Annotated in this window: 53 protein-coding genes and 1 riboswitch (1 of these 54 cut by a window edge); of the genes, 17 read left to right on the top strand and 36 right to left on the bottom strand. The window is 74.2% G+C overall.

Annotated elements, in window-relative coordinates; all coding sequences use genetic code 11:
* From IE287_RS31940 to IE287_RS31930, 3 genes are all read right to left on the bottom strand, one after another.
* Positions 1-11: the 5' portion of a glycosyltransferase family 4 protein gene (locus IE287_RS31940; RefSeq protein WP_189852732.1), read on the bottom strand. The gene continues 1111 nt to the left of window position 1, outside the view; the window shows 11 of its 1122 coding nt (coding positions 1-11); it begins with the start codon at positions 9-11; its stop codon lies beyond the left edge, outside the window.
* A gap of 573 nt (positions 12-584) precedes the next feature.
* Positions 585-2078: a HEAT repeat domain-containing protein gene (locus tag IE287_RS31935; protein ID WP_189852731.1), complete on the bottom strand. Its 1494-nt coding sequence runs from the start codon at positions 2076-2078 to the stop codon at positions 585-587.
* 274 nt (positions 2079-2352) lie between these two features.
* Positions 2353-2745 (bottom strand): ankyrin repeat domain-containing protein, encoded by a 393-nt coding sequence (locus tag IE287_RS31930; protein ID WP_189852730.1) that lies wholly within the window; start codon positions 2743-2745, stop codon positions 2353-2355.
* Positions 2746-3101: 356 nt separating this feature from the next.
* On the opposite strand from IE287_RS31930, the gene IE287_RS31925 reads away from it, so the two are divergent.
* Positions 3102-3296, top strand: coding sequence for a hypothetical protein (locus IE287_RS31925; protein WP_030493667.1), 195 nt, complete (start codon positions 3102-3104; stop codon positions 3294-3296).
* Positions 3297-3333: 37 nt separating this feature from the next.
* Positions 3334-4935 (top strand): hypothetical protein, encoded by a 1602-nt coding sequence (locus IE287_RS31920; protein ID WP_189852729.1) that lies wholly within the window; start codon positions 3334-3336, stop codon positions 4933-4935.
* Positions 4936-5017: 82 nt separating this feature from the next.
* On the opposite strand, the gene IE287_RS31915 is transcribed toward IE287_RS31920, so the two are convergent.
* On the bottom strand, positions 5018-6517 hold the full coding sequence (locus IE287_RS31915; RefSeq protein WP_189852728.1) for an SCO1417 family PLP biosynthesis transcription factor: 1500 nt from the start codon (positions 6515-6517) through the stop codon (positions 5018-5020).
* Between the two features lie 134 nt (positions 6518-6651).
* On the opposite strand from IE287_RS31915, the gene yczE reads away from it, so the two are divergent.
* The 4 genes from yczE (at position 6652) to IE287_RS31895 (ending at position 10129) form a co-directional block, all read left to right on the top strand.
* Complete coding sequence (yczE, locus tag IE287_RS31910; protein ID WP_189852727.1) at positions 6652-7320, top strand: membrane protein YczE; 669 nt, start codon at positions 6652-6654, stop codon at positions 7318-7320.
* The gene (locus IE287_RS31905) at positions 7317-8081 is read left to right on the top strand and encodes a glycerophosphodiester phosphodiesterase family protein (RefSeq protein ID WP_189852726.1); all 765 of its coding nucleotides are present in this window, start codon (positions 7317-7319) and stop codon (positions 8079-8081) included. The genes yczE and IE287_RS31905 overlap by 4 nt, the downstream gene beginning before the upstream one ends.
* Before the next feature lie 50 nt (positions 8082-8131).
* Positions 8132-9499 (top strand): MFS transporter, encoded by a 1368-nt coding sequence (locus tag IE287_RS31900; protein WP_189852725.1) that lies wholly within the window; start codon positions 8132-8134, stop codon positions 9497-9499.
* A gap of 255 nt (positions 9500-9754) precedes the next feature.
* Positions 9755-10129 (top strand): RNA polymerase-binding protein RbpA, encoded by a 375-nt coding sequence (locus IE287_RS31895; RefSeq protein ID WP_015032218.1) that lies wholly within the window; start codon positions 9755-9757, stop codon positions 10127-10129.
* Positions 10130-10340: 211 nt separating this feature from the next.
* Here IE287_RS31895 and fxsA read toward each other — a convergent pair whose 3' ends face one another.
* From fxsA to IE287_RS31875, 4 genes are all read right to left on the bottom strand, one after another.
* Entirely contained in the window at positions 10341-10937 is a 597-nt protein-coding gene (gene fxsA / locus IE287_RS31890; protein ID WP_189852724.1) for an FxsA family membrane protein, read from the bottom strand.
* 85 nt (positions 10938-11022) lie between these two features.
* Positions 11023-11799 carry a polyprenol monophosphomannose synthase gene (locus tag IE287_RS31885; RefSeq protein WP_189852723.1) on the bottom strand — a complete coding sequence of 259 codons (777 nt, stop codon included), beginning with the start codon at positions 11797-11799 and terminating at the stop codon, positions 11023-11025.
* Between the two features lie 435 nt (positions 11800-12234).
* Entirely contained in the window at positions 12235-13863 is a 1629-nt protein-coding gene (locus IE287_RS31880) for an amidohydrolase (RefSeq protein ID WP_189852722.1), read from the bottom strand.
* A 9-nt stretch (positions 13864-13872) separates the two neighbouring features.
* Positions 13873-14313: an Lrp/AsnC family transcriptional regulator gene (locus tag IE287_RS31875; protein WP_189852721.1), complete on the bottom strand. Its 441-nt coding sequence runs from the start codon at positions 14311-14313 to the stop codon at positions 13873-13875.
* Positions 14314-14537: 224 nt separating this feature from the next.
* Here IE287_RS31875 and IE287_RS31870 point away from each other — a divergent pair, with 224 nt between their 5' ends.
* On the top strand, positions 14538-14906 hold the full coding sequence (locus IE287_RS31870) for a hypothetical protein (protein ID WP_189852720.1): 369 nt from the start codon (positions 14538-14540) through the stop codon (positions 14904-14906).
* A 16-nt stretch (positions 14907-14922) separates the two neighbouring features.
* Here the strand turns inward: IE287_RS31870 and IE287_RS31865 are convergent, their stop codons facing one another.
* Both IE287_RS31865 and IE287_RS31860 read right to left on the bottom strand, forming a co-directional pair.
* The gene (locus tag IE287_RS31865; RefSeq protein WP_189852719.1) at positions 14923-16026 is read right to left on the bottom strand and encodes a phosphotransferase family protein; all 1104 of its coding nucleotides are present in this window, start codon (positions 16024-16026) and stop codon (positions 14923-14925) included.
* Positions 16027-16159: 133 nt separating this feature from the next.
* Entirely contained in the window at positions 16160-17221 is a 1062-nt protein-coding gene (locus IE287_RS31860) for an Rv3169 family protein (protein WP_373307941.1), read from the bottom strand.
* Positions 17222-17817: 596 nt separating this feature from the next.
* Between IE287_RS31860 and IE287_RS31855 the strand changes: the two genes are divergently transcribed.
* Positions 17818-18063, top strand: a complete 246-nt coding sequence (locus tag IE287_RS31855) for a hypothetical protein (protein WP_189852717.1) — start codon at positions 17818-17820, stop codon at positions 18061-18063.
* 12 nt (positions 18064-18075) lie between these two features.
* Here IE287_RS31855 and IE287_RS31850 read toward each other — a convergent pair whose 3' ends face one another.
* Complete coding sequence (locus tag IE287_RS31850; protein ID WP_189852716.1) at positions 18076-18237, bottom strand: SCO1431 family membrane protein; 162 nt, start codon at positions 18235-18237, stop codon at positions 18076-18078.
* Positions 18238-18312: 75 nt separating this feature from the next.
* Positions 18313-19686, bottom strand: coding sequence for a C39 family peptidase (locus IE287_RS31845; protein WP_189852715.1), 1374 nt, complete (start codon positions 19684-19686; stop codon positions 18313-18315).
* Positions 19687-19870: 184 nt separating this feature from the next.
* Here IE287_RS31845 and IE287_RS31840 point away from each other — a divergent pair, with 184 nt between their 5' ends.
* Together IE287_RS31840 and IE287_RS31835 are read left to right on the top strand one after the other, a co-directional pair.
* Complete coding sequence (locus tag IE287_RS31840; RefSeq protein ID WP_189852714.1) at positions 19871-20500, top strand: uridine kinase family protein; 630 nt, start codon at positions 19871-19873, stop codon at positions 20498-20500.
* 309 nt (positions 20501-20809) lie between these two features.
* Positions 20810-22729, top strand: a complete 1920-nt coding sequence (locus IE287_RS31835) for an AAA family ATPase (protein ID WP_189852713.1) — start codon at positions 20810-20812, stop codon at positions 22727-22729.
* Positions 22730-22896: 167 nt separating this feature from the next.
* Here the strand turns inward: IE287_RS31835 and IE287_RS31830 are convergent, their stop codons facing one another.
* The 10 genes from IE287_RS31830 to IE287_RS31785 all read right to left on the bottom strand — a co-directional run bounded on the left by IE287_RS31830 (position 22897) and on the right by IE287_RS31785 (position 30769).
* Positions 22897-23943 (bottom strand): hemolysin family protein, encoded by a 1047-nt coding sequence (locus tag IE287_RS31830; RefSeq protein ID WP_189852712.1) that lies wholly within the window; start codon positions 23941-23943, stop codon positions 22897-22899.
* Entirely contained in the window at positions 23940-25277 is a 1338-nt protein-coding gene (locus tag IE287_RS31825; RefSeq protein WP_189852711.1) for a hemolysin family protein, read from the bottom strand. The genes IE287_RS31830 and IE287_RS31825 overlap by 4 nt, the downstream gene beginning before the upstream one ends.
* 247 nt (positions 25278-25524) lie before the next feature.
* Positions 25525-25977, bottom strand: a complete 453-nt coding sequence (locus IE287_RS31820) for a PH domain-containing protein (protein WP_189852710.1) — start codon at positions 25975-25977, stop codon at positions 25525-25527.
* 46 nt (positions 25978-26023) lie between these two features.
* A complete protein-coding gene (hisG, locus tag IE287_RS31815) occupies positions 26024-26872 on the bottom strand; it encodes an ATP phosphoribosyltransferase (RefSeq protein WP_189852709.1) in 849 nt (282 codons plus the stop codon).
* A gap of 50 nt (positions 26873-26922) precedes the next feature.
* Positions 26923-27204 (bottom strand): phosphoribosyl-ATP diphosphatase, encoded by a 282-nt coding sequence (locus tag IE287_RS31810; RefSeq protein WP_189852708.1) that lies wholly within the window; start codon positions 27202-27204, stop codon positions 26923-26925.
* A 46-nt stretch (positions 27205-27250) separates the two neighbouring features.
* Positions 27251-27748, bottom strand: a complete 498-nt coding sequence (gene ribH, locus IE287_RS31805) for a 6,7-dimethyl-8-ribityllumazine synthase (protein WP_189852707.1) — start codon at positions 27746-27748, stop codon at positions 27251-27253.
* A gap of 30 nt (positions 27749-27778) precedes the next feature.
* The gene (locus IE287_RS31800) at positions 27779-29059 is read right to left on the bottom strand and encodes a bifunctional 3,4-dihydroxy-2-butanone-4-phosphate synthase/GTP cyclohydrolase II (protein ID WP_189852706.1); all 1281 of its coding nucleotides are present in this window, start codon (positions 29057-29059) and stop codon (positions 27779-27781) included.
* Complete coding sequence (locus IE287_RS31795; protein ID WP_189852762.1) at positions 29056-29652, bottom strand: nicotinamide mononucleotide transporter family protein; 597 nt, start codon at positions 29650-29652, stop codon at positions 29056-29058. The genes IE287_RS31800 and IE287_RS31795 overlap by 4 nt, the downstream gene beginning before the upstream one ends.
* Positions 29653-29696: 44 nt before the next feature.
* On the bottom strand, positions 29697-30305 hold the full coding sequence (locus IE287_RS31790; protein ID WP_189852705.1) for a riboflavin synthase: 609 nt from the start codon (positions 30303-30305) through the stop codon (positions 29697-29699).
* Positions 30306-30307: 2 nt separating this feature from the next.
* Positions 30308-30769 carry a hypothetical protein gene (locus IE287_RS31785; RefSeq protein WP_229883868.1) on the bottom strand — a complete coding sequence of 154 codons (462 nt, stop codon included), beginning with the start codon at positions 30767-30769 and terminating at the stop codon, positions 30308-30310.
* Positions 30770-30944: 175 nt separating this feature from the next.
* A riboswitch (FMN riboswitch) is annotated at positions 30945-31075 on the bottom strand.
* 245 nt (positions 31076-31320) lie between these two features.
* Here IE287_RS31785 and IE287_RS31780 point away from each other — a divergent pair.
* Positions 31321-33690, top strand: a complete 2370-nt coding sequence (locus tag IE287_RS31780) for a chitinase C-terminal domain-containing protein (protein ID WP_189852703.1) — start codon at positions 31321-31323, stop codon at positions 33688-33690.
* 274 nt (positions 33691-33964) lie between these two features.
* On the opposite strand, the gene IE287_RS31775 is transcribed toward IE287_RS31780, so the two are convergent.
* Positions 33965-35089: an ROK family transcriptional regulator gene (locus IE287_RS31775; RefSeq protein ID WP_189852702.1), complete on the bottom strand. Its 1125-nt coding sequence runs from the start codon at positions 35087-35089 to the stop codon at positions 33965-33967.
* Between the two features lie 118 nt (positions 35090-35207).
* On the opposite strand from IE287_RS31775, the gene IE287_RS31770 reads away from it, so the two are divergent.
* From IE287_RS31770 to IE287_RS31760, 3 genes are all read left to right on the top strand, one after another.
* The gene (locus tag IE287_RS31770; RefSeq protein ID WP_189852701.1) at positions 35208-36428 is read left to right on the top strand and encodes an MFS transporter; all 1221 of its coding nucleotides are present in this window, start codon (positions 35208-35210) and stop codon (positions 36426-36428) included.
* A 127-nt stretch (positions 36429-36555) separates the two neighbouring features.
* Positions 36556-37962, top strand: a complete 1407-nt coding sequence (locus IE287_RS31765) for a uracil-xanthine permease family protein (RefSeq protein ID WP_189852700.1) — start codon at positions 36556-36558, stop codon at positions 37960-37962.
* A gap of 73 nt (positions 37963-38035) precedes the next feature.
* A complete protein-coding gene (locus IE287_RS31760; RefSeq protein WP_189852699.1) occupies positions 38036-38743 on the top strand; it encodes a DUF5995 family protein in 708 nt (235 codons plus the stop codon).
* A 13-nt stretch (positions 38744-38756) separates the two neighbouring features.
* Here IE287_RS31760 and IE287_RS31755 read toward each other — a convergent pair whose 3' ends face one another.
* The 4 genes from IE287_RS31755 to IE287_RS31740 all read right to left on the bottom strand — a co-directional run bounded on the left by IE287_RS31755 (position 38757) and on the right by IE287_RS31740 (position 43636).
* Positions 38757-40457: a flavin monoamine oxidase family protein gene (locus tag IE287_RS31755; protein ID WP_189852698.1), complete on the bottom strand. Its 1701-nt coding sequence runs from the start codon at positions 40455-40457 to the stop codon at positions 38757-38759.
* A 62-nt stretch (positions 40458-40519) separates the two neighbouring features.
* A complete protein-coding gene (locus IE287_RS31750) occupies positions 40520-41326 on the bottom strand; it encodes a carbon-nitrogen hydrolase family protein (protein WP_189852697.1) in 807 nt (268 codons plus the stop codon).
* Between the two features lie 377 nt (positions 41327-41703).
* Positions 41704-42159 (bottom strand): Lrp/AsnC family transcriptional regulator, encoded by a 456-nt coding sequence (locus IE287_RS31745; RefSeq protein WP_189852696.1) that lies wholly within the window; start codon positions 42157-42159, stop codon positions 41704-41706.
* A 10-nt stretch (positions 42160-42169) separates the two neighbouring features.
* Positions 42170-43636: an amino acid permease gene (locus tag IE287_RS31740; RefSeq protein WP_189852695.1), complete on the bottom strand. Its 1467-nt coding sequence runs from the start codon at positions 43634-43636 to the stop codon at positions 42170-42172.
* 350 nt (positions 43637-43986) lie between these two features.
* Between IE287_RS31740 and IE287_RS31735 the strand changes: the two genes are divergently transcribed.
* Positions 43987-44985, top strand: coding sequence for a GDSL-type esterase/lipase family protein (locus tag IE287_RS31735; RefSeq protein ID WP_189852694.1), 999 nt, complete (start codon positions 43987-43989; stop codon positions 44983-44985).
* Between the two features lie 208 nt (positions 44986-45193).
* Here the strand turns inward: IE287_RS31735 and IE287_RS31730 are convergent, their stop codons facing one another.
* The 6 genes from IE287_RS31730 to IE287_RS31705 form a co-directional block, all read right to left on the bottom strand.
* Entirely contained in the window at positions 45194-46636 is a 1443-nt protein-coding gene (locus IE287_RS31730) for a GuaB1 family IMP dehydrogenase-related protein (protein ID WP_189852693.1), read from the bottom strand.
* 65 nt (positions 46637-46701) lie between these two features.
* Positions 46702-47070 carry a barstar family protein gene (locus tag IE287_RS31725; protein WP_189852692.1) on the bottom strand — a complete coding sequence of 123 codons (369 nt, stop codon included), beginning with the start codon at positions 47068-47070 and terminating at the stop codon, positions 46702-46704.
* A complete protein-coding gene (locus tag IE287_RS31720) occupies positions 47057-47518 on the bottom strand; it encodes a guanyl-specific ribonuclease (RefSeq protein WP_189852691.1) in 462 nt (153 codons plus the stop codon). The genes IE287_RS31725 and IE287_RS31720 overlap by 14 nt, the downstream gene beginning before the upstream one ends.
* 164 nt (positions 47519-47682) lie before the next feature.
* Positions 47683-48741 carry a sugar-binding transcriptional regulator gene (locus IE287_RS31715; protein WP_189852690.1) on the bottom strand — a complete coding sequence of 353 codons (1059 nt, stop codon included), beginning with the start codon at positions 48739-48741 and terminating at the stop codon, positions 47683-47685.
* A gap of 121 nt (positions 48742-48862) precedes the next feature.
* Positions 48863-49546 carry a ribulose-phosphate 3-epimerase gene (gene rpe, locus IE287_RS31710; RefSeq protein ID WP_189852689.1) on the bottom strand — a complete coding sequence of 228 codons (684 nt, stop codon included), beginning with the start codon at positions 49544-49546 and terminating at the stop codon, positions 48863-48865.
* 96 nt (positions 49547-49642) lie between these two features.
* The gene (locus tag IE287_RS31705; RefSeq protein WP_189852688.1) at positions 49643-51055 is read right to left on the bottom strand and encodes an RsmB/NOP family class I SAM-dependent RNA methyltransferase; all 1413 of its coding nucleotides are present in this window, start codon (positions 51053-51055) and stop codon (positions 49643-49645) included.
* Between the two features lie 136 nt (positions 51056-51191).
* Between IE287_RS31705 and IE287_RS31700 the strand changes: the two genes are divergently transcribed.
* The gene (locus IE287_RS31700; protein WP_189852687.1) at positions 51192-51512 is read left to right on the top strand and encodes a hypothetical protein; all 321 of its coding nucleotides are present in this window, start codon (positions 51192-51194) and stop codon (positions 51510-51512) included.
* Between the two features lie 13 nt (positions 51513-51525).
* Here the strand turns inward: IE287_RS31700 and fmt are convergent, their stop codons facing one another.
* Positions 51526-52458, bottom strand: a complete 933-nt coding sequence (fmt, locus tag IE287_RS31695) for a methionyl-tRNA formyltransferase (protein WP_189852686.1) — start codon at positions 52456-52458, stop codon at positions 51526-51528.
* 225 nt (positions 52459-52683) lie between these two features.
* Here fmt and IE287_RS31690 point away from each other — a divergent pair, with 225 nt between their 5' ends.
* The gene (locus tag IE287_RS31690; RefSeq protein ID WP_189852685.1) at positions 52684-53199 is read left to right on the top strand and encodes a hypothetical protein; all 516 of its coding nucleotides are present in this window, start codon (positions 52684-52686) and stop codon (positions 53197-53199) included.
* A gap of 70 nt (positions 53200-53269) precedes the next feature.
* Here IE287_RS31690 and IE287_RS31685 read toward each other — a convergent pair whose 3' ends face one another.
* Together IE287_RS31685 and IE287_RS31680 are read right to left on the bottom strand one after the other, a co-directional pair.
* Positions 53270-55399, bottom strand: coding sequence for a primosomal protein N' (locus IE287_RS31685; protein ID WP_189852684.1), 2130 nt, complete (start codon positions 55397-55399; stop codon positions 53270-53272).
* A 93-nt stretch (positions 55400-55492) separates the two neighbouring features.
* The coding region (locus IE287_RS31680) for a methionine adenosyltransferase domain-containing protein (protein ID WP_189852683.1) at positions 55493-56080 on the bottom strand (588 nt) is incomplete at its 5' end.

Genomic DNA, 56080 nt, shown 5'->3' with positions numbered 1-56080 from the left:
ACGACACGCATACGGGTGTTCTCGTCCCGCCCGACGTGTCCCCGCCGACGTGGATCTGGACGCGGGGGGAACGTCCCGTGAGCTTTTCCCGCCCGGACCGCGCCGCGCCGCTCCGCTACCCGGACGGCCGCCGCACGCGGCCCCGGAGGCGTCAGAGCCCCCGCGGAGCCGTACGGGCTCCTGGAGCCGTACGCGGAACCCGGTGCGGTACGCAGCCCCTGGGACCCTGCACGCCCTCGGAACCGTACGCAGACCCCGGAGTCGTACGCGACGAGGAGAAGGCGGCCCCTGCGGTCGGCCCCGGCAGCCGACTCCGACGGTCGGCCCCGGGGGGGGGTCGGCCCCGGCACCCGGCCCAGCAGCGGACTCCGCCAGTCGCCCCGAGACCGGCCGCGGGACCGAACCGGCGGGACCGAACCGACGGGACCGGGCCGCGGGACCGAACCGACGGGACCGGGCCGCGGGACCGAACCGGCGGGACCGGACTCCGGCGGCGGACTCCGTCCCCCGGGGCGGGGCCACGATCGGCGGAGGGCCGCCGCAGGCCGCGCCGCCCCGGGGCGGAGGCGGTGGGTGGGGCCGGGTCAGACCTGGAGGTCCGGCCCGATGCGGTTGCGGACCGCCGTCTGGACCTCGACCTCCTCGGCCGGGTCGGCGGCGAGGCGGCGCAATCGCTCGGCGACGCGGACGTCGGCCGTCTCGGCGTGCTGGGCCGCGATCTCGCGGGTGGTCTCCTCGCAGTCCCAGAGGCATTCGACGGCGAAGCCGCTGGCGAAGGAGGGGTCGGTGGCCGCGAGGGCGCGGGCCGTGCGGCCGCGCAGCTGGGAGGAGGCCGTCTCCCGGTAGACGTGGCGGAGCACCGGCGCCGCGCAGGCGATGCCGAGGCGGCCGGCGCCGTCGACGAGGGCGCCGAGGGCGGGCGCGTCGGGCCCCGCGGCGCGGATGGCGGCGCGCAGGGCGCCGAGCACCAGCTGGGCGTCCCGCTCCTCGCCGCGCGCGGCGAGGGTCTCGCCGGCGGCGGCGGCGAGCGGGTCGGAGCGTCCGACCCACGCGCGGGCGCGGGCGACCGCGTCCTCGCCGGTCATGCGGAGGTAGGCGGTGACGGCGGCGCGGGCCACGTGCAGGGCGTCGCGGTCGACGGCTCCGGGGACGTCGCCGTACGGGTCGCCGGGGGCCGCCGCGGCGGCCGCGGCGTCGAGCGGGTGGACGCCGTCGGCGGCGGCCTCGACGAGGTCGAGGACGGCGGGGTCCCGGTCGGCGGCCAGGTGGTGCAGAACGGCGGCACGGGCGCCGGGGGCGCCGTCGCGGCCGGCCGCGAGCAGCTCGGGGCGGTCCTCGGGTCCGGCCACGGCGGCGAGGCAGCGGGCGGCGGGGCCGGCGAGGTCGGCGCCGCGCTCGTACCCCTCCTGGGCCCAGTCGAGGACGGCGCGGACGCTCCAGCCGGGGCGGGGGCCGGTGGGGCGCATCTGGCGCTGCCAGCGGTCGAAGGAGCCGTGTTCCTGGGCGGCGCGGACGCGGGCGCCGACGGCGTCCCGCTGGTCCTCGGCCCAGAGCCGCCACGGGCGGGGCTCGAAGGCGTCCCGGACGACGCCGGCGAGCTCGGTGTCGCCGGTCTCGTCCTGCGGGAAGCGGGCGAGGACGGGCTCGGCGAGGGAGCGGAGCCCGGCGTCGTCGTCGCGGAGCGCGAGCTCGTCGAGGGCCCAGGCCCAGTTGGTCCCGGTGGCCGCGTAGCGCCGGAGCAGGAGCAGGGCGTCGTGGCGGCCGTAGGAGGCCAGGTGGCCGAGGACGGCGAGGGCGAGCCCGGTGCGGTGCTCCTCGGTGTCGAGGTGGTCCTCGGGCGCGAAGAGGTGCGCCTCGATGGCCTCCAGGCCTCCGTGGAGGTCGAGGTAGAGCCGGGCGTAGTAGAGGGAGCGGTTCTCGACGCGCCAGTCGTGGCGGGGGTCGGCGAGCACGCACCGGTCGAGGGCCGCGAGGGCCTCGGCGCGTGGGGCGGCGAGGGCGTGCAGGGTGCCGTCGCCGCGGCCCCTCTGCAGCAGACCGAGCAGGGTGCCGCTCGGCGCTATGGCTGGTTCGAACATGGGAAGACGCCTCACATCAAGCTGTCGACACGACGGGGTGGACCGGGGTGGACCGGGTCGGGCGCTGGGCCCGTCCGCGCGGTGGCCGCCCTAGTAGGCCGCGGGACAACATGTCGGGCCGTCCGTCGTACGTCGCTTGTGCGCGCTGCTCATCTTCCTCTGCCTCTCGTCCGTGGCCCGGTCGGACGGCCGGGCTTGTCGTCATGATGACCGACCGTTTCCACCGCCGCGACCACATTTACGACACCGTTCCCACCTGGGGTTCAGGCCCCGTTCACCGGGTGGCGAAGAGCTCCAGGAGCTCGGCCTTGCCGAACATGCGGGCGGTGTCCACGGCGGACGGAGTGCCGGACTCCGGATCGGCGCCGCCGGCGAGGAGGGCGCGGATCACGGCGTCCTCCCCCTTGAAGACGGCTCCGGCGAGCGGCGTCTGGCCGCGGTCGTTGGCGCGGTCCGCGTCGGCGCCGCGCTCCAGGAGGGCGGTGACCGCCTCGGCGTGGCCGTGGTAGGCGGCGAGCATGAGGAGCGTGTCGCCCCGGTCGTTGGTGAGGTTCGCGGGGACACCGGCGTCGACGTAGGCGGCGAGGGCGCCGGCGTCGCCGGCGCGCGCCAGGTCGAAGACCTTGGACGCCAGCTCGACGACCTCGGGGTCCGGGGTCTCGCTCATCTTCACAACCGCCTTCCGTGCTCCGCCTGCGTCCCGCGCGTACCGCCCGGAAACGCCTGCCCTTGACCTGCGCACGGCAAGCGCGGCCGTACGAGTGAATCGACAGGGTACTGCCCGCGCGGTGACATGACCGCGTCCGGCCGAGGCAAGGATCACGGCGTCCACCACCCGTGACCAGCGCCCCCGCCCCTCCCTTACCCCACTTCGGGGGGTTCGCCACCCGGGGCGGGGGTCACCGTCCGCCGGTCAAGTGAAAACGACCACCATTCACCCGATTGCACCTTTAGTCACATAGATACTTGCCGTGAACCTGGAAGGACTGATCGTGACTGTCCCCTCAACCAGGAGAACACCCCATGATCCTGTCCATCTCAGGCGTCGTCCTGCTCGGCATCATCTGCTTCCTGTTCTTCAAGAAGGACGGCCTCAAGGCCTCGCACGCGCTCGTCTGCGCGCTCTTCGGCTTCTACCTGGCGGGCACCGCCATCGCACCGAGCATCACCGCGGGCGGCCAGAGCCTGGCCGGCCTGCTGGGCGGAATCAAGTTCTGACGCCTCTCACCCCCTTCCACCACTCCAGGAGTACGACGTGTCCCGGCGACCACTCCCCCGCATTCTGAGCAGCGGCGGCGCGCAGCTCGCGCGCAGTCGAGAGATCGCGCGGTCGGCCGCCGACAGCGCCACCGATGTGCTCCACCCGCTGATCACGGTCTCCCGTGGTCTGCGGAAGCTGGCCGCGATCGCGCGCGCCAAGTGGGCCGCGACCCCCAAGGAACGGCGCGGTCCCACGCTGTTCCTGGTCGCGGCCTGCGTCCTGGTCGTCGCCCTCGCGCCGTACGGGCCGCTGCTCGCGCTCGTCGCGCTCATGGGCGCCGCCGCGTGGAAGGGGCGTGAGAAACCGGTCGTGAAGACCGGCCCCGACGAGGCGGAGACCGCCCGCCTGAAGGGGCTGTACGAGGCCCTGGTGCCGTACTTCTCCGTCCCCGAGGACCCCGAGCCGCTCTTCGCCCACGGCGGCGACTGGAGCCGCGCCTTCGCCGACCACGCCTTCGACGCGGACGGCCGGCCGACCCGGCTGCGGATCGCCTACCCGCCGTACTTCCCCGACGGCGAGCCCGCCTCCCGCGCCCGCATCGAGCAGCTGCTGCACGCCAAGTCGGGACGCGGCCGCGAGTACCGGTTCGACTGGGACGAGGAGGGCAACCGGCTCGTCATGCACGTGCTGCCGGCCCTCCCCACCACCATCGCCGCCCAGCGGTTCGTCACCGCCCCGGGCGAGACCGTGCTCGGCTTCACCGACGCCGACGCCGTGCAGCGGACCGTGCCGGTCGTCTCCGCGGACGGCTCCGAGGACGCGCCCGCCGTGGTCTGGCGCACCGGCCCCCGCTCCACCGAGCCGCACCTGCTCGCCGTCGGCCAGCCCGGCAGCGGCACCACCTCGCTGCTCCGCTCCCTCGCGCTCCAGGCGCTCGCCCACGGCGACGTGCTGATCGTGGACGGCGCGGGCGTCGGCGAGTACGCCTGCCTGGTCGGCCGCGACGGAGTGCTCGGCATCGAGAGCGAGCTGTCCGGCGCCCTGGAGAGCCTGGAATGGGCCTCCCACGAGACCGAGCGGCGGCTGATCTCCGCCAACCGCGCGCGACAGGCCGGCCACCCGGCCCCGGCGGACACCCGCCGCCCGCTGTGGATCCTCCTCGACCGCCCCGGTGCCCTCGGCCACCTGGCCGCCGCCGAGGGCCGCACCGACCCGCAGGAGCTGCTCCGGGTGCCGCTGCGGCACGGCCGCGCCGCCCAGGTGACGGTCGTGGTCGCGGAGCAGTTCGACACCGCCGACGCGCTGCACGAGGAGGTACGCGCGCACACCCGCGCCCGCGTGGTGCTCGGCCCCGCCGTCCCCGAGCAGATCGCCGCGGTGCTGGGCGCCGCGCCGCACACCACCCCGACCCCGCAGGTCCCGCCGGGCCGCGGCTACGCCCGCCTCGGCACCGGCCCGGTGCTCCGCCTCCAGGTGCCCGCCACCCCCGACCCGTACGACGAGGCCGTCGGCGACACCGACCGGCAGGCCGTCCTCGACCTGCTGCCCGAGCGGCGGGCGGCGGCCACGGTCGCCCTGGAGAAGGTCCCGGAGGCGGCGGCCGAGCCGACCCCCGCCCCGGTCGTCCGTCACGCGCCGGTCCCGGCGGAGGGCTGACGGCGCGCCGCGCGCGCGGCGAGGGCCGGTACGGACCCGGGGTCCGTACCGGCCCTCGCCGTGCGCGCCGTCCTCCGCCCGCTCAGGCCACGAAGGTCCGGGGCGGTTCGACTCCCCCGCCGAGGCCCGACTCGACCAGCCGGGCCGCCGCCGCGAGCCGGCTCGCCGCCTCGTCGGCGACCGGGCCGCCGACGGTGAACGGCAGCCGGACGTACCCCTCAAAGGCGCCGTCCACGCCGAAGCGGGGACCGGAGGGCACCCGGACGCCGACCCGCTCCCCCGCCTCGGCCAGCCGGGAGCCGGAGAGGCCGCCGGTGCGCACCCAGAGCGTCAGTCCGCCCTTCGGCACCTCGAACTCCCACTCCGGCAGCTCCCTGCGGACCGCCGCCACCAGCGCGTCCCGGTTCTCCCGGGCCTGCGCCCGGCGCAGGCCGACCGCCTTCTCCCACCCTCCGGTGCGCATCAGCCAGTTGACGCCGAGCTGCTCCAGGACGGGCGTGCCCAGGTCGGCGTAGGCGCGCGCGGCGACCAGGGAGCGGATGACGTCGGGCGCGGCGCGGACCCAGCCGATCCGCATCCCGGCCCAGAAGGCCTTGCTGGCCGAGCCGACCGTGAGGACCGTGGAGCCGGCCGGGTCGAAGGCGCAGACCGGCCGGGGCATCTCCACGTCGTCGTCGAGGCAGAGCTCGGTCATGGTCTCGTCGACGACGAGGACCGTGCCGGCCGCGCGGGCGGCCTCCACGAGCCGCCGGCGCTGGTCCTCGTCGGCGAGGGCGCCGGTCGGGTTGTGGAAGTCGGCGACGACGTACGCGAGGCGGGGCGCGGCGTCGCGCAGCACCTGCCGCCAGCGGCCCAGGTCCCAGCTGCCCAGCCCCTCGGACATGGCGACGGGGACCAGCCGGGCGCCCGCCTCCCGCATCAGCTGGAGGATGTTGGCGTACGAGGGCGACTCGACGGCGATCCGCTCGCCGCGTCCGGCGAAGAGGTGGCAGATGGCGTCGATGGCGCCCATCGCGCCGGTGGTGACCATGATCTGCTCGGGCATGGTCGGGATGCCCCGGGCGGTGTACCGCTCCGCCAGCATCGCCCGCAGCGCGGGGAGCCCGGCCGGGTAGTCGCCGTGGGTGTGGGCGTACGGCGGCAGCTCCTCCAGGGCTCCCTGGACGCTCCGGGTGAGCCAGGGCTCGGGGGCGGGGAGGGCGGCGCAGCCGAGGTCGATCAGGGAGCCGAGGGTCTCCGGGGGCAGCGGTTCGAGACCGCGCGCGGGCAGCGGGTTGCCCGCCGGGACGGCGGTCCAGCTGCCGGCGCCGCGCCGGGACTCCAGGAAGCCCTCGGTGCGCAGCGCCTCGTAGGCGGCGGCCACGGTGGTGCGGCTGACGGTGAGGGCGAGGGCGAGTTCGCGCTCGGCGGGCAGCCGGGCGGCGACCGGGACCCGGCCCTCCAGGACGAGCAGCCGGATGCCGTCGGCGAGGGCGCGGTAGGCGGGCGGCTTCCGCGCGCCGGGACCGGCGGGGCGCGGCTGCTGGGCCTGGAGCTGCCGCGCCAGCTGGGCGGCACCGACGGCCGAGGTCCACTGAGCCATGGAAATCAGTCCACCTTCGTCGAATTGGCCATGGTTGGCATCCGTTCTCCCGCCACAGAGTGTCATGAGTCGGTCCACCGTCACCACACCGGGCCGCGTCACACCCGCCGACACCACCCCAGGGGGGCACCTCCATGTCCATCGCCTCCGGCTCCCGCGGCCGGCATCTGACCCGCCGGCTCGTCCAGCTCTACGCGGGCCTGACCCTGTACGGGGTCAGCTCGGCCCTGCTGGTCCGGTCGGGGCTCGGCCTGGAGCCGTGGAACGTGCTGCACCAGGGCCTGGCCGAACGGACCGGCCTGACGATCGGGGTGGTGTCGATCGTCGTGGGGGCGCTCGTCCTGCTGCTGTGGATCCCGATCCGGCAGCGGCCGGGTCTGGGCACGGTGTCGAACGTGTTCGTGGTCGGCCTGGCGATGGACGGCACGCTGGCGCTGCTGCCGGAGCTCCACGGCCTGCCGCTCCGGATCTCCCTGCTGGTCCTGGGCATCGTCCTGAACGGCGTGGCGACCGGCCTGTACATCGCGGCCCGCTTCGGCCCGGGCCCGCGCGACGGGCTGATGACCGGGCTGCACCGGGTGACCGGCTGGTCGATCCGGCTGGCCCGGACGCTGATCGAGGTCGCGGTCGTGACCACCGGCTTCCTGCTCGGCGGCACCGTCGGCGCCGGAACGGTCCTCTACGCGCTGGCAATCGGCCCGCTCGCCCAGTTCTTCCTGCGCCTCTTCGCCGTCCCCGAGCCGGACGCCGTCGGCGCCTCGGTCGCCGCCCGGTCACCGGAAGGCGCCATACTGCGGCGGTGACTCGCGTACGCCACCCCTACCTCGACCACCCGCATCCGCTGCCCTTCGCCCACCGGGGCGGCACGGCGGACGGCCTGGAGAACACCGCGGCCGCCTTCCGCCGGGCCGCCGCGGCGGGCTTCCGCTATTTCGAGACCGATGTGCACACCACCGCCGACGGGGTGCTCGTCGCCTTCCACGACGCGACGCTGGACCGCGTGACGGACGCCACCGGGCTCATCCGCGACCTGCCGTGGGCGGCGGTGCGGGAGGCCCGCGTGGCGGGCGAGGAGCCGCTGCCGCTCTTCGAGGACCTGCTCCACGAGTTCCCCGAGGCCCGCTGGAACGTGGACCTCAAGACCGAGTCGGCGCTCGTCCCGCTGGTCGACCTGATCGCGCGCGCCGACGCCTGGGACCGGGTCCTGGTCGGCTCCTTCACCGAGGCGCGGGTGGCCCGGGCCCAGCGGCTCGCGGGCCCCCGGCTGGCCACCTCGTACGGCGTGACCGGGGTGGCGGCCCTGCGGATGCGCTCCTTCGGGATCCCGGCCCCGCTGCGGGCCGGGGCGGTCGCGGCGCAGGTCCCGGAGACGCAGGGCGGGGTCCGCGTGGTCGACCGCCGGTTCGTCCGGGCCGCCCACGCGCGGGGGCTCCAGGTCCACGTGTGGACCGTGAACGATCCGGAGCGCATGGACTCTCTCCTCGACCTGGGGGTCGATGGCATCATGACCGATCATCTCGAGACGCTGCGCGAGGTCCTCACCGCCCGCGGGGCGTGGACCTGAGGCCGAGCGGGCGTCCCGGGGACGGGGACGAGCGAGGGGGGCGTGCGGCCGTGACCGCCGAGACGACCGGTCCTGAGGGGCCCATCACCGATCCGGCAGAGCGCAGGCGGGAGCAGCGCGGCTGGTACTTCTACGACTTCGCCTGCTCGGTCTACTCGACCAGCGTCGTGACCGTCTTCCTGGGGCCGTACCTGAACGAGCTGGCCAGGACGGCGGCCCACGGCGGGAAGTACGTGCACCCCCTCGGCATACCCGTGCACGTCGACTCGCTCTTCGCCTACGCGGTGTCGGCGTCGCTCGTGGTGGCGATCGTCGCGATGCCGCTGGTGAGCGCGGCGGCCGACCGGCAGGGGCGGAAGAAGCCGCTGCTCGCCGCGGCCGCCTACATCGGGGCGGGCGCGACGACCGGCATGTTCTTCCTGAAGGACGACCGCTACCTGCTGGGCGCCCTCCTGCTGATCGTGGCGAACGCGGCGCTGGCCGTGTCGATGATGCTCTACAACTCCTACCTGCCGCAGATCTCCGGGCCGGAGGAGCGGGACGCGGTCTCCTCGCGCGGCTGGGCCTTCGGCTACGCCTCGGGCGCGCTGGTCCTGGTCCTCAACCTGGTCCTGTACACGAACCACGCCTCCTTCGGGCTGTCGGCGGGCGAGGCGGTCCGGATCTGCCTCGCCTCCGCCGGACTCTGGTGGGGCGCCTTCGCGCTGATCCCGCTGCGGCGGCTGCGCGACCGGCACCTGCCCCCGGCCGGGAAGGCCGCCCCCGCGGGGGCGGTGGGAGCCGGCTGGCGCCAGCTGCGGGCGACGCTCGTGGACATGCGCAACCACCCGAAGACGCTCGCCTTCCTGCTCGCCTACCTGGTCTACAACGACGGGGTCCAGACGGTGATCTCGCAGGCGGCCGTCTTCGGCAAGAACGAGCTGGGCCTGGAGCAGACGACGCTCATCACGGCGGTCCTGCTGGTGCAGGTGCTGGCGGTGGCCGGCGCGCTCGCGATGGGCCGGATCGCCCGGACGCACGGGGCCAAGCGGACGATCCTGGGTGCCCTCGTCGTGTGGACCCTGATCCTGCTGGCGGGGTACGCCCTGCCCGCCGGGGCTCCGGTCTTCTTCTACTGCCTGGCGGCGGCCATCGGCCTGGTGATGGGCGGGACGCAGGCGCTGTCGCGCTCGCTCTTCTCCCACACGGTGCCGGAGGGCAAGGAGGCGGAGTACTTCTCGGCGTACGAGCTGAGCGACCGGGGGCTGAGCTGGCTGGGCCCGCTGGTGTTCGGACTCGTGAACCAGATGACCGGAAGCTATCGAGCTGCCATCATCTCCCTGGTGATCTTCTTCGTGGCCGGTTTCGTCCTGCTCGCGCGCGTGCCGGTCCGCGAGGCGGCACGGGAGGCGGGCAATGTCGTACCCGAGCGAATTTAGACGCGGAAGTAAAAGGCCGGTAGTGTACGCGTTTGGCCTGCCAGGCGGACCGTTACTGCGTGCTGCTTTCGTGAAGACGTTGAGTCATATCTGCCGCCGGATGTGACAAAACGGGCACCGGTGGGTACAACAAGGGGCGGCACGACGGGCGACGCATTACCCGGAACGGGAATCTTTCTCGCCGACCGGACGTTGACCGGATGACGACGACAGCGACACCTGTCCTGTGGGCGACAAGCCCGGGAGGCACGATTCATGAGTGAGCGAGCTCTTCGCGGCACGCGCCTCGTGGTGACCAGCTACGAGACCGACCGCGGCATCGATCTGGCCCCGCGCCAGGCCGTGGAGTACGCATGCGAGAAGGGCCATCGTTTTGAGATGCCCTTCTCGGTGGAGGCGGAAATTCCGCCGGAGTGGGAATGCAAGGTCTGCGGAATCCAGGCTCTCCTGGTGGACGGCGACGGACCCGAAGAGAAGAAGGGCAAGCCGGCGCGTACGCACTGGGACATGCTCATGGAGCGGCGTACCCGTGAGGAGCTGGAGGAAGTCCTCGCCGAGAGGCTGGCCGTCCTGCGCTCCGGCGCCATGAACATCGCGGTGCATCCGCGCGACAGCCGCAAGTCCGCCTGACGGACGGCACGGCAGAGCAACGCCGAGGGGCCCGGTACACGATGTGGTGTACCGGGCCCCTCGGCGTCCGCGCGCCCGGACGGCCTTCCCGGCCGGCGCCTTTCCGTCTTTCCCGACCCGCTCCCTTCCCGGCCGCGGGGCGCCTCGAGGCGCCCCGCGGCCGGATCCGGCCCGGCGGGCGCACGGGACCGGAGTCCCGCACGCCGCCGGCTCAGGGCGTCAGGGGCGGGCGCTGCCCGTCGACGGGGCCGTACGGGCCCTGGGGCGCGTCGTCGCGGATGACCTCGCCCTGGACCACCTTGCCGTCCGGCCGGCGGATGCGGGCCTGCTGGAAGGCGTCCTGGAGGCTGCCGGGAGGCGCGGCGGCCATCCGCCGCTCGACGGCCCGCTCCGCGGCGCGCCCCAGGGCGGCCCGGACGGGCGGCACGAGCAGCAGCAGTCCGGCGGCGTCGGAGATCAGGCCGGGGATGATCAGGAGGATGCCGCCGAGCATCAGGAAGCCGTTGCGGTCCCCGGCGCCCTTGCGGTCGGCCTCGGTCGGGGCCGCACCGCTCTGCGCGGCGGCCTGGGCCTGCTGGAAGGTGGAGGCGAGGCCGGCGAAGGCCCGCCGGCCGGCCCGCTTGACGACGGTGACGCCGAGGACGGCGCCGCCGACGAGGAGGAGCAGCACGGTCAGCCCGCCCGCCGCGTTCGCCACGACGGTGAGCAGCCAGATCTCCAGGACCAGCCAGGCGGCGAGGCCGAGCGGGAGGAAGGTGCGCGCGCGGGAGCGCCGGGGGGTCTGCGGGGGCGGTGCGCCGGTCGTCATGCCGTCCAGTGTGCCTGGAGGGCGGCAGGAACGTCGTAAGGAAAAGATCAGCCCGGACCGCGCGGTGCGGCCCGGGCCGGAGGGGTCAGCCGCGCTTGCGGCCGAGGCGCTTGGTGACCTTCTCGGCGCGGGCGGTGAGGCCCCAGCCGGTGACCCGCCAGAGGGCCTCGACGAGGATGTCGCGGCTCATCTTGGAGTCGCCGACCTCGCGCTCGACGAAGGTGATGGGGACCTCGACGACGTGGAAGCCGGCGGCGACGGCCCGGCGGGCGAGGTCGACCTGGAAGCAGTAGCCGGCCGAGGCCACGTCCTCCAGGCCCAGCCCCTCCAGGGTCTCCTTGCGGAAGGCGCGGTAGCCGCCGGTGACGTCGCGGATCGGGACGTCGAGCATCACGCGGGAGTAGAGGCTGCCGCCGCGGGAGATGAATTCGCGGGACTTCGGCCAGTTCACGATCCGGCCGCCCGGCACCCAGCGGGAGCCGAGGACGAGGTCGGCGCCCTTGAGGGCGGTGAGCAGCCGGGGCAGCTCCTCGGGCTGGTGGGAGCCGTCGGCGTCCATCTCGACGAGGACGTCGAAGCCGTGTTCGATGCCCCAGCGGAAGCCGGCGAGGTAGGCGGCGCCCAGCCCCTCCTTGCCCTTGCGGTGCAGGACGTGGACGTGGTCGTCGTCGGCGGCGATCTCGTCGGCGAACTTTCCGGTGCCGTCGGGGCTGTTGTCGTCGGCGACGAGGACGTGCGCCTCGGGGACGGCCTCCCGTACGCGCGCGACGATCGGCCTGATGTTGTCCGCCTCGTTGTAGGTCGGAATGATCACCAAAGCCTTGCCGAGCGGGCCGTAACGCCTCACGCCACCGTCGTTCACTACTGCCCCTTCGGATACAGACACAGGCCCCCACCTTAGCGAGGTCTCCGGGATGGTCCGGTCCTTCGGGGTGTGAGACTGGCCCCAGGGTGCGGTGCGGGGCCCGACGTCCTTCGGTCCGACCCGGGACCCGCTGGCTGCGGATCGGCCGAAGGCCGTTGTCTACTGAACGTCCGGGCCCCACCCGGGTCGCACCTTCCGCCGGCGAAACCTTCCCTCACGGCCGAGGCGCGGGCGGCGGTCGGCGCCGGCGAGGAGGCGTGGTCCGGTCGGACGTCCTGTGGTGGACGCGGGAGAACCTACCCGCCCATGGCGGTCGGCTGTCAACACCCGTTTGACCTGCGCGGTTCCCGAGAAACCGCAGGCCGGGCCGGAAGATCCGCAGGTCGGGAACGAACCCGTGATGCGTACATCCGGGGGTCCGTCAACCGCACATCACTCGTTCGGCCGTACGAATACCGTCTGTCCGTGCACCACGGTCCGGAGGCAGACGGGGAGCTCCGCACCGGGGGACAGATCGGGCAGACCGGGCGTTCCGGAGCGCGGGTCGGTGGACCAGCGGGCCACCCGGTCGTCGGGGGCCTGGACGACCAGGTCGCCGGTCCGCCAGATCGCGTAGTCGGCGGGGGCGCCGGGCACGAGGGTGCCGGCGTCGTCCCGGCCGACCGCCCGCCAGCCGCCGCGCGTGTGGGCGGTGAAGGCCGCCCGGACCGAGATCCGGTGCCCGGGCGTGCGGTGGAAGGCCGCGGCCCGGACGGTCCCCCACGGATCGAGCGGGGTGACCGGGCTGTCCGAGCCGAAGGCGAGCGGCACGCCCGCGCGGAGCAGGGCCGCGTACGGGTTGAGGGTGCGGGCCCGCTCGACGCCGAGACGGTCGGCGTACATGCCCTCGTCGCCGCCCCACAGGGCGTCGAAGGCGGGCTGGACGGAGGCGGTGAGGCCGAACTCGGCGAAGGCGGCGACCGTCTCGGGGGTGAGCATCTCGGCGTGCTCGACGCGGTGCCGGGCGGCGCGGATCCGGGCGAGGCCGACCTTCTCGGCGGCGGCCCGGATGCCGTCCGTGACGGCGGAGACAGCGGCGTCGCCGATGGCGTGGAAACCGGCCTGGAGGCCCGCTTCGGTGCAGGCCACGACGTGGGCGGCGACCGTGGCGGCGTCCAGGTGGGCGGAGCCGGTACGACCGGCGGAGTCCGCGTAGGGCTCGTGGAGGCAGGCGGTGTGCGAGCCGAGGGAGCCGTCGGCGAAGAGGTCGCCGGCCGCGCCGAGGGCGCCGAGCGCGCGGGCCCGCTCGACGTCGAGATCGGCCCAGTAGCCGACCACCCGGGGGCCGGGCTCGGAGCGGGCGAGGTCCAGCAGGCCGGTGAAGTCGTCCTCGGAGGAGATCTGCGGCCCGCCGCACTCGTGGAGGGTGCCGATGCCGAGGGAGGCCGCGTGCGCGCGGGCGGCGCGCTGGGCGTCGGCGCGCTGGGCCGGCGAGACGGCGGCGAAGGCCGCGGCGCGGACCGCGTGGTGGGCGTCGCCGGTGAGGGGCGCGCGCCCGTCGTGGAAGCCGTCCAGCTCCCGTACGCCGGGGACGAGGTCGAGCAGCGCGGTGGTGACGACGGCCGAGTGGACGTCGATCCGGGTGAGGTAGAGCGGGCGGCCGCCGGTGAGCCCGTCCAGCTCCTCCCGCGCGAGCGGGCGCCGCTCGGGCCAGCGGGAGGCGTCCCAGCCGTGCCCGATGAGGATGCGGTCCTCCGGACGGGCGGCGGCGTGGGCGCGGACCAGCTCCGCCGCCTCGGCGAGCGAGGCGGCGGAGGAGAGGTCGAGGCCGGTGAGCGCGAAGCCGGTGGCCGTGGTGTGGACGTGGGCGTCCACGAAGGCCGGGGTGACGAGCGCGCCCTCCAGGTCGACGACCTCGTCCACGCCGGAGGCGAAGGCGTCGGCGGCACCCTCCTCCCCCACCCAGGCGACGTGTCCGCGCTCCACCACCATGGCGGTGGCGAAGGGGTCGGCGGGGCTGTGGACTTCTCCACCGCGCAGGAGCACGGTGCGGTGTTCGCCGTGGTTCAGGCTTTCGCTCATGCGACCAGGCTAAATGCGCGGCGGCCTGGCTTCGTACGGGGTGGACAGGACGACGGTGGTGCGGCTGGAGACGTGCGCCTGGGAACGGATCCGGCTGAGCAGGTGCTCCAGCTCCAGGGGAGTGGCGACCCGCACCTTGAGGATGTAGTTCTCGTCACCGGCGACGCTGTGGCAGGCCTCGATCTCGGGGATGTCGGAGAGCCGGTCGGGGGTGTCGTCGGGGGCGCTGGGGTCGAAGGGTTTGACCGAGATGAAGGCGGTCAGCGGCAGCCCCACCGCCTCGGGGTCGACGACGGCGGCATAGCCGCGGATGACTCCGCGCTGCTCCAGCCGGCGGACGCGCTGATGCACCGCCGACGTGGACAGGCCGGTGGCCTTGCCCAGGTCGGTGTAGCTCATGCGCCCGTCCTTGACGAGCAACTCCACGATCTGACGATCCAGCTCCTCCATGCGCCGACCCTATTGCGCCGAAGGGTCCCGGGCCCAGCCGGGTGCGGGTCGTATGGGCCGCTATGGGCGTTCACGAGGCACCTGCGACAGGCATGTGACGAACGCCACAGGTTTGGCCGGAGCATCACAGCGCCGCTCACGGTTATGCGGAGTTCCGCATGGGAAGGGCTTGCTGTGGTTCCGGCCGCACAGTATCGGCCGACCTGTCCGAGGGGGAGTTCTCCATGCAGGAGCCCGTTGAATCCGTCGACACGTCCGAAGAGTTCGACGCGTACGACACCTTTGAGATGTTCCGCGTGATCTGCCCGGAGTGTGATCAGCCCATCGCCCTGCTGGCGGACGAGGACGCGCTGCCCGAGCACGCGCTGTGCCCGTCGCCGTGGAGCCCCTTCACCCTCACGGTCTGCCCGGGCACCGGACGATCCGCGGGCGAGGCGCCCTCCGCCGACGACGAGGAGGGCGTCCAGGAGCAGGACACCGCGCTCCTCCTGACCCTGCCCCAGGGCCTCGACTGGCGCACGCAGCCCTTCTCGCACATCGGCGGCCCGGGCTCCCGGCCGATCCGCGCGGCCCAGCTGCGCCGCGCGGCCTAGGCCCCGTCCGGCCGCCTCAGGCGGCGGCGTCCCAGTAGGTGCCGCGCACCATCGCCGCGAGGGCGGCGTGGTGCAGGATGAGCCGGTCGGGGTCCTCGGGGACCTCGACCTCGCCGAAGTGCGCCTGGCGGTACGCGATCCTCAGCATCACGATCGCGTGCCGCAGCGCCGCGTACAGGGTGTGGAACTCCATCGCGCGCGGCACGTGCCCGGTGAGTCCGGCGTACCGCCGCTCGACCGCGTCGCGGCGCAGGAAGCCGGGCAGGCCCGGCTGACCGAAGGTCACAGTCAGGTCCTGGAAGAAGCGGTGGAGGTAGACGGTCCAGCCGAGGTCGACCTCGCGGGGCGCGCACGCCGCCATCTCCCAGTCGAGGACGGCGGCCGGGGCGAAGCCGTCGTAGACGATGTTCCCGATCCTCGCGTCGCCCCAGCAGAGCACGGCCGGCCCCTCGTCCTCCGGCCACAGCTCCTCCAGGCGCGCGAAGGCCGCCTCGATGAGCGGTGAGGGCGCGAGGCCTTCCACCACCCAGGCGTAGTAGGCGCGTTGGGCGTCGACGTGCCGGCGCAGCGGACTTCCCTCGCCGTCCGGCAGCAGGAACGCGGCCTCCCTCGCCGGGACCTGGTCGTGCAGCCGGGCCAGCACGGCCACCGACTCCGCCTCCAGCACGGCCCGTTGGGCGTCGGTGGCGGCGTGCAGCCAGTTCCCCTCGTACGTGTACGGCATGACGTCCGGCGGCACCCGCCCCTCGGCGCGGGCCATCACGAAGAAGGGGGCGCCGAGCGGCTCCGGGTCCTCCTCCAGCCAGAGCACCCGCGGGACGGGCACGTCGGTGCGGTCGGCGACGAGCGCCATCACGCGGTGCTGGCGGGCCATGTCGTAGACCGGGAAGACGGTGTACGCGGCGGGGTCGGCGGCCAGCCGGAGGGCGCAGCCGCGCACGGGGGCGTCCGGGTGCTCCAGGTCGAAGAGCAGAGTCTCGCTGGACATGCCGTTGGAGTCGGGGACGGCGAGGCCGGAGACGGTGGCGCCGGGCAGCCGGGCGTCGAGCCAGGCGGTGAGCCGGGCGGCCAGCTCCTCGGGGTCGCGGGTGCTGGTGCGGGGTCGGGGTGCCGTGGCCATACGGAGCTCCTTCTGCTTCGGGCACGAGGCGCCCGCCGGGACCCGGGGACGCGCGAAAGGGGCGACCCTGGGGCGGGGGCCCGGGGCCGGGGCGCGGCCCGGTACCCGGATCCCGGGTCCCGGCGCGCGGGGTTCAGCGGGCGGTGGAGGCGAAGTCGGCGAAGCCGCTGGGGTCGTGGCGCCCGAAGGAGCCGTGCTCGAAAATCCCGTGACCGGTGCGGCCGTCGAGGGTGAAGCGGGCGGAGTGGTCGGTGACGCCGTACGCGGCGAGCGGGTGGGCGGCGGGGTCGGAGAGGTCGTAGACCCGCCGGTCGGTCCAGTCGCGCCCCTGCCAGGTGCCGTGCTGCCAGTCCCCGGCGGGCGGGTAGCCCGCACCGACGGCGAGCGGGGAGGAGGCGAGGATCTCGACGCCGATCTCCAGGGGCTTGCCCGCGGGGTCGGCGAGGTGGACGACGGCGCTCTCGGGGTGCCGGGTGCCGGGCCGGTACGCGATCTCGGTGCGGGGCCAGCCGAGCTGCGCGTCGCGCCGGCCGTTCCGGACCAGCTGGGCCTGGCTGAGGGTGCGGTAGCCGTCGGCGTCCTCCTGCGCCACGACCATCACGAAGCGGTCGTCGAAGCGCATCGGGATCCAGAGCCAGTGGAAGCCCTCGGGGCGCGACTCGGCGGCGCGGCCCGGCTCCTCGCCGGGGATGGGGCGCACGCCCCAGCTGCGGTCGCGGGTGCCGGTCCACTCCCCCGCCGTGACCTCGAAGCGCTCGCCGCCGGCCCGGATCGTGCCCGCGCAGCGGCCGGCCTGGACGAAGCGGCGGCCCTCCAGGGTGAGCCGGCCGCCGGTGCGCTGGAGGTGGTGCGGCTCCCAGAGGGGCGGGAAGTCGCCCGTCCAGGTGAGCTCGAAGGAGAGCCCGTCGGGATCGGCCGGGTCGGCGGCGCAGCTCAGGGTGAAGCGCCGGAGGGGCTCGTCGACGGTGATCCGCAGCGGGCCGACCTCCAGGCACATCCGGTCGTCGCCGAGCGCGTCGGAGGCGCGGACGGCGTGCAGCCGGTCGCCGGTGCGCAGGGTGGCGTAGGCGTCGACGACCCCGGTGTTGGGGTAGACGCCGAGGCCGGCGACGAGCAGGGCGCGGCCGGCGTGGTCGAAGACGTGGAAGATGCAGCGGTCGTAGGCGTTCCGGTCGCCGCTGACGTGGTGCTTCATCGACAGCGGGGCCTGGTGCACGGGGTATTCGTCGAGCGCGACGGGCCGGTCGTCGTCCACGGCTGACCTCCTGGTCCTCGAATAGGATCTGACGGTACGTCAGCAACCGGGTGGCGGGCCAGGGGTGTGCGCCGGGCGCGGACCGGCGGAGGGCCCGCCCGCGGGTGCGCGGGTAAGGGGCGAACTGTCGCCCGATTCCTTCCGGCGGTGACCCGCCGGGGCCGGGACGCGTTGGTCCGGGCATGACCACCCTGTACTCCACACCCAGCGGAGTCGGTCGGCATCGGCAGGCCGAACCGCACGGTGAAGAATCGGTTCCTCACTGGATTCCGGAGGCACCGGCCCCAGCCGGCCCCGCCCTCGGCGGCGCCGCGCCGGCACCGGTCCCCGCGCGGTCCCCGGCTCCGCGGGGGACCCCCGCGCCCGCACCGCGCCCGGCCGCCGCGTCCCTGCCCGCGCCCGTCGCCCCGCCCACGCCCACGGCCGTCGTCCCGGTGCCCGCGACGCTCCCCGCGCCCGCACCGGCTCCGGCGCCCCTCCCCGCGGCGGCCCCCCTGCCCGCACCCGCTCCGGCGCCCCTCCCCGCGGCGGCGGCCGTGGCCGTACCCGCCCCCGCTCCGGCGGCCGTGCCGGTTCCGGTGCCCGTGCCGCCTCCGGTGCCCGTGCAGGTCCACCCGGACCCGCCGATCTACCAGGCCCTGTACGCGCTCTGGGCCAGTCAGGGGCGCACCCTGCCCGGCCGCCGGGACGCCGAGTGGACGCGGCTCGCCGCGGGACCCGTCTGGGCCGGCCGGACCGTCCGGGTCAGCGGGGTCCTGGTGTCCCCCGGCGCATCGCGCTGACCGCCCGCCCGGTCACATGAGGCCCGCGCGGGTGACGAGGACGGCGAGGAGGACGACGAGGGTCCAGCCGAGGACGTGCTCCAGGATCTCGGGGCCCCGGTCTTCCCCGGGACCGCCGGTGCGCGTGCGCGTGCGGGCGAAGAGACGGCCGGTGAGGGTGGTGGTGGCGCTCATGGCCACCACCATGGGGCACGGCGGCGGCCCCGGACCAGAGACGTCCCTCACACCCCCGCCGCCGCCCCGGACCGCTCAGAGCACCCCGACGGCCTGAAGCGCCTTGCGCTGCGCGGGAGTCGGCCGGTCCGGGAAGTACAGGTAGCAGACCCCTCCTGTGCCGGACGCCACTTTCCCGCTCGCGTTGTACCGCTTGGTGCGGAGCCAGATGTTCTCCCACTCGCGGCGGAGGTAGACCCGGCGGACGGACTCGTTGTCCGGGGAGGCCGGGTCGTTGGCGATCACGTCGCCGTCCGCGGTGAAGCCGATCACCGTCATGAGGTGGCCGGAGGTGCCGTAGCCGGCGCCGGTCAGCTCCTCCTGGCGGAAGGACTGGGACGTGATGACCGGGACGCCCGCCCCGATCAGGGTCTCCAGGTCGGCGAGGGAGCGGAGCCGGGTCACCACGGCGTTCAGGTCGGGGTAGGCGGCCGCGTAGGCGGCGTTGAAGGGCCAGTTCCCGCAGCCCCGGTACTGGTGGTCGTAGGTGTGCCGGGCGGCGTGACAGACCTGCGGGTCGGCGAAGGCGGGGTCCACCCAGGCCAGCTCGGCGGCGGAGGGCCGGCGGCCCCAGTACTCGACGATCATCTGCGAGGAGGTCGGGCTGCACCAGGCCTCGCCGCCGTTGTCGTACTCGGGGTACTGGCCGACGTGGGTGTTCTGCGAGTAGCGGGGGACGGTCAGCTCGCGGGCGAGTCCCGGCGCGGAGGCCGGGACGGTGAACCGGTCCGGGACGTCCGAGGCCATCGCCCCGATCCGCCACACCAGCGGGGTGAGCGCCGTGCCGGGGCGGCGGTACAGGGTCAGCCGCAGCCGGTACGCGGCGAGCCGGAGGCCGCTCGCCGGGTCGTCCACCGCGAAGGTGTCCGTCCAGACCGTGCCGCGGCCGTCGGTCTGGTCGTCCACCGAGGTCCGCCTGATGTCGGAGTCGCCCGAGGCCCACCGGCCCATCACGAACCACGGGGTCTCCGTCCCGTCCGTGTACGTGCCGGACAGCTCGACCTGGAGCCAGGTGCCGGCCGGGGTCCGGGCGTTCCAGGAGGCGATCACCTCGGTGGCGGGCACCGCCGGGGTGTGGACGGGAGAGGTCCAGCGGGCGTACTCCCAGGAGGAGGTGAGCCCGGTGTGCGGATCGGCGTAGGCGGTGCGGCCCAGGGGCGCGTCGAGCTCCAGGCCGGGGCGGTGCCCGGAGACGGCCCGGGTGCCCTCGGCGGCGCCTGACCGCCAGTCGGTGTAGGTGGACCAGAAGCGGTTGGCGACCGTACCGGCGGCGGCGCGGGCGGCCTCCCCGGCGGCGGCGCCCGGCCCCGGGACGGACGCCGAGGCCGGCGCGGCTCCGGCGGCGGCCGTGCCCGCGGCGGCGGCGAGTGCGGCGGCGAGGAGGGAGCGGCGTGAGGCTGATCCGGGCATGGCGAGGACCCCCAGTCGAGGACGGAGACGGCGATCGGGCGGGGCTGCGCGGGCCCACTATCCCGGCTCGGCGGGGCCCTGCGCCAGCACTTCGGCCCGCGTCGCGGCCACCGACATGGGTAGAGACCACTGACGGCGGCACCTCGCTGACCTGCGAAGGCGTCCCCTGACCTACGCTGGCCGCATGGACGACCTCGACCGCGCGGCCCGCGCGCTGCGCCGGCTGCCGCCCTCGCTCGGACCGGTGCGCCTGGTCGCGGTCGACGGCCACGCCGGCTCCGGCAAGTCCACGCTCGCCGGCCGGCTCGCGGCCGCGCTCGGCGACGCGCCCGTGCTCCGCCTGGACGACCTCGCCACCCACGACGAGCCCTTCGCCTGGACCGACCGGATGCGCGCCCAGGTCCTGGAGCCGCTGGGGCGCGGCGCGACCGCGCGCTACCTGCCGTACGACTGGACCCTCCGGCGCTTCGGTCCGGCCCGCGAGCTCCCGCCGGCACCGGTGGTGCTGGTGGAGGGCGTGGGGGCCGGGCGACGGGAGCTGCGCCCGCACCTCGCGTGGCTGCTGTGGATGGAGCGGGCGGCCGGGGCGTCCTGGGAGCGGGGCCGGCACCGCGACGGACCGGACCAGGCGGAGTTCTGGGACGGCTGGGTGGTGGCGGAGACTCGCCATTTCGCCGAAGATCCCTCGCGGCCCTTCGCCGACACCCTGGTACGGGAGCGGATCGAGGGGTACGACTGGCTTCCCGGGCCCACTGGGGCACCCGGCCCGGACCAGATCATCACGCATCGTGACGGCCTGATGGCGGCGGACTGAGGCCCTGGAATTCCGCTTCCGCAAGTGCCCCGACGGCGCTTGACCCCGGGGGCGTACAGGTCTTACGTTCTGAATGTGCGGCTTTTCTACGGCCGCCGCAGACACGAAGCCCCCGGTTGTTCCCCCGTGATCGGGGGCTTCGTTCTGCCCTCCTCACCCCCCTCCGGCCCCCGGCCAGCCCTCCGCGATCACCGAGGGTCACCGATTCCGGATCTTGCGCTTCTCCTTAAGCGCACCACCCCTGCGCAGGTACGATGCCCGCAGGTGCGGTCAAATCCCGTCCATACGCCGACGGTTGTGGGGGACCCGATGGAGATCGGCACGCAGGGCGCGCAGGCCCCCGCGGAGCTCGCCTGGCTGCGCGGAGTGGACGCCTACACCATGGGCGCCTACCCGCAGGCGGAGGAGGAGTTCCGGGCCGCGGTCCGGATCGACCCCGGCATGGCGGACGCCTGGCTGGGGCTGCACGCGCTCCGGGTGGACACGACCGCCGCGCTGCTGCGCATGTACCGCAACCGCGAACGCTTCGGCGAACAGCGCGCCCGGCACCGCCGCACCCTCAACTCCTGGTACTGGCTCGGCTGGTGGGTGCAGCCCGTCCTGGAGAGCCCCCGCGACCTGCTGCTCGCGCACGCCTCCCACTGGCTCGACGGGCGGCACGTGCCCGAGCTCGACCGGGCCCTCGCGGAGCTGCCGCCGGTCGACACCGACCCGCAGGTCCGGTTCCTGCACGCCTGCCGCGCCTATCTGGTCAAGGACTGGGAGCAGCTGGTCCGGCACACCGAACCGCTCGTCGACGACCCCCTGCTGGGCATCGAGGCAGGGCTCTTCGGCGGCATGGCCCGGGTGCGCCTGGAGATGTACGGCCAGGCCGAGCCGCTGCTCTCGGCGGCACTGATGCGCTGCCGCAGCGAGCAGCCGCAGCGCAAGGAGCTCCGCTACTGGCTGGCCCGCGCCCACGAGGGCACCGGGCGCAGCGCCGCCGCCCTGCCCCTCTACCGCGCGGTGCACCGCGTCGACCCCGCCTTCATGGACACCGCCGCCCGGCTCGCCGCCATCGCCGAGTACGACGGCTTCGACGGGCTCGACGGCATGGACGAGCAGGCGGGGCTCGCCGCCGTCGCCCTGGGACCGGTCGTCGCGGGCCCCGGCCAGGACGGCACCGACACCGCCGCCGGACCCGAGACGGAGCCCGGCGCCCTCGGCGGCGACGGGCTGCGCCGCTCCCCCGACCCGGTGCCGCCCGGCGCGCCGGCCGCGCCCCCGGAGGTCGTGCGGCACAGCTCGCCGGTGCCCGCGCAGCCGGGGCCGCCGCGCTTCCCGGCCGGGCCGACCGATCCGGCACTGCTCGCCGAGGCCCTCGCCGAACTGGAGGGCATGGTCGGCATGGAACCGGTGAAGCGGCAGGTCAAGGCGCTCTCGGCGCAGCTGGAGATGGCCCGGCTGCGGGCCGGGCAGGGCCTGCCGGTGCAGCCGCCGAAGCGGCACTTCGTCTTCTCCGGTCCGTCGGGCACCGGCAAGACGACGGTGGCCCGCATCCTGGGCCGGGTCTTCTACGCCCTCGGGCTGCTCGGCGGCGACCACCTGGTCGAGGCCCAGCGGGCCGATCTGGTCGGCGAGTTCCTCGGCCAGACGGCGGTGAAGGCCAACGAGCTGATCGACTCGGCGGTCGGCGGCGTGCTCTTCGTCGACGAGGCGTACGCGCTCTCCAACTCCGGCTACAGCAAGGGCGACGCCTACGGCGACGAGGCGCTCCAGGTGCTGCTGAAACGGGCCGAGGACAACCGGGACCACCTCGTCGTCATCCTCGCGGGCTACCCCGAGGGCATGGACCGGCTCCTCGCGGCCAATCCCGGCCTCTCCTCCCGCTTCACCACGCGGGTCGACTTCCCCTCGTACCGGCCGCTCGAACTGACCTCGATCGGCGAGGTGCTGGCCGCCGCCAACGGCGACGGCTGGGACGAGGAGGCGCTGGACGAGCTCCGCTCGATCAGCGCCCACGTGGTCGAGCAGGGCTGGATCGACGAGCTGGGCAACGGCCGCTTCCTGCGCACCCTGTACGAGAAGTCCTGCGCCTACCGCGACCTGCGGCTCTCCGGTTATCCGGGCACCCTCACCCGCGAGGACCTGGCCACGCTGCGGCTCGCGGACCTCATGCAGGCGTACGGGGAGGTCCTGTCGGGCCGCGGCCCGGCGGGCCGCGGGCCCCGGCAGGACCCCCCGTTCTGATCCTCTCCCAGGCCGTCCCTTCCGGACCCTGCCCGGCCCGCGCCGCCCGGCACCGCACCTCGGCGCGCGGTCGGGACGCCCGGGTACGTCCACACGGGCGCCCCTCCGCCTTGCGACGCACGGCACCGGACGACGCGCGCCGCCCGGCACGACCCGAAGAGGACGGCCTAGGCCGCCGGCGCCGGGCGCAGCCGGTGGGCGGGGTCGCGGACCTCGCCCACCAGCGTCTCCAGGACGTCCTCCAGGGCGACGAGGCCGAGGATCCGGCCGGAGGCGTCGGCGACCTGTGCCAGGTGGGTCGCGGCCCGGCGCATCAGGGTGAGGGCGTCGTCGAGCGGCAGCTCGGCGCGGAGCGTCGCCATCGGGCGCCACAGCTGCCGCGGCACCGCGCGCTCCCGCTCCTCCAGGTCGAGGACGTCCTTCACGTGCACGAAGCCCAGGAAGACCGCCTGCGGGCCCTCGGCACGGACCGGGAAACGGGAGTAGCCGGTCCGCACGGTCAGCTCCTCGATCGCCCCCGGGGTGGCCGACGGGGAGACGGTGACCAGCGCCGAGGCCGGGATGAGGACGTCGGTGACCGGGCGGCTGCCCAGCTCCAGGGCGTCCTCCAGGCGCTCCTGCTCGGCCGGGTCGAGCAGTCCGGCCTGCCCGGCGTCCTCGACGAGGCGGCCCAGCTGCGCGCTGGTGAAGACGGCCTCGACCTCGTCCTTCGGCTCGACCCCGAAGGCCCGCAGGACCAGCCGCGCACAGGCGCCGAGGGCGGTCGTCACGGGCCGGCAGAGCCGGGCGAAGCCGACCAGCGCGGGGGCGAGCCGGAGCGCGGTCCGCTCGGGCGCCGCCATCGCGAGGTTCTTCGGGACCATCTCGCCGATGACGAGGTGGAGGAAGACGACCACCGCGAGGGCGATCACGTAGCCGAGCGGGTGGATGAGCCCGGCCGGGACGCCGACGGCGTGGAAGGCCGGTTCGAGGAGGCGGGCGACGGTCGGCTCGGCGACCGCGCCGAGGGTCAGCGAGCAGACGGTGATGCCGAACTGGGCGGCGGCCATCATCCGGGGCAGGTTCTCCAGGCCGTACAGCACCTGCGCGGCCCGGACGCCGCCGATCGGCTCGATCTGGCTGCGGCGGACCGAGACCAGCGCGAACTCGGCACCGACGAAGAAGCCGTTGGCCAGGACGAGGAACAGCGCGAGGAGGAGTTGCAGGGTGCTCACCGGGCCGCCTCCGCCATCGGCACCGGGGCGGTGCGGACGATCCGGACCCGCTCGGCCCGGAAGCGGTCGACCCGGCGCACCGAGAGCCGCCAGCCGGGGAGTTCGGCCCGGTCCCCGGGGGCCGGGATCCGGCCGAGGAGGTCCGCGACGAGCCCGGCGACGGTCTCGTAGGGGCCGTCCGGCACGTCGAGGCCTATCCGGCGCAGGGTGTGGACCCGGCAGGAGCCGTCGGCCTCCCAGGCGGGGCGGCCGTCCTCCGCGGGGGCGGCGGCCAGTTCGGGGCGGGCGTCGGCGGCGGTGTCGTGCTCGTCGCGGACCTCGCCGACGAGCTCCTCGACGATGTCCTCCAGGGTGACCACGCCGGCCGTGCCGCCGTACTCGTCGACGACGACGGCGATCGGCTGTTCGCGGCGCAACCGCTCCAGCAGGGTCCGGACGGGCAGCGTCTCGGGGACGAGGAGCGGCGGGAGGGCGATCCGCCCGACGGAGGTCCGGGGGCGGGCGTCGGGGGCGACGGCGAGCGCGTCCTTGAGGTGGACCATGCCGACGACCTCGTCGATGCGGTCCCGGTAGACGGGGAAGCGCGAGAGGCCGGTGGCACGGGTGAGGTTGAGGACGTCGGCCGCGGTGGCGTCCCACTGGAGGGCGCTGACCTTCACGCGCGGGGTCATGACCTGCTCGGCGGTGAGACCGCCGAGGGACAGGGTCCGTACGAAGAGGTCGGCGGTGTCCTGTTCGAGGGCGCCGGCGCGGGCCGAGTGCCGGGCGAGCGATTCCAGCTCGCCGGGGGTGCGGGCCGAGTCCAGCTCGTCGGTGGGCTCGACGCCCATCGAGCGGACGAGTCCGTTCGCCACCCGGTTGAGCAGGGCGATCACCGGCCGGAAGACGGCGGAGAAGCGGCGCTGCGGGGCGGCCACGAAGCGGGCGACCTGGAGCGGCCGGGAGACCGCCCAGTTCTTGGGGACCAGTTCGCCGACGACCATCTGGAGGCCCGAGGCGAGCAGCATGCCGATCACCACGGCGACCGCGGAGACGGCGCCCGGGGCCAGCCCGGTGGCGGTCAGCGGGGCGCGCAGCAGCGAGGCGAGCGCGGGCTCGGCGAGCATGCCGACGACGAGCGAGGTGAGGGTGATGCCGAGCTGGGTCCCGGAGAGCTGGAAGGAGAGCTCGCGCAGCGCCGAGACGACGGTACGGGCGCGCCGGTCACCGGCGGCCGCGGCCCGCTCGGCCTCCGCGCGCTCGACGGTCACGAGACCGAACTCGGCGGCGACGAAGAAGCCGTTGGCGAGGATGAGGAGGAAGGCTGCCAGGAGGAGCAGCAGGGAGACGATCATGCCGCCGCCTCGGAGGGCGAGGGGGCGGCGCAGGTACTACCGGACGATCCGTCCATTGCCGGAGGGAGTCACTCCTCGGGTCGAAGGGTGGCCTCGCCGGCCGCCGGCGGCGGCCCTGCACACGCGAGGCGGTGGTGCGCTCGGCACCACCGCCTCCAGAGTAGTCACGCGGACGCCCCGCGCGGCAGGGGGGACGCCCCGGATGGGGGACGGCCCGGGGCCGCCCCCGGCCTCCCGGCGTCGGGGGTCAGGCCGTCTCGGCGCCGGTGCCGCGGCTGTCGGCGAGGGCCCGCAGGGCGCGGGCGTCGCGGATCGCGGCCTCCCTGGCGATGCCCGGCTGGATGCCCAGGGCGGGCAGGCTGGTGCCGTCGCTGAGGTCGAGGAAGACCCACGGGTCGCCGGGACGCAGGTTGACGCGGAGGATCTCCGCCCAGGCCAGGCGGCGGGTGCGGGTGATGTTGACGACCGTGACGCCCTCGCTGTCGGCGACGACCTTGGGGCGGCTCAGCATGACGAGGACGCCGAGGAAGAGGGCGGCGGTGAAGACGAAGCTGACCCGCTCCCCCGGTCCGAGCCGCTCCAGCATCAGGGCCACGGCGCTGAGCGCCGCGAACATGGCGACGCCCACCGTCAGCAGGACGGCGCGGGTGCGGCCCGGCCGGAAGGTGACCGGGAGGGCGGGCGTGAGCGGCTCGGACATCGGGGTTCCTCGGTGCCTGGGGGTGGTGCGTGGGGCCGGGGTGCCGTCAGAGGCGGCAGGCGTGGATCGCGGTGGTGAGGATCGCGCGGGCGCCCAGCTCGTACAGGTCGTCCATGATCCGCTGCGCGTCCTTGGCGGGGACCATGGCGCGGACGGCGACCCAGCCCTCGTTGTGCAGCGGGGAGACGGTCGGCGACTCCAGGCCCGGGGTGAGGGCGACGGCCTGCTCCAGGTGCTCGGCGCGGCAGTCGTAGTCCATCATCACGTAGCTGCGGGCGACCAGGACGCCCTGGAGGCGGCGCAGGAACTGCTGGACCTGCGGGCTCTCCTCCCCGGCGCCGTGGCGGCGGATGACGATCGCCTCGGACTTGAGGATCGGCTCGCCGATGACCTCCAGGCCGGCGTTGCGCAGGCTGGTGCCGGTCTCGACGACGTCGGCGATGATCTGGGCGACGCCCAGCTGGATCGCGGTCTCGACGGCGCCGTCCAGGTGCACGACGGAGGCGTCGATGCCCTGGTCGGCGAGGTGCTTGGCGACGATGCCCTCGTAGGAGGTGGCGATCGTCATGCCGCCGAAGTCCTCCGGGCCCGCGGCGGTGCCCGGGCGGGTGGCGTAGCGGAAGGTGGAGCGGCCGAAGTTCAGCGCCAGGATCTCCTCGGCGCCGGCGCCGGAGTCCAGGAGCAGGTCACGGCCGGTGATGCCGATGTCCAGCTTCCCGGACGCCACGTAGATCGCGATGTCCTTCGGCCGCAGGTAGAAGAACTCGACCTCGTTGTCGGGGTCGATGACCACCAGTTCCTTGGACTCCTTGCGCTGGCGGTACCCGGCCTCATGGAGCATGGCCGACGCAGGTCCGGAGAGGGAACCCTTGTTGGGGACGGCGATGCGCAGCATGGGGTGGGCTTCCTTTGCCTGGGAGTGGTGGGGAAACGGGGGGTGGGTGCTCAGAGGTGGGCGTAGACGTCGTCGAGGGAGATCCCGCGGGCGACCATCATCACCTGGACGTGGTAGAGCAGCTGCGAGATCTCCTCGGCGGCCGCTTCCTTGCCCTCGTACTCGGCGGCCATCCAGACCTCGGCGGCTTCCTCGACGACCTTCTTGCCGATGGCATGGACGCCCTTGCCGACCAGCTCCGCGGTGCGGGAGGTCGCCGGGTCGCCGGTCTCGGCCTTCAGCTTGAGCTCGGTGAAGAGCTCTTCGAAGCTCTTCCGGGTTTCGTTCGCCATGATGTCCTTAGGGTACGGGTTCGCCCGGGGGCCACGTCGCCAGGGTTCACTCCGTGGACGTGCGCCAGGGCTCGCTGACCGTCCGGAGGATGGTGGCGGTGGCGACGGCCGCGGTGACCGCTTCGTGCCCCTTGTCCTCGTTCGATCCCTCCAGGCCGGCGCGGTCCAGCGCCTGCTCCTCGTTGTCGCAGGTCAGCACGCCGAAGCCGACGGGCACTCCGGTGTCGATCGACACCTGCACCAGGCCCTGGGTGACGCCCTGGCACACGTAGTCGAAGTGGGGGGTGCCGCCGCGGATGACCACGCCGAGGGCGACGATCGCGTCGTAGCCGCGCTCCGCGAGCACCTTGGCCACGACGGGCAGTTCGAAGCTGCCCGGGACGCGGAGCAGGGTGGGCTCGTCGATGCCGAGTTCGGACAGGGCGCGCAGGGCGCCGTCCACCAGGCCGTCCATGATCTTCTCGTGCCACTGGGCCGCGACGACCGCGACCCGCAGGTCGCCGCAGTTCTTCACGCTGAGGACGGGTGCGCCCTTGCCGCTCATGGTTCTCCTTGCCGGTCGTACGTGGGGTGGTTACTGGTTGCCGCAGGTGGGGGCCGGGGAGCCGTCCAGCCAGGGCAGGTCGTGGCCCATCCGGTCCCGCTTGGTGCGCAGGTAGCGGAGGTTGTGCTCGCCGGCCGTGACGGGCATCGGCTCGCGGCCCTCGACGGCGAGGCCGTGGCGGGTGAGGGCGTCGATCTTGTCGGGGTTGTTGGTCATCAGCCGGAGGCTGCGGACCCCGAGGTCGGCCAGCATCCGCGCGCCCGCCGCGTAGTCGCGGGCGTCGGCGGGGAGGCCGAGTTCCAGGTTGGCGTCGAGGGTGTCGCGGCCGCGCTCCTGGAGCTCGTACGCGCGCAGCTTGGAGAGGAGGCCGATGCCGCGTCCCTCGTGGCCGCGGAGGTAGACGACGACGCCGCGGCCCGCCTCCTGGATGCGCTCCATGGAGGCCTGGAGCTGGGGGCCGCAGTCGCAGCGCAGCGAGTGGAAGATGTCGCCGGTGAGGCACTCGGAGTGGACCCGGACGAGGACGTCCTCGCCGTCGCCGATCTCGCCGTGGACGAGGGCGACGTGCTCGACGCCGTCGACGGTGGAGCGGTAGCCGTAGGCGGTGAAGTCGCCGTGGGCGGTCGGGAGGTGGACCTCGGCCTCGCGGCGGACGGTGGGCTCGGCGGAGCGGCGGTAGGCGATCAGGTCCTCGATGGAGATGATCGTCAGGCCGTGCTTGCGGGCGAAGGGGACGAGTTCGGGCAGCCGGAGCATCACGCCGTCCTCGCCGGCGATCTCGACGATCGCGCCGGCCGGGCGCAGGCCCGCGAGGCGGGCGAGGTCGACGGCGGCCTCGGTGTGGCCGGGGCGGGCCAGGACGCCGCCCTCGCGGGCCCGCAGCGGGAAGACGTGACCGGGGCGGACGAAGTCGGAGGGCTCGTGGCGCCCGCTCGCCAGCATCCGGAGGGTGGTGGCGCGGTCGGCGGCGGAGATGCCGGTGGTCACGCCGTGCTCCGGGCCGGCGTCGACGGAGACGGTGAAGGCGGTCCGCATCGACTCGGTGTTGTGCTGGACCATCTGCGGGAGGTCGAGCCGTTCCAGCTCGTCGTGCTCCATGGGGGCGCAGATCAGGCCGCGGCACTCGCTCATCATGAAGGCGACGACCTCGGGGGTGGCCTTCTCCGCGGCGATGACGAGGTCGCCCTCGTTCTCGCGGTCCTCGTCGTCGACGACGACGACGGGGCGGCCCGCGGCGATGTCGCGGATCGCCTGCTCGACGGGGTCGAGGGCGAGGTCCTCGGTGTCCCAGACGGACGGCACGGTGTTCACGCGGGGACTCCTTCGAGGACGGGGGTGCGGGACCGGAGCCACCAGTCGCGCATGCCCCACAGGACGAGGGCGAAGTAGACGACGTAGACCAGGCCGGAGAAGGCGAGGCCGCTGCTGAAGGCGAGCGGGACGCCGACGAGGTCGACGAGGAGCCAGGCGAACCAGAACTCGACCAGGCCCCGGGCCTGGGCGACCATCGCGACGAGGGTGCCGACGAAGATGTACGCGTCGGCCCACGGGCTCCAGGAGAGCGACGGGTAGAGGGTGAAGAGGCCGCCGACCGCGAGGGTGCCGAGGACGGCGCCGCCCGCGAGGAGGCCGCGCTCCTTCCAGGTGGCGAAGCGGACGGCGATGGAGCCGTCCCCGCTCAACACGGACTGCCGCTTCCAGCGGTTCCACTGCCACCAGCCCCAGCCGGCGACGCCGATGACGAGGAGCTGCTTGCCGACGCCGCCGGCGAGGTGCGCGGAGGCGTAGGCGCCGACCAGGATCAGGCCGGAGAGGAGCTGGGCGGGCCAGGTGAGGATCGAGCGGCGCCAGCCGAGGGCCAGGGCCACCAGGCCGATGGTGTTGCCGATCATGTCGGACCACATGATGTGCTGGCCGAAGACGGCGAACGCCTCGGAGTTGAGCCAGTTCACTTGACGTTCTCCCGTGCGTTCGGGCCGAGCAGCCGCTCGACGTACTTGGCGATGACGTCCACCTCGAGGTTGACCGGGGCGCCGGGCTCCTTGTGGCCCAGCGTGGTCAGGGCGAGCGTGGTGGGGATGAGGCTGATGGTGAACCAGTCGTCGCCGACCCGGACCACGGTGAGGCTGACGCCGTCGACCGTGATCGAGCCCTTCTCGACGACGTAGCGGGCGAGCTGCGCGGGGAGGCCGACCTTGACGATCTCCCAGTGCTCGGACGGGGTCCGCTCCAGGATCGTGCCGGTGCCGTCCACGTGGCCCTGGACGATGTGGCCGCCGAGCCGGCCGCCGACGGCCATGGGGCGCTCCAGGTTGACCCGGGAGCCGGGCTCCAGGGCTCCGAGGGAGGACCTCAGGAGCGTCTCGGCCATGACGTCGGCGGTGAACTCGCCGTCACCGGTCTCGACCACTGTCAGACAGACGCCGTTGACGGCGATCGAGTCGCCGTGGCGGGCGCCCTCGGTGACCAGGGGGCCGCGGAGGCGGAAGCGCGAGGCGTCCTGCAGCTGCTCGACGGCGACGACCTCGCCCAGCTCTTCGACGATTCCGGTGAACACGGTCAGGCTCCCTTGGGGGTCGGGACGGCGGTGGTGCGAGGGTCGGGTCCGATGGGCGCGGTCTCGCCGGCGTCGAGGCGCAACGCGTCGGCGGGGAGGGTGATTCCGGCGCCGGCCGGGGCGGTGGGACCCGCGCCCGGGAGGACCGGGGCGGTGGGGTCCGCGCCCTGGAGGGCGGGGGCGGAGGGGCCGCCGGTCGCGGGCCCGCGGGGCCGTACGGCCTCCGGCGGCGCGGTCTCGGCGTCCCCGGCGGAGATCGGGGTGGGCGCGGCACCGTCCGGGACGCGGGCGCCGGGCCCCGCGGCGGCGGCCTTGGTGCCGACGGCACGGCGTACCGCCGGGTGGGGGCCGGAGGCGTCGGTGACGACGCGGCCCGCGGCGGGGACGGGAAGGGGGGCACCGGGGCCGCGGGCGGCGAGCGCCACGGCGCGCCGCACGGCGGTGATGTCGGTCTGCCGGTCCACCGGGTCCTCCTGCCTCTTCGGGCACGGACTCCGGGGCCTGTCGATGACGACAGAGAGCGGGTACGACGGCTGCGCAGAGGGTGTGCCGGTACGGCCGGAGGTCCCCGGGTGGGCCGACGCGGAACGCGGCCACCAGCGGACGTACGGCCGGCACACCCCTGTCAGGGGTCGCCCGCCGCGCACTGCCTCCCATCCGGACTTTCACCGTCGGTCCAGGAATCTCACCTGGTCAACCGGCCGCTGGCTTGCGGACGGGTCGCGGACTATACCGCCGGTTCGGAATTACACCGACCCCGGAGTGCGCTGCTGCTGATACAGGGCCAGTGTGCCACGCCCTGTCAACGGGCATGCACACGACCTCTGTGCGATGGCTCACACGATCCCACGGAATTTCCTGTTGGTCCAGACCTATTGACGCACTGGTCTAGTCCTCTTAATGTCCGTGTCACCTCCGAGGAACGGCCCGCCGGTGTGCGCACACCCCGGGCCCAACACGTACCACCCCCTTGTTCGTTGCGTGTTTCTTTGACCTCCCTGAGGAGGACCAGATCGTGCTGTCCCCCACGACCAAGAGAGCGTCGCTGCTCGCGTCCGGTGCCGCCGTCGCCGGCCTGCTGCTCAGCTCGCTCGCCGGAGGCGTCTCGTACGCCGCCGACAACGAGTCCTGTCGCCCCGACGGCCTGTACAAGACGCCCGGCGTCGACGTGCCGTACTGCTCGGTCTACGACACCGAGGGCCGCGAGAAGATGGGCGCCGACCACCAGCGCCGCGTCATCGGCTACTTCACGAGCTGGCGGACCGGGAAGAACGGCCAGCCCGCCTTCCTCGCCAACAACATCCCGTGGGACAAGATCACCCACATCAACTACGCCTTCGCCCACGTCGACGGCGCCAACAAGCTCTCCGTCGGGACGGACGGCCCGAACAACGCCTCCACCGGCATGACCTGGCCCGGAGTGGCCGGCGCCGAGATGGACCCGGCCTACGCGTACAAGGGCCACTTCAACCTGCTGAACAAGTTCAAGAAGCAGCACCCCGACGTGAAGACGCTGATCTCCGTCGGCGGCTGGGCCGAGACCGGCGGCTACTTCGCGGACAACGGCGCCCGGGTGAACTCCGGCGGCTTCTACTCGATGACGACCAACGCCGACGGCTCGGTCAACCAGGCCGGCATCGACACCTTCGCCACCTCGGCCGTCGACTTCATCCGCAAGTACGGGTTCAACGGCGTCGACATCGACTACGAGTACGCGACGACCATGAAGGACGCGGGCAACCCGCTCGACTGGTCGTTCGCCAACGGCCGCCGCGCGGGCCTGGTCAAGAGCTACGACGCCCTCATGAAGTCCCTCCGCGAGAAGCTGGACACGGCCGGCGCCGCCGACGGCAAGCACTACATGCTGACCGTCGCCGCCCCCTCCTCCGGCTACCTCCTGCGCGGCATGGAGACGTACCAGATGCAGAAGTACCTGGACTACGTCAACATCATGTCGTACGACCTGCACGGCGCCTGGAACGAGTACGTCGGTCCGAACGCCTCGCTCTTCGACGACGGCAAGGACGGCGAGCTCGCCGCCGCCAACGTCTACGGCTCCTCGCAGTACGGCAACATCGGCTACCTCAACACCGACTGGGCCTACCACTACTTCCGCGGCTCCATGCCGGCCGGCCGCATCAACATCGGCCTGCCCTTCTACACCCGCGGGCACAAGAACGTGCAGGGCGGCACCGACGGCCTGTGGGGCAAGGCCACCGCGGCCACCTGCCCGGTGGGCTCCGGCCTGACCAAGTGCGGTGACGGCGCCTCCGGCATCGACAACCTGTGGCACGACAAGGACGACGCGGGCAAGGAGGCGCCGGCCGGCTCCAACCCGATGTGGCACGCCAAGAACCTCGAGAAGGGGATCGTCGGCGACTACGTCACCCAGTACGGCTTCCCGGCGAACACCACGCTGACCGGCACCTACGCCCGCAAGTACGACTCGACCCTGGTCGCGCCGTGGCTGTGGAACGCCGAGAAGAAGGTCTTCCTCTCCACCGAGGACGAGCAGTCCGTGGCCGCCAAGGCCGACTACGTGGTCGACCGCGGCATCGGCGGCACCATGGTCTGGGAGATGGCCGGCGACTACGACTGGAACGCCGCCAAGGGCCAGTACGAGATGGGCGACACGCTCACCTCGCTGATGTACGACAAGTTCAAGGCCGCCACCCCGTACGGCGCCAAGAAGTCCAACAAGGCGCTGCCGGCCCAGGCCGTGAACATCGAGACCGCCTTCACCGAGTTCAAGCTGGGCGACTCGAACTACCCGCTCACCCCGAAGGTCAAGATCACCAACCGGACGAACACCACGCTGCCCGGCGGCACGGAGTTCCAGTTCGACTACGGCACCTCGGCCCCGGCCAACGCCTCGGACCAGTCCGGCTTCGGCACCAAGGTCATCAGCAGCGACCACACCGGCTCCAACGTGGGCGGCCTGAAGGGCGACTTCCACCGGGTCTCGCTGAAGCTCCCGGCCTGGCAGTCCCTCGCCCCGGGCGCGACGATCGACCTGGCCTTCAACTACTACCTGCCGGTGTCCACCCCCACCAACTGGACGGTGAACATCAGCGGCACCACGTACGCCCTCGCCGGCGACCTGGGGCGCGGCACGACGGTCGTGGAGCCCGGCACGGGCACCACCCCGCCGACCACGCCGCCCACCACGCCGCCGACGACCCCGCCGACCACGCCCCCGACCACCCCGCCGACGACGCCGCCCACCGGCTGCGCCGCCCCGGCGTACGTGGCCGGCCAGGTCTACAACGCGGGCAACGAGGTCTCCCACAACGGCCGCAAGTACAAGGCCAAGTGGTGGACCCAGAACGAGGCGCCGGGCACGACCGGCGAGTGGGGCGTCTGGCAGGACCTCGGCGCCTGCTGACGCACCGCCCCTGAAATACCCCCGGCGGCGGTCTCACGGCCCTTGGCCGCCGCCGGGCCGCATCCTTCCGCGCCGCGCCCCCCTGTCCGGGGCGCGGCGCGGTCGCGTCTCCCCGGGACCGCGCCGGGATCCCCCACGGCCCGCACCGGGCTCCCGCGGTCCGCACCGGGGTCTCACGGGGCGGGCCACGGCCTCACCGGCCGCGCCCCGGATCTCGCGGGACCCACCGCCGTCCCGCCGGGCGCACCGCCGTCTCACCGGCCGCGCCCCGGTCTCACGGGAAGAGCGCCTCCTGCGCCGCGTCCCGGGCCCTCAGCAGCGCCCCGCGCAGCACCGCCTCGTCGCCCAGCGTCGTGGCGCGCACCTCGGTGCGCAGCGGCGAGAGCGCGGCGAGTTCGGCCTCGACGCGGGCGGCCAGCTCCGGCCCGCCCCGGTGGCCGGTCTCGCCGGCGAGGACCACGCAGCCCGGGTCCAGGACGGCGGCGACGGCCGCCGCGCCGACCGCGAGCCGGCGGGCGAGGGCGTCGAGGAAGGGCCCGTGCCCGGAGGCGAGGGCGCCGGCCGGGGCGAGACCGTGCTCGGCGGCGAGGGCGGCGACGGCGACGGTGTTCACCAGCGCGTGGAAGCCGCCCTCGCAGCCGGTGGCCGAGGGCAGCCCGGAGGTGCCGGGCACGGGCAGGAAGCCGATCTCGCCGGCCCCGCCGGAGGCGCCCCGGCGCAGCCGTCCGCCGAGGACGACGGCGGCGCCCACCCCCTGGCCGAGCCAGAGCAGGACGAAGTCCTCGCGGCCCCGGGCCGCGCCCTCGCGCAGTTCGGCGACGGCGGCGAGGTTGGTCTCGTTCTCGACCAGCACGTGGGCGGGGAGGCGCTCCTGGAGGACGCCGACGAGCCGCCGGTGCCAGGCGGGCAGCCCGGTGGAGTCACGGAGCTCGCCGGTGTCGGGGTCGATGAGGCCGGGGGCGCCGACGGCGACGGAGTGCAGCCGCTCGACGCCCGCCTCCTTCGCGGTGTGCTCCAGGAGGGTGACCGCCTTCTCGACGGCGGGGGCGGTGCCGGTGTCCGCGCCGACCGGGGCGGTCGCCCCGGCGAGCGGGGTGCCGAGCAGGTCGGTGACGGTGACGGTGACGGAGCGGGTGCGGACGTCGAGCGCGGCGAGGTGGGCGCGGTCGGCGACGAGCCCGTACAGCTTGGCGTTGGGGCCGCGGCGCTCCGCGCCGGCCTCGCCGACGACGTGCACGAGTCCCGAGCCGCTGAGCCGTTCGACGAGGTCGGCGACGGTGGGCCGGGAGAGCCCGGTGAGGGTCTTGAGCTGGGCTGCCGTCAACGGGCCCTCGTCCTGGAGCAGGCGCAGGGCGAGCCGGTCGTTGATGGCCCGGGCGGTGCTCGGGGATGCGGCCATGCGGTGATCCTCTCAGACGCTTCCCCGCCGTCTTCTCTCCGGACCACTATTTATCAGGCAGGGTTCCTGATAGTTTACGACCCGTCATCGGATCGGAACGTGTCCCGGGGAGGACCTCATGGCGGCGGAGACCGTCCTCAGCTCCGAACGGCTCCGGCGGGCCCGCTTCGCCGTCGCCGCCGTCTTCTGCGTCCACGGCGCCGTGACGGGAAGCTTCGCCACCCGGATCCCCTGGATCCAGGAGCACGCGGGGGTCAGCGCCGGCCAGCTCGGCCTCGCGCTCGCCTTCCCCGCCCTCGGCGCCTCGCTCGCGATGCCGCTGGCGGGCCGGATCAGCCACCGCTTCGGCGCCCGCACCGCGCTGCGCGGCCTGCTCGCGCTGTGGACGCTCTCGCTCACCCTGCCCGCGCTCGCCCCGAACGTCTGGGGCCTGTGCGCGGTCCTCTTCGTGTACGGCGCCACGGCCGGCATGTCCGACGTGGCGATGAACGCGCTCGGCGTCGAGACCGAGACCCGGCTGGGCCGCTCGATCATGTCCAGCCTCCACGGCATGTGGAGCGTGGGCGCCCTGATCGGCTCGGCCGCCGGCACCGTCGCCGCCCACACGGGCACGGACGCCCGCCTCCACCACGTGATCGCCGCGCTCGTCCTGACCGCGCTCGGCCTCGCCTTCTGCCAGGGCGTGCTGGACCCGGCGCCCGCCGAGGAGGAGGAGGCCCCGCCGCGCTTCGCGCTGCCGCCGAAGTCCGCCCTGGTGATCGGTGCGATCGGCTTCTGCGCGGTCTTCGCCGAGGGCGCCAGCCTCGACTGGTCGGCCGTCTACCTCCGCGACGAGCTGGGCGGGTCGGCCGGCCTGGCCGCCGCCTCCACCACCGCCTTCGCCCTCACCATGGCCGTGGCCCGGCTGGCCGGCGACCGGGTCGTGGACCGCTTCGGCGCGGTCCGCACCGTGCGGGTCGGGGGCGTGGCCGCCACCCTGGGCGGGGTGATGGTCGTGACCGCCCCGCACGCTGCCGTCGCGATGGCCGGATTCGGGCTGATCGGCCTCGGGGTCGCGGTCGTGGTCCCGCTCGCCTTCGCCGCCGCCGGGCGCAGCGGCCCCAACCCCAGCCAGGCCATCGCGGGCGTCGCCACCATCACCTACACCTCCGGTCTGATCGCCCCCTCGGCGATCGGCGGCATCGCCGACGCCACCTCGCTGGTCTTCTCGTTCGGCCTGGTCACCGCGCTCGCCTTCGGTCTGGTCATCGGTGCGCACGTGCTGCGGACCGCCCCGCGGGCGACGGCCGCGGCCCCCGTCGGCACCGACGCGGCGAAGAGCGCGGGCCCGGTCGGCTGACCGCACCGGGGCCGCGGTCGCACCCCCTTCCCGGCCCGGTTCCGGCGCATACCATGTGGCTGATCTTTTACGGCCCTGCCACGGCGGTCCCACCCGGCCGCCGGAACCGGAGAACGGGAGCGACCTCATGAACCTCGGCGTGCGCTGGACCCTGCACGGGGACGGGAGAACGCCCGCCCCCGGGGCCGTCGTCCGCCCCGACGAGCGGCTGTCCTGGCCCCGTACCGCCGGGCTCGGGGCACAGCACGTGGTCGCCATGTTCGGCGCGAGCTTCGTCGCCCCGGTGCTGATGGGCCTCGACCCGAACCTTGCGATCATGATGTCCGGCATCGCCACGGTCGTCTTCCTGCTCGCGACGCGGGGCACGGTCCCCTCGTACCTCGGCTGCTCGCTCTCCTTCGTCGGCGTGGCCGCCGCGATCCGGGCCTCCGGCGGCAGCAGCGCCACCGTCACCGGCGCCGTCCTCGTCGTCGGCGCGGTGCTCTTCCTCGCCGGTCTCGCGGTGCGGAGGTTCGGCGCCCGGATCATCCACGCGGCGATGCCGCCGATCGTGACCGGCGCCGTCGTCATGCTGATCGGCTTCAACCTGGCCCCGGTGACCGCCTCCACCTACTGGCCGCAGGACCAGTGGACGGCGCTCCTGGTGATGCTCTTCACCGGTCTGGCCGTGGTCTGCCTGCGCGGCTTCTGGTCCCGGATCGCGATCTTCCTCGGCCTGGTCTTCGGCTACGCCCTCTCCTGGGTCCTCGACCTGGTCTTCGGCAAGATCCACTCGATGTCCCCCGCCGGCAAGGTCGAGGACCACTGGCGGCTCGACCTCTCCGGCGTGGGCCAGGCCGACTGGATCGGCCTGCCCTCCTTCCACGGCCCCAGCTTCGAGTGGTCCGCGATCCTCGTCGCGCTCCCCGTCGTCATCGCCCTGATCGCCGAGAACGCCGGCCACGTCAAGGCGGTCGGCGAGATGACCGGCGACAACCTCGACGACAAGCTGGGCACCGCGATCGCGGCCGACGGCGCCGCCTCCGTGCTGTCCACCGCCGTGGGCGGCCCGCCGAACACCACGTACTCCGAGAACATCGGCGTCATGGCCGCCACCCGCGTCTACTCCACGGCCGCCTACTGGGCCGCCGCCGGTTTCGCGCTGCTCTTCGGCCTCTGCCCCAAGTTCGGCGCCGTCGTCGCCGCCATCCCCGGCGGCGTCCTCGGCGGCATCACCGTCATCCTCTACGGCATGATCGGCCTGCTCGGCGCCCAGATCTGGATCAACGCCGGAGTCGACCTGCGCAACCCGCTCAACCTGGTCCCGGCCGCCGCCGGCATCATCATCGGCGTCGGCGGCGTGAAGCTGACCTTCACCGACACCTTCGAGCTCGGCGGCATCGCGCTCGGCACCATCGTCGTCATCACCGGCTACCACGTGCTGCGCGCCTTCGCCCCGGCGCACCTGAAGGCCTCCCCCGCCGAGCAGGAGCCGCTGCTGGACTCGGGCACCAGCTCGTACGAGAAGGACTCCGGCGACACGGCGAAGAACTGAGGTATTCGCCCGTTCCGGCGAAGCCGGGCCCCAGGGCCTCCCGCCCGGGCCCGGCTGCTGGAAGTCTGCCCCCATGGCGCAGACCCAGTGGACGGAAGAGCGGATCGGGCAGTTCGTGGCGGTCGACCCCGTGGTGGACCGGATGCGGTCGCTGCGGTCGGCCTGGCACCCGGCCGACGGGGTCGCGGTCTTCAACCGGGTGTACCTGACCGTCACCGAGGAGATCGGCCACGCCATCGCGGCCGGCGCCTTCGAGGACCGGCGGGCGGCGGCCACCCTGGACGTGCGCTTCGCCGAGCGGTACCTCGCCGCCGTCGACGCCCACGCGGCCGGCACCCCGGGCCCGGCCTGCTGGCGGCCGCTCTTCCACTACCGCCGGCACCCCGGCGTGACCCCGCTCCAGTTCGCGCTCGCCGGGATCAACGCCCACGTCGGGCACGACCTGGCCCTCGCCGTGGTCGACGCCTGCCACGCGCTGGAGTGCGGGCCCGGAGACCTGGAGGACGAGTTCGACCGGGTCGGCGACGTCCTCGTCCTCCTGGAGGAGCGGATCCGCGAGGAACTGATGCCGGGCCCTGACCTCCTGGAGATCGCGGACCCGCTGACCCATCTGCTCGGCTGCTGGAGCCTGGACCGGGCCCGCGACGGGGCCTGGCTGGCCGCCCGCTCGCTGTGGCAGCTGCGGGCGCTGCCCGGTCTCGCGGGCGAGTTCACCGAGCGGCTCGACCGCTCGGTGGGCCTGGTGGGGCGGATGCTGCTCACGCCCCTGGCCAGGCCCTGACCTCCGTACGGACTCAGTCCTCCGGCAGCTCGACCGGGGCGATCTCCTCGTAGACGTCGCCGGGGCCCGGGTTGGTGCCGTCGGTCTCGCCGCCGAAGTGGTGCATCACGCCCCACACCGCGTTGAGCGCCGTCTGCACCGCGCCCTCGGCCCAGCCGGCCGTCCACGAGATGTCGTCACCGGCGAGGAAGATGCCGCGCTTGTCCTCGGGGAGGCGGTCCTGCATGAAGTGGGTGAACAGACGCCGCTGGTAGCGGTAGTGGCCCGGCAGGTTGGCCTTGAAGGCGCCCATGAAGTAGGGCTCGTTCTCCCAGGAGACCGTCACCGGGTTGCCGATGATGTGCTTCCGGATGTCGACCTTCGGGTAGATCTCGCCGAGCGACTTCAGCATGACCTCCATCCGCTCGTTCGCGGAGAGCGGCAGCCACTTCAGGCTGTCGTCGCACCACGTGTACGAGAGGCAGATGGTGGCGGGCCTGTCCGGGCCGTCGTCCAGGAGGTACGTGCCGCGGGTCATCCGGTCGGTCAGCGTCATCGACATGACGTCCCGGCCGGTCTCCTCGTCCTTGTCCAGCCAGAACGGCCGGTCCACCGGGACGAACAGCTTCGAGCTCTCCATGTAGTGGGTGCGCTCGATCGCCGTCCAGTGGTCGATCGGGAAGAGCGAGTCGTCGCAGGCGATCTTGGAGAGCAGCATCCACGACTGGGCGGTGAAGATCGCCGCCTGGTAGGTGCGGATGTCGCCGGAGGCGTCGGTGACGGTGATCCGGTTGCCCGCCGTGCGGTTCAGCCGGGTGACGGCCGGCTTCGGCTGCCCGCCCTCGTGCAGCGAGGCCAGCGAGGTGCCCTGCGCCCAGTGGACGATCTTCTCCGGCTCGCGCTCCCACAGGCGCAGCGGCAGCTGCTGGGAGCCGCCGACGATGCCGCGGTGGTGGTCGTCGGCCTCGGTGTAGACGACCCGGAGGATCTCCAGGATGGAGTTGGGGAAGTCGGTGTCCCAGCCGCCGGTGCCGAAGCCGACCTGGCCGAAGATCTCACGGTGCCGGAAGGACTTGAAGGCCTCGGACTCGCAGAGGAAGCCGTAGAAGGTCTGGTTGTCGAGCTTCTCGACGAGCTTCGCCCAGATCTCGCGGATGCGCGGGACGTCGCGCTCGCGCATCGCCCGGTTCATGTCGGAGAAGTCGGCGCCCTCGTCGAGGCACTTGTTCCAGGCGGCGGCGACGTCGCGGTAGACCTGCGGCAGGTCGTCGACGGTCTCCGCGTAGTGCGACTCGCCCTTGAGGTCGACGACGGTCGACGGGGTGGCCTCGGCCAGCGGGTTCGGGAACGGCGTGGTCTCCAGGCCGACCAGGTCGATGTAGTGCTGGAGGGCGGTGGAGGAGGGCGGGAAGCGCATGGCGCCCATCTCCGCCGTCAGCCCCTCGGTCTCCGGGCCCTCGAAGCCCACCGTGCGCAGCCGGCCGCCGATCTGGTCGGCCTCGTAGACGACGGGCTTGAGGCCCATCTTCATCAGCTCGTACGCGGCGATGACGCCGGAGAGGCCGCCGCCGACGACCGCGACCTCCGCACCGTGCTCGGTGGCGGGTATCTGGCCGAGACCGGCCGGGTGGGCCAGGAAGTCGTCGTAGGCGTACGGGAAGTCCGGGCCGAACATGGTGATCGGCGGCTGCTGCTCGTCGGCGTGCTCGACGGCGTTGGGCACGGTGGACGTCATGGGGTACGGACTCCTTGCACGGGGGTGGGGCGGGAAGCGGAGGGGGCGGGGGCGGGGGCGGCTCAGACGAGGGAGCCGTAGAGGCCCGGCCTGCGGTCGCGGAGGTACGGGTTCTCCGCGCGGGAGGCCGCCAGGAGGTCGGGGTCGACGTCGCCGAGGACCAGCTCCTCGCCCCGGCCGGCGCGGGCCCGGGCGGTGCCGTCGGGACCGGCGAGCGCCGAGAGGCCGACGAACTCGAAGTCGCCCTCGGCCCCGGCGCGGTTGGCGTACGCGATGTAGAGCTGGTTCTCGAAGGCCCGCACCGGCACCACCGACTCCGGGACGATCTCGGCGGGGTGCATGAGCGCGGTCGGCACCAGGAGGAGGTCGGTGCCGGCCAGGGCCTGTGCCCGGACGTTCTCGGGGAACTCGACGTCATAGCAGATCATCAGGCCGACGGTGAGGTCGCCGAGGCGCGCCTGGACGAGCGGTTCGTCGCCGGGGGTGAACCACTTCAGCTCGAAGTCGCCGAAGAGGTGGGTCTTGCGGTAGTGCGCGAGCGGGGCGCCGTCGGCGCCGAAGAGCCGCGCCGCGTTGTAGATCACGCCGTGCCGCTCGGTGTCGCGCTCCGGGTAGCCGTAGCCGACGGCCAGGCCGTGGCGGGCGGCGATCCCGGCGGCCGCGCGGGCGGAGGGGCCGTCCGCGGGCTCGGCCAGGCGGGCGATGTCGGCGCCGATGGCGTAGCCGGTGAGGAAGAGCTCGGGTGCGAGCAGCAGTCCCGCCCCGGCGGCCGCGGCCCGGCCGGCGGCCTCGTCGAGGATCCGCAGATTGGCACTCACGTCGCCGAGCCGGCCGGAGCTCTGGAGCAGGGCGGTGCGCAACGCGGGCATGGTGAGTCCTCGTGGGAGCGGAGGGGAGGGAGGGGCGTCTCCGGGAGACGTCCAAAACGGTACGGTTCCGGGCTCGGCCCGGACAAGACGGGACCGTTGCGGACCGACCGTCGAACCGTTGCGCGATGTGCGACCTGAGCGGCGATTCGTTGCGCGGCGAGGGGACCGGGGCCGTACGCGCTCCGCGACCGGCGGCGCACCCCCGGATCGTCTGCACGGGCCACGCCCCCGCGGGGGCCCGGTGGAGGAGCGGGGACGTCCGGCCTGCCCGCCGTGAACCGCCCTGCCGGGACCCGCCCTCGTTCGGGGCGGTGCGGGCGGGGACAGGCGGCTTCGGCGTGGCGCCGCGGGAGCCCCCGTACCGGCGGGGGCCCGTGTCAGGCGGGCGAGCCCGAGGAGAAGCGCCGCAGCAGCGGCGAGAGCACCAGGACGGACTTGGTGCGCTCCACGAAGGGCTCGCCCGCGATCCGCTCCAGGACGCGCTCGAAGTGGCGCATGTCGGAGGCGAAGACCTGTACGACGGCGTCCGCGTCGCCCGTGACGGTCGACGCGGCCACCACCTCCGGATACCGCTCCAGGCCTCGCCGGATGTCGTCCGGCGAGGTGTTGTGGCGGCAGAAGATCTCGACGAAGCCCTCCGTCTCCCAGCCGAGCGCCGCCGGGTCCACCCGTACGGTGAAGCCGGTGATGGCGCCCTCGGCCCGGAGCCGGTCCACGCGCCGCTTCACGGCGGGGGCGGAGAGACCGACGAGCGAGCCGATGTCGGCGTAGCTTCGGCGGGCGTCCTCCGCGAGGGCGTGGACGATGCGTTCGTCGAGGTCGTTGAGTCGCACTACGGGTGGATCACTTCTCTGCGTCGGTGGCCAGTCGGGAGCGGCGCATGCCGTACAGGAAGTAGAACACGAGGCCCGCGGCCATCCAGGCACCGAAGTACACCCAGGTGATCAGGTCGAGGCTGTACATGCTGTATCCGCAGCAGAGGAAGCCGAGGACCGCGAAGACCGGGCCGAAGGGGACCTTGAAGGAGCGCTCCATGTCGGGACGGGTGAAGCGGAGCACCACGACGGCCACGTTGACCAGGGCGAACGCGAAGAGCGTGCCGATGCTGGTGGCGTTGACCAGCTCGCCGAGCGGGACGACGGCGGCGAGACCGCCGCAGAGCAGCGAGACGATGAGGGTGTTGGTGCGCGGGGTGCCGGTCTTCGCGTCGACCTTGCCGAAGACCTTGGGCACGAGGCCGTCGCGGGACATCGCGAAGAGGATGCGGGTCTGGCCGTAGAGGACGGTGAGGACCACGCTGGCGATGGAGATGACGGCGCCGGCGGCGAGCAGGGTGCCCCAGAAGCCCTGGCCGGTGACGTCGTTCATGATCGCGGCGAGCGTGGCGTCGGTGCCCGCGAACTTCTTCCAGTCCCAGGCGCCGACGGCGACGGCCGCGACGAGGACGTACAGCGCGGTGACGATGACGAGCGAGAGCATGATCGCCCGGGGCAGGTCGCGCTTGGGGTTCTTCGCCTCCTCGCCGGCCGTGGAGGCGGCGTCGAAGCCGATGTACGAGAAGAAGAGGATGGCACCGGCGGCGCCGACGCTCTCGATCCCGAGCGGCATGAAGTCGGAGTAGTTGCCGGACGTGAAGCCCATGAAGCCGACGGCGCAGAAGAGCACCAGGGCGGCGATCTTCACCACGACCATGATCGTGTTCGCGCGGGCCGACTCCTTGGCTCCGCCCAGCAGGAACAGCATCGCGAGGACGACGACGATCAGCGCCGGCAGGTTGAAGACGCCGCCGTCGCCGGGCGGCGCGCTGAGCGCCTCCGGGAGCGTGACGCCGATCGTGCCGTCGAGCAGCTCGTTCAGGTACTCGCCCCAGCCGACGGCCACGGCGGCGACCGACACGCCGTACTCGAGCATCAGGCACCAGCCGCACACCCAGGCCACGAGCTCGCCCAGAGTTGCGTACGCATACGAGTAGGAGGAGCCGGCGACCGGGATGGTGCCGGCCAGCTCGGCGTACGAGAGGGCTGAGAAGAGCGCGGTGAGACCGGCGAACACGAAGGCGAGCGTCACGGCCGGACCGGCCTCGGGGACCGCCTCGCCGAGGACGACGAAGATGCCGGTGCCGAGCGTGGCACCGATGCTGATCATGGTCAGCTGCCACATCGAGAGCGAGCGGCGGAGAGAGCCGCCCTCACCCTGTCCACCCTCCGCGACCAGGCGCTCCACCGGCTTGCGGCGGGTGAGGGCGGTCAGGACGGAAGTCTTGCGGGCGGTCGTGTCCTCGACCGGTGGGGCTGCGCCGTGGTCCAGCACTGCGGAGGCTCCTTATCGCTGCCTGTCGGTGGGACGGGGACCGCGACGGACGCGTGCCGGTGTGCGGGCATGCCGAAACAGGCCCACGGGGGCAGGAAGTCCGCCGAGCAGGCGGTCCCCGCCACTCCTGGTACGAGGGATGAGCCTAAGGCTGCGGCTTCGCACTTGTAATGCAGTGTTGTTGCGCAATGGCGGATGATCATTGCGCACTTCGGGCCCGGACGGGGAAACATTGCGCGCCCCCGCATGAATCGACACATCGGGGGCACTGGTGACCCGGCGGGTCCGCACGCGCCTTGACTCCTCGGCCCCGGTGGACCACCCTGCACGCGGCCGACCGGAGGTGCCGAGTGAGCTGGCTGGAGCCCGAACCCTTTCTGCGCGGCACGGCCTGGCGGGACGGCGACCGGCCGGTCCGGGCCGACCCCGCCGACCTGGAGCGGCTGCCCTGGGACATCGCGGAGCGGGCCGCGCTGCCGATCGGGGTGCGGGTGGAGTTCCGCGCGGAGCCGGGCACGACCGCGGTGGAGCTGCGCTACCGCGCGGCCGTCCCGGCGGCCGGCGACCAACTGCGGTCGCTGCGGCACCTGTTCGCGCTCTGGCAGGACCGCCGGTGCGTCGCGGAGGTCTTCGCCGACCCCGCGGAGGAGGCCACGGTACGGCTCCGGCTCCCGCCGGGCGGCGGGGAGTTCACCGTCCACCTGCCGGAGGGACAGGCGCCCGTGGTGCGCGCGCTGCGGGCCGTCGGCGGCGCCCTCTCCCCCACCCCGCGCCGCCCCCGCTGGCTGGTCCAGGGCGACTCGATCACCGAGGGCTGGTGGTCCACCCGGCCCGCCCACTCCTGGCCCGCCGTCGCCGGGCGCGCGCTGGGGCTCGACCCGGTCAACCTCGGCTACGCGGGCGGGGCCCGCGGCGAACTCCCCCTCGCGGAGCAGCTGTCCAGGCTGCCGGGCGAGCTGATCACCCTGGCCTTCGGCACCAACTGCTGGGACCGGGTCCCCGCGTCGCCGGAGTGGCTGCACGCCACGGTCGGGGCCTACGTGCGCCTGATCCGCCGGGGCCACCCCCGCACCCCGCTGCTCCTCGTCTCCCCGGTGCTGCGCCCGGCCGCCGAACACACCCGCAACGCCCTCGGCGCCACCCTGACGGAGCTGCGGCGCGCCATGGAGCGGGCGGTCCTCGACCTCGCGGCCGCCGACCCCCGCCTCGCGCTGCTCCCCGGCCGGCCGATCCTCGGTCCCGAGCACCTGGCCGACGGCCTCCACCCGAACGACCGGGGCCACGCCCGCATGGCCCGGGCGGTGGCGACGGCGCTCACCGCCGCCGGAGCCCTCCCCCGCGCCGCCTGACGGCCCCGGGGGCCGGAGGGGCCCGCAAGGGCGCCTCCAGGGCCCTTCGCGGGGCTCCCCCGCGCACGGGGCGCCCGGGGAGAGCCGCGCGTGCACGGCCCGGAGCGGGCGCCGTCCCCGGAGCGCGTGCCGTCCCCCGGGCCCCGGGGACGCCGAAGGCCCCCGGGGGCGGTGCTCCCGGGGGCCCTCATGCCTGGGGCGGGGAAGATCAGCTCCAGCTGGCGTGGAGCGGCTTGCCCTCCGCGTAGCCGGCGGCGGACTGGATGCCCACGACCGCCCTCTCCTCGAACTCGGCGAGCGAGCCCGCGCCCGCGTAGGTGCAGGAGGAGCGGACGCCCGCGATGATCGAGTCGATCAGGTCCTCGACGCCCGGACGGGCCGGGTCGAGGAACATCCGCGAGGTCGAGATGCCCTCCTCGAAGAGCGCCTTGCGGGCGCGGTCGTAGGAGGACTCGTCGGAGGTCCGGTTGCGCACCGCGCGGGCGGACGCCATGCCGAAGGACTCCTTGTAGGCGCGGCCCTGCGCGTCCGTCTGGAGGTCGCCGGGGGACTCGTACGTCCCGGCGAACCAGGAGCCGATCATCACGTTGGACGCGCCGGCGGCGAGCGCCATGGCGACGTCGCGCGGGTGCCGGACGCCTCCGTCGGCCCAGACGTGCTTGCCGTACTTCTTCGCCTCGGCGGCGCACTCCAGGACGGCCGAGAACTGCGGGCGGCCGACACCGGTCATCATGCGGGTGGTGCACATGGCGCCGGGGCCCACGCCGACCTTGATGATGTCGGCGCCCGCCTCGATGAGGTCCTTGACGCCCTCGGCGGCGACGATGTTGCCCGCGACGATCGGGACCTGCGGGTCGAGCGCCCGGACGGTCCGGATGGCGGAGATCATCGACTCCTGGTGCCCGTGGGCGGTGTCGATGACGAGCGTGTCGACGCCCGCGTCGAGGAGCAGCTTGGCCTTGCCGGCCACGTCGCCGTTGATGCCGACGGCGGCGGCGATGCGCAGCTTGCCGTCCGCGTCCACGGCCGGGGTGTACAGGGTGGCCCGCAGGGCGCCCTTGCGGGTGAGGATGCCCGCCAGGCGCCCGTCCGCGTCGACGGCGGGGGCGTAGCGGCGGTTGGCGCCGTCGAGGGTGTGGAAGGCCTCGCGGGGGTCGATGTCCGCGTCCAGCAGGAGGAGGTCCTTGGACATGACCTCGGAGAGCTGGGTGAAGCGGTCGACGCCGGTGAGGTCGGCGTCGGTGACGACGCCGACGGGGCGGCGGTGCTCGTCGACGACGACGCCGGCCTCGTGCGCGCGCTTGGGCAGCAGCGCGAGGGCGTCCGCGACGGTCTGGTGCGGCTCCAGCACGATGGGGGTGTCGAGGACCAGGTGGCGGCCCTTCACCCAGGAGATGACCTCGGTGACGACCTCGATCGGGATGTCCTGGGGGATGACGACGAGGCCGCCCCGGCGGGCGACGGTCTCGGCCATGCGGCGGCCGGCGATCGCGGTCATGTTGGCGACGACCAGCGGGATCGTCGTACCGGTGCCGTCGGGGGCGGAGAGGTCCACGGCCTGACGGGAGCCGACGGCCGATCGGCTCGGCACCATGAACACATCGTCGTACGTGAGGTCGTACGGCGGCTTGACGTCATTGAGGAAACGCACGTGCTGACATCCCAGTCGTTCGGATCGGCCCCTAGGCATTTCAGCCAGGGGAAAAAGCACGTAGTTCATTGTCCCACGCCGGGTGCGCGGGGTGCTGCGGTCGGATCGTCCGAGCCTTGCGAGGGGGCGCTTGTGCGATCCTCCCAACCACCGAGCGCGAGGAGGACCGCGAGGCCGGGACGGCTGGTGCAGGCCGCCGCGGCGAAGACCTCCTGCGCGGTGGCCCAGTCGTCCGGTGCGGCCCGCGCATAAGCGTGCCAGCCCGTCACCACGATCGCCATGGGTTCGTCCAGATCGGCCAGGCTGTCGGCGAGCGCGTCCCAGTTCCGCCCGAACCAGCCGGGCAGCGGGAGGGCCCGTGCGCAGCGGTCCATGAAGGCGGCCCTGTCGGTGACCCCGCGCAGGTCGAGGACGACGGCGTCATCGAGCTCCATCCGCGACCACCTCCCGGAAGCTCTCGTAGTGGTCGTCGGTGTAGTACCGCTCGCCGTCCCCGCCGGTGACGATCCGCCGGGCACCCCGGTCGCGCTCGCCCGGGGTGCGGACGGTGTACTCGTGGTAGTGACCGCGCTCGCGGCGCGGCAGGATCCGCTCGAAGTTCGAGAAGACGACCCCGTCCCTGGCGTACGGGAAGGGCCCGCCGGCGCGGATCAGCGCGAGGGTCTCACGGGCCTCCGGGGGCAGCTCCGCCTCCCGGACGACCGGCAGGCCGGAGGCGCGCGAGGGGGTCGTGACGGCGGAGGGGGCGGGCTCGGCCGTCGCGGCGGTCCGGGAGGGGGCGGCGGTGGCCGTGGACGTGCCCGTCCCGGCGGAGCAGCCGGTGAGGAGCAGCGACAGCCCGGCCAGGAGGGCGAGCCCGAGCCGGACGCAGCGAGCGGTCATGCCCCGATGCTGTCACCGCCCGCCCGGCCCCGCCCCGGGGGCGCGCCCGGGCGGACGAACCGCGCGGACGGGCGGGGCGAGCGGCACCCGTGCGGACCGGGCACGCGCGAGGGGCGCCGACCGTGCCCTCGGTCGGCGCCCCTCGCGGCGGCGCGTGCGGACGGTCAGCGGCCGTCCGGTCCGGTGTCGGGGTCGGTGCGGTCGAGGGCCGGGTGCGGGCCCGGGCTGAACTCGCCGAGCAGGTAGTCGGCGGCCGAACGGTCGGTGACCAGGCTGGTGACGAGGCCGGAGCGGAGCACCGCGCCGATCGCCGCCGCCTTGCGCTGGCCGCCCGCGATGGCGACGACCTCGGGGATCCGGCGCAGCCGGTCCGCCTCCACCGTGATGCACCGCTCGCCCAGGTCGCGGCCGACCCTGCGGCCCTCGGCGTCGAAGAGGTGCGCGGACATCTCGGCGGCCACGCCCAGGGAGGCGTAGTGGGCGCGCTCCTCCTCGGAGAGCATGTCGTGGACGGTGGAGATGCCCGGCTCCCAGGAGCCGATGGAGACGCAGGCGACGGTGACCTTGTCGAAGTACTCGAAGGCCCGGGCGATGCCCGTCTGGCTGCGCAGCGCGGCGGCCGTGGCCGGGTCCGGCAGGAGCATGGGCGCGTAGATGGGGTGCGCCTCGCCGCCGGAGACCTGGGCGGCGCGCCGGACCGCCTCGACCGAGCCGCGCTCGGCGGTCCCGGCGTCGTACACGCCGGTGAGCTGGACGACCGTGCAGGGCGGCAGCCGGTCGAGGGCGGCCGCCATGTGGATGGTCGAACGGCCCCAGGCGAGGCCCAGCACGTCGCCCTCGTTGACCAGCTCGCCGAGCAGGTCGGCGGCGACCTCGCCGAGGTTCTCCGGGTCGGGCGACTCGTCGTCCTCGGCCGGGGACTCGACGACGACGGCGTGGCGGAGCCCGTATCGGGCGCGCAGCGCGTCGGAGCGTTCGGCGTCCAGCTCGGCCGGTACCCGGATCTCGATGCGCACGAGATCCCGCTCCAGAGCGGTCTCCAGGACCCGGGCCACCTTGAAGCGGCTCACGCCGAACTCCTCGGCGATCTGGATCTTGGACTTCCCCTCCAGGTAGAAACGGCGTGCCATGGCCGCCGCCTGCACCAGCTCCGCGGGGCCCATCCGCAGGGCTGATCGTCCCGCCGACATTCCCGCCACCGCGATCTCCTCACTGCTGTACACGCACCGCTGTCCACGGTCCGTGTTCGTTCACACTCTGGACCCGCTGTTCATCCTGTCAGAAACGGCGGGCCTTGATCAGTCCTGTCGGCGGCCCGTCGGACCGCGTTCACCGGCCGGAGGCTCAGTGGCCACACGCCCAGGCGGCACCGGCCGTGGCGGCGTCCGCCTTGGCGCGCAGAGCGGCGACCGCGGCGGCCGGGTCGGCCGCGCCGTAGACCGCCGAGCCCGCCACGAAGACGTCCGCGCCCGCCTCGGCGCAGCGCTCGATGGTGGACTCGGAGACGCCGCCGTCGACCTGGAGCCACAGTTCCAGTCCGTGCTTGGCGATGAGCTCACGGGTGCGGCGGATCTTGGGCAGCATGATGTCGAGGAAGGCCTGGCCGCCGAAGCCAGGCTCGACGGTCATGACGAGCAGCATGTCGAGCTCGGGGAGCAGGTCCTCGAAGGGCTCGATGGGGGTGGCCGGCTTGAGCGCCATGGAGGCCCGGGCGCCCTTGGCGCGGATCTCCCGGGCGAGCCGGACCGGCGCGGCGGCGGCCTCGACGTGGAAGGTGACGGAGCCCGCGCCGGCCTCCACGTACTGCGGCGCCCAGCGGTCCGGGTCCTCGATCATCAGGTGGCAGTCGAGGGGCGTGGCGGTCGCCCGGCTGAGCGACTCGACGATCGGCACGCCCAGCGTCAGATTGGGCACGAAGTGGTTGTCCATGACGTCGACGTGCAGCCAGTCGGCCCCGTCGACGGCCTCGGCCTCGTCCGCGAGGCGGGCGAAGTCTGCGGAGAGGATGCTGGGATTGATCTGCGCCATGTGCCAAGCCTGCCACGTTCTCGGGGACTTCTTCGCCGCGGAGCGGTGAGCGCTTCCCGCGGCGGGGGACGTACTGGTACGTACCAGGGGAAACCGTCAGGCGGTCCGGCGGATCAGCGCCAGGTACATGGCGTCCGTGCCGTGCAGATGCGGCCACAGCTGGACGTCGGGACCGTCCCCGAGGGAGTCGACGCCGGGGAAGAGGGGCCGGGCGTCGATCAGCTCGGCGCCGCCGGTCCTCTTGAGCACGTCGTCCACGACGACCCGGGTCTCGGCGAGGTGCGGCGAGCAGGTCGCGTAGCCGACGACCCCTCCGACGCGCACGGCCCGCAGCGCCTCGGCGAGCAGCCCCCGCTGGAGCGGGGCGAAGCCGTCGAGGTCCTCGGGGCGGCGGCGCCAGCGGGCCTCGGGACGGCGGCGCAGGGCGCCCAGACCGGAGCACGGCACGTCGACCAGGACGCGGTCGAAGACGCCCTCGCGCCACGGCGGGCGGGTGCCGTCGGCGGCGATGACCCGGTACGGGCCGGGGTTGCCGGCCAGCGCGCGCTCGACCAGCCGGGCGCGGTGCGGCTGCTTCTCGGAGGCGAGCAGGGCGGCGCCGCGCTCGGCGGCCAGCGCGCCGAGGAGCGCGGCCTTGCCGCCGGGGCCGGCGCAGCCGTCGAGCCAGCGGGTGTCGGGGCCCTCCAGCGGCGCGTTCGCCAGCGCGATCGCGACGAGCTGGCTGCCCTCGTCCTGGACGCCGGCCCGCCCGTCCCGGACGGCCTCGATGGCCCCGGGCTCGCCGCCGTCGGTGAGCCGGAGGGCGTACGGGGACCAGCGGCCGGGCTCGGTCTCGGCGGCCCCGGCCAGCTCCTCGACGCCGACCCGGCCGGGCCGGGCGACGAGGGTGACCTCGGGCCGCTCGTTGTCCGCCTCCAGGAGCGCCTCGATGCCGGCGCGGCCGCCGCCGAGGGCGTCCCACAGCGCGGAGACCACCCAGCGGGGGTGGGAGTGGACGACGGCGAGGTGGTCCTCGGCGTCCTTCTCGTACGGCGGGGCGACCTCGGCCACCCAGGCGTCGAGGTCCTGCCGCGTGATCTTGCGGAGCACGGCGTTGACGAACTTGGCCCGCCCCTCGCCGAGCACGGCGCGGGCCAGCTCGACGGTGGCGGAGACGGCGGCGTGCGGCGGGATGCGCGTCCCGAGCAGCTGGTGCGCCCCGAGGGAGAGCACGTCGAGCACCGGCGGGTCGACCTCGCGCAGCGGCCGGTCCACACAGGCCGCGATGATCGCGTCGTACGTCCCCTGGCGCCGCAGCGTCCCGTAGACCAGCTCGGTCGCGAGCGCCGCGTCCCGGGCCTCGAAGCCCTCCTTCTCCCGCGCCTTGCGCAGCAGCGGCGGCAGGACGAGGTTGGCGTACGCGTCCCGCTCGTCGACCGCCCGCAGCACCTCGAAGGCGAGCATCCGCACGGGGTCCTTCTTGGGCCGGCGGTGGGGCTTGGGGGGACGGCGACGTGCCTGCTCGCTCAAAGGTGCTCCGCGTGACGAAATGAGGGGGTCGAACCTCCCCAGCCTACGTCGCCGGCGGGGCGGCGGGGTCCGGCGGCCCCGGTGCGGGGCCCGGAGCGTATTGCCCCCGTCGCGGGCCCGGGCCGATCATGCGGGGATGAGAACCGACGTGCGGACCTTCGTCGACGAGGGCGCCCTGCCCGACCAGGAGGCGGACGAGGAGGAGATCGCGCGCCGCGAGCGTCAGCTCCTGGCGATCGCGCGCCCGGTCACGGCCGAGGAGGCCGCGGCGCTCGCCGGCTGTTTCGGTCCCGACGACTGCTACGGCCTCGCGTGGTCCCTCGTCCACCTCGTCGAGACCGCGCCGGTCCCGCCTCCGGTCGTGCCGCGCCCCGGGCCGGACGCCGCCTGGTGGGCCGAGACGCTCTGGCGCCGGTGGGGCGACCCCGCGGAGGCCGATGCGGAACCCGACGGCTGAGGGGCCGGCGGCGTCAGGCCCCGAGGCGCTCCCCCGGGGCGATGCGGACGCCGCGGGCCCAGTCGGCGGCCTTCATGGGCTTCTTGCCCTGGGGCTGGACCCAGAGGAGCTCGACGCCGTGGGAGCCGGTGCCGGCGTACACGTTGTTCTTGCCGGCCGCCAGCTCGCCGGGGGCGAGGTCGGTGCGGTCGGGGACCGGGGCGAGCTGGACGAGCTTGAGGCGCTCGCCGCGGAAGAGGGTCCAGGCACCCGGCGCCGGGGTGCAGCCGCGGACGACCCGGTCGACCCGCAGGGCGGGCGCGGCGAAGTCGACGTGGGCGTCCTCCACCTCGATCTTCGGGGCGAGGGTGATGCCGTCGGCGGGCTGCGGGACCGCCTTGAGGGCGCCGTCCTCGATGCCGTCCATGGTGGCGGAGAGCAGGCCCGCGCCGGCGAAGGCGAGGCGGGTGAGCAGGTCGCCGCTGGTGTCGGTGGGGCGGATCTCCTCGGTGACCACGCCGTAGACCGGGCCGGAGTCGAGGCCCCGCTCGATCTGGAAGGTGCTGGCGCCGGTCACCTCGTCGCCCGCCATCAGCGCGTGCTGCACGGGGGCCGCGCCGCGCCAGGCCGGGAGGAGCGAGAAGTGCAGGTTGACCCAGCCGTGCGCGGGGATGTCGAGGGCCTTCTGCGGCAGCAGCGCGCCGTAGGCGACGACCGGGCAGCAGTCGGGGGCGATCTCGCGCAGCCGGGCGAGGAAGTCCTCGTCGCGCGGATGGGCCGGCCGCAGGATCTCGATGCCCTCCTCCTCGGCCCGCTGCGCGACCGGGCTGGCGACCAGCCGCCGCCCGCGGCCCGCGGGTGCGTCCGGGCGGGTGACCACGGCGGCGACCTCGTGACGGCCGGAGGCGAGCAGGGCGTCCAGGGCGGGGACGGCGACCTCGGGGGTGCCTGCGAAGACCAGCTTCATGGGTGGCGACTGCCTGTCTGTCCGGGGGCGTTGCGGGCGACACACCAGTCTAGGCGCCCGGCCGGGAGGGGGCGTACGCGACGGCGAGCGCCCCGCGCATATGCGTGTACGCCCCCGCAGCGTGACCCAACTCCCGGTGGCGCGTTGGTCAAGAGAGATTGACCGTATCGGGCCGCCGTCCCCCCTGCGGCCCGCCCTTCCATCGCCGGTTCGAGAGGCTTTCACATGGCCGACCACGCAACCCACGACGCCCAAGCCCGGGCGAGTCTGCACCTGTTGGTGCGGGACATCGAGCGGGTCCGGCGGCAGGTGGACGCACTGCGCACGCTCACGGCCCAGCTGGGCAATGTCTACCGCCCTCGCCGCTCCGGCCCGTCCACGGGCTTCGTCGTCTACGGCCGCGCGCCCGCCCCCACCGTACGGCTCGCCCAGGAGCTCCGCGACAGCGTCGAGACCCTGGTGACCGCCGCCGTCGAGTTCGACCGCTCCCTCGGCTTCTCCTGGGACGCCGTGGGCTCCGCGCTCGGCGTCACCAAGCAGGCCGTCCACCGCCGCTACGGCGCCCGCAGGGCACCCCAGCAGCCCGTGGTGGAGCCGGAGCGCGAGGACGCGCCGGGCGTGCCCCGCCCGCTCCCGTCGGTGCCGGCCGCCCGCTCGATGCCGCCGCAGCCGACCTCGGGGAGCGCCACCCTCCGCGAGGAGCCCCGCTCGCCCGCCTTCCCCAGCCCGCGCAACGCCTGACCCGCGGACACGACGACCGGCCGCCATCCCCTGGCCGAAGGGGGCGGCGGCCGTCGTCGCGTCCGGCCCGTCAGCCGATGTCCGGCGGGTCCACCCTGATCCGGACGGGGTCCCCGGTGCCGCGGGCCTGGCGGCTCGCCCGGGCGTGCTTGAGGGCCTGGGCGAGGGCCGCGCCGCTGCCGGGCGGGACCCGGACCAGGGCCCGGTCCCACCGCTCGCCGGGCGGCGGGTCCCCGGGCCTGCGCACCCCCCCGGGACGGACCACCGGCAGCGGCACCGGCCCGAGGACCTCCGCGTCCATGGGCAGCGCGGCACCCGCCAGGAAGGTCTCCACCGACTCGGGCGGCCCGCTGACCGCGGCCATCCGGGAGACCGGCGGAAAGCCCAGCTCGGCGCGCTCGGCCAGCTCCCGCTGGGCGTGCCCGACCGGGTCCCAGCGGACGAGGGCCTGCACGGGCCGGAGCGTCGGCTCGGCGACCACCACCACGGTGCCGCCCTCGGCCTGGCCCCGCACCAGCGAGGCCGCGTCCATCCAGCGGCGCAGCGCCTCCTCGCCGGCCCGCAGGTCGGGGCGGCCGAGCAGCGCCCAGCCGTCGAGCAGCAGGGCCGCCGCGTAGCCGCCGTCGGCGACCGGTTCGGCGCCGGGGGTGGAGACGACCAGGGCGGGACGGTCCGGGACCCGGTCCAGGACGTGGTCGCGGCCGGAGGTCCGCACCGGCACCGCGGGGAAGGCCCGGCCCAGCTCCTCCGCGGTCCGCCGGGCGCCGACCACCTGGGCCCGCAGCCGGGTCGAGCCGCAGGCCTCGCAGTGCCAGGCGGGGGCCTCCCGCCCGCACCAGCCGCAGTGCAGCTCGCGCTGGTCGGGCGCCTCCAGCGGCCCGGCGCAGTGCCGGCAGCGGGCGGGCGTCCGGCACTGCTGGCAGGCGAGCCGGGGCACGTACCCCCGCCGGGGCACCTGGATCAGGACCGGCCCGCTGCGCAGCCCGTCCCGCAGGGTCTCCCAGGCGAGCGAGGGCAGCCGGGCGGCGCGGGCGGCGCCGTCCCGGGCGAGGAGGTCGTCGCCGACGGTGCGGACGAGGGGGGCGGCCCGGCGGACCTGCTCCCGGTCGGCGGCGAGCGGCCGCGCCCAGCCGGACTCGACGAGCTGGGCGGCCTCGACGGTGCAGCCGGTGGAGCCCAGGAGGAAGGCGCACCGGTCGTGGGCGGCGCGCAGCAGCAGCACCTCGCGGGCGTGCGGCTGCGGGGCGTGCGGGTCGCTGTGGCTGCCGTCGCCGTCGTCCCACAGGACGACCAGGCCCAGGTGGGCGACCGGCGCGAACATGGCGGCGCGGGTGCCGACGACGGCCCGCACGGAGCCGCGCCGGACGGCGAGCCACTGGGCGTACCGCTTCTCGGGCCCGGCCTCGGCGGTGAGCACCGCGTGCCGGCCCTCCCCCAGGACGCCGGTCAGCGCCGCGTCGACCCGCCCGGCGGCGCGCCCGTCGGGCACCACGACGAGGGCGCCCCGCCCCGAGGCGAGCGTGGCGGCGACCGCGCGGGCGATCTCCTCGGCCCAGTGCGGTCCCGGCAGCGCCGTCCAGACGGCCCGGGGCGCCCCGCCGCCCGCGAGCGACTCCAGGAACGCCGCCCCCTGCCCGTACCGGCTCCAGGTGCCCGGCGCGGGCGGCGGGGGCGGCGGCAGCGGCGCGGGCGAGGGGCGCCGCTCGGCGGCGGCGCTGCGCGGCGGCACGGCGAGCTGGAGCACGTCGGCGAGACTGCCCGCGTACCGGTCGGCCACGGCCCGGGAGAGGGCCAGCAGCTCGGGCCCGAGCACCGGCTCCGGGGACACCACGTCCGCGAGCGCGGCCAGCGGCCCCGAGTAGTCGGAGGCGGCCCGCCGCTCGACGAGGAACCCGTCGATCAGCCGCCCGCCCTCGCGCCGCCCGCCCCGCACCTGCCCGGACCCGGCCCCGAACCGCACCCGGACCCGGACCCCCGGCCGCGCGACGGCGTCGAGCTCCTCGGGCACGGCGTAGTCGAAGAACTGGTCGAGGTGGAGCACGCCCTTGTTCACCACCACCCGCGCGACCGGGAGCTCCTTGGCGAGCGCGGCCCCCCGCCAGGTACGCGGCTTGGCCTTCGGCACCTTCGCCTTCCGCACGGTCTCCCGAATGAGCGCGAGCTGCTCGGGCCCCTCGGAATTCTCCTTCTCGCTGCTCACAGCCCCATACCTACCAGACGGCTCGGACAGCGGGCGGACGGCGGAAGCCCGGCACCCCCTGGGGGTGCCGGGCTTCCGCCGCCGTGCTGCCGTTTACAGGCCGGCGGCCTTCTTCAGGGCGTCGACGCGGTCGGTGCGCTCCCAGGTGAAGTCCGGCAGCTCGCGGCCGAAGTGGCCGTAGGCGGCGGTCTGGGAGTAGATCGGGCGGAGCAGGTCGAGGTCGCGGATGATCGCGGCCGGGCGGAGGTCGAAGACCTCGCCGATGGCGTTCTCGATCTTCTCGGTCTCGACGGCGTTGGTGCCGAAGGTCTCGACGAAGAGGCCGACCGGCTCCGCCTTGCCGATGGCGTAGGCGACCTGGACCTCGCAGCGGGAGGCGAGGCCCGCCGCCACCACGTTCTTGGCGACCCAGCGCATGGCGTAGGCGGCCGAGCGGTCGACCTTGGACGGGTCCTTGCCGGAGAAGGCACCGCCGCCGTGGCGGGCCATGCCGCCGTACGTGTCGATGATGATCTTGCGGCCGGTGAGACCGGCGTCGCCCATCGGACCGCCGATCTCGAAGCGCCCGGTCGGGTTCACCAGCAGCCGGTAGCCCTCGGTGTCGAGCTTGATGCCGTCCTCGACGAGCTCGCCCAGGACGTGCTCGACGACGAACTCGCGGATGTCGGGCGCGAGCAGCGA

This window comes from Streptomyces omiyaensis, from assembly GCF_014650895.1.
GTDB classification, from domain to species: Bacteria; Actinomycetota; Actinomycetes; order Streptomycetales; family Streptomycetaceae; genus Streptomyces; species Streptomyces omiyaensis.
This window is presented reverse-complemented; position numbering and strand designations above follow the sequence as displayed.

Bases quoted from the DNA above. Each gene is read 5' to 3' on its own strand.
- IE287_RS31930 (WP_189852730.1), bottom strand. From the start codon at position 2,745: ATGAGCGAGACCCCGGACCCCGAGGTCGTCGAGCTGGCGTCCAAGGTC.
- IE287_RS31770 (WP_189852701.1), top strand. From the start codon at position 35,208: ATGGCGGCGGAGACCGTCCTCAGCTCCGAACGGCTCCGGCGGGCCCGC.
- IE287_RS31810 (WP_189852708.1), bottom strand. From the start codon at position 27,204: ATGGCGAACGAAACCCGGAAGAGCTTCGAAGAGCTCTTCACCGAGCTC.
- IE287_RS31845 (WP_189852715.1), bottom strand. From the start codon at position 19,686: ATGCCCGGATCAGCCTCACGCCGCTCCCTCCTCGCCGCCGCACTCGCC.
- IE287_RS31850 (WP_189852716.1), bottom strand. From the start codon at position 18,237: ATGAGCGCCACCACCACCCTCACCGGCCGTCTCTTCGCCCGCACGCGC.
- IE287_RS31700 (WP_189852687.1), top strand. From the start codon at position 51,192: ATGAGAACCGACGTGCGGACCTTCGTCGACGAGGGCGCCCTGCCCGAC.
- IE287_RS31765 (WP_189852700.1), top strand. From the start codon at position 36,556: ATGAACCTCGGCGTGCGCTGGACCCTGCACGGGGACGGGAGAACGCCC.
- IE287_RS31760 (WP_189852699.1), top strand. From the start codon at position 38,036: ATGGCGCAGACCCAGTGGACGGAAGAGCGGATCGGGCAGTTCGTGGCG.
- IE287_RS31755 (WP_189852698.1), bottom strand. From the start codon at position 40,457: ATGACGTCCACCGTGCCCAACGCCGTCGAGCACGCCGACGAGCAGCAG.
- IE287_RS31875 (WP_189852721.1), bottom strand. From the start codon at position 14,313: ATGGAGGAGCTGGATCGTCAGATCGTGGAGTTGCTCGTCAAGGACGGG.
- fmt (WP_189852686.1), bottom strand. From the start codon at position 52,458: ATGAAGCTGGTCTTCGCAGGCACCCCCGAGGTCGCCGTCCCCGCCCTG.
- IE287_RS31880 (WP_189852722.1), bottom strand. From the start codon at position 13,863: ATGAGCGAAAGCCTGAACCACGGCGAACACCGCACCGTGCTCCTGCGC.
- IE287_RS31915 (WP_189852728.1), bottom strand. From the start codon at position 6,517: ATGGCTCAGTGGACCTCGGCCGTCGGTGCCGCCCAGCTGGCGCGGCAG.
- IE287_RS31840 (WP_189852714.1), top strand. From the start codon at position 19,871: ATGGACGACCTCGACCGCGCGGCCCGCGCGCTGCGCCGGCTGCCGCCC.
- yczE (WP_189852727.1), top strand. From the start codon at position 6,652: ATGTCCATCGCCTCCGGCTCCCGCGGCCGGCATCTGACCCGCCGGCTC.
- IE287_RS31895 (WP_015032218.1), top strand. From the start codon at position 9,755: ATGAGTGAGCGAGCTCTTCGCGGCACGCGCCTCGTGGTGACCAGCTAC.
- IE287_RS31825 (WP_189852711.1), bottom strand. From the start codon at position 25,277: ATGATCGTCTCCCTGCTGCTCCTCCTGGCAGCCTTCCTCCTCATCCTC.
- fxsA (WP_189852724.1), bottom strand. From the start codon at position 10,937: ATGACGACCGGCGCACCGCCCCCGCAGACCCCCCGGCGCTCCCGCGCG.
- IE287_RS31935 (WP_189852731.1), bottom strand. From the start codon at position 2,078: ATGTTCGAACCAGCCATAGCGCCGAGCGGCACCCTGCTCGGTCTGCTG.
- IE287_RS31720 (WP_189852691.1), bottom strand. From the start codon at position 47,518: ATGACCGCTCGCTGCGTCCGGCTCGGGCTCGCCCTCCTGGCCGGGCTG.
- IE287_RS31725 (WP_189852692.1), bottom strand. From the start codon at position 47,070: ATGGAGCTCGATGACGCCGTCGTCCTCGACCTGCGCGGGGTCACCGAC.
- IE287_RS31820 (WP_189852710.1), bottom strand. From the start codon at position 25,977: ATGTCCGAGCCGCTCACGCCCGCCCTCCCGGTCACCTTCCGGCCGGGC.
- IE287_RS31795 (WP_189852762.1), bottom strand. From the start codon at position 29,652: ATGTGGTCCGACATGATCGGCAACACCATCGGCCTGGTGGCCCTGGCC.
- IE287_RS31690 (WP_189852685.1), top strand. From the start codon at position 52,684: ATGGCCGACCACGCAACCCACGACGCCCAAGCCCGGGCGAGTCTGCAC.
- hisG (WP_189852709.1), bottom strand. From the start codon at position 26,872: ATGCTGCGCATCGCCGTCCCCAACAAGGGTTCCCTCTCCGGACCTGCG.
- IE287_RS31925 (WP_030493667.1), top strand. From the start codon at position 3,102: ATGATCCTGTCCATCTCAGGCGTCGTCCTGCTCGGCATCATCTGCTTC.
- IE287_RS31750 (WP_189852697.1), bottom strand. From the start codon at position 41,326: ATGCCCGCGTTGCGCACCGCCCTGCTCCAGAGCTCCGGCCGGCTCGGC.
- IE287_RS31870 (WP_189852720.1), top strand. From the start codon at position 14,538: ATGCAGGAGCCCGTTGAATCCGTCGACACGTCCGAAGAGTTCGACGCG.
- IE287_RS31860 (WP_373307941.1), bottom strand. From the start codon at position 17,221: ATGAAGCACCACGTCAGCGGCGACCGGAACGCCTACGACCGCTGCATC.
- IE287_RS31775 (WP_189852702.1), bottom strand. From the start codon at position 35,089: ATGGCCGCATCCCCGAGCACCGCCCGGGCCATCAACGACCGGCTCGCC.
- rpe (WP_189852689.1), bottom strand. From the start codon at position 49,546: ATGGCGCAGATCAATCCCAGCATCCTCTCCGCAGACTTCGCCCGCCTC.
- IE287_RS31835 (WP_189852713.1), top strand. From the start codon at position 20,810: ATGGAGATCGGCACGCAGGGCGCGCAGGCCCCCGCGGAGCTCGCCTGG.
- ribH (WP_189852707.1), bottom strand. From the start codon at position 27,748: ATGAGCGGCAAGGGCGCACCCGTCCTCAGCGTGAAGAACTGCGGCGAC.
- IE287_RS31865 (WP_189852719.1), bottom strand. From the start codon at position 16,026: ATGGCCACGGCACCCCGACCCCGCACCAGCACCCGCGACCCCGAGGAG.